At 63.0% G+C, this 57,671-nt stretch carries 50 protein-coding genes and 1 pseudogene (2 of these 51 cut by a window edge); 26 read left to right on the top strand and 25 right to left on the bottom strand.

The window, feature by feature from the left end:
- The 3 genes from F8G81_RS11265 to F8G81_RS11255 form a co-directional block, all read right to left on the bottom strand.
- A protein-coding gene (locus tag F8G81_RS11265; protein ID WP_267279053.1) for an ABC transporter substrate-binding protein crosses the window boundary here: on the bottom strand, positions 1–6 show its 5' end (the start). Its footprint begins 990 nt before the window's first position; 6 of the gene's 996 nt are visible here — the first part of the coding sequence; the start codon lies at positions 4–6; the stop codon falls past the left edge of the window.
- 164 nt (positions 7–170) lie between these two features.
- The gene (locus F8G81_RS11260; protein WP_267279052.1) at positions 171–1,712 is read right to left on the bottom strand and encodes an aldehyde dehydrogenase family protein; all 1,542 of its coding nucleotides are present in this window, start codon (positions 1,710–1,712) and stop codon (positions 171–173) included.
- A 51-nt stretch (positions 1,713–1,763) separates the two neighbouring features.
- On the bottom strand, positions 1,764–3,176 hold the full coding sequence (locus F8G81_RS11255; protein ID WP_267279051.1) for an aminomethyl transferase family protein: 1,413 nt from the start codon (positions 3,174–3,176) through the stop codon (positions 1,764–1,766).
- A gap of 325 nt (positions 3,177–3,501) precedes the next feature.
- Between F8G81_RS11255 and F8G81_RS11250 the strand changes: the two genes are divergently transcribed.
- The 5 genes from F8G81_RS11250 (at position 3,502) to F8G81_RS11230 (ending at position 10,436) form a co-directional block, all read left to right on the top strand.
- The gene (locus F8G81_RS11250) at positions 3,502–5,190 is read left to right on the top strand and encodes a thiamine pyrophosphate-binding protein (protein WP_267279050.1); all 1,689 of its coding nucleotides are present in this window, start codon (positions 3,502–3,504) and stop codon (positions 5,188–5,190) included.
- Between the two features lie 27 nt (positions 5,191–5,217).
- Positions 5,218–6,402, top strand: coding sequence for an alpha-hydroxy acid oxidase (locus F8G81_RS11245; RefSeq protein ID WP_267279049.1), 1,185 nt, complete (start codon positions 5,218–5,220; stop codon positions 6,400–6,402).
- A 48-nt stretch (positions 6,403–6,450) separates the two neighbouring features.
- On the top strand, positions 6,451–7,902 hold the full coding sequence (locus tag F8G81_RS11240) for an FAD-dependent oxidoreductase (protein ID WP_267279048.1): 1,452 nt from the start codon (positions 6,451–6,453) through the stop codon (positions 7,900–7,902).
- Between the two features lie 54 nt (positions 7,903–7,956).
- Positions 7,957–9,138, top strand: coding sequence for an FAD-dependent monooxygenase (locus tag F8G81_RS11235; protein ID WP_267279047.1), 1,182 nt, complete (start codon positions 7,957–7,959; stop codon positions 9,136–9,138).
- 128 nt (positions 9,139–9,266) lie between these two features.
- Complete coding sequence (locus F8G81_RS11230; RefSeq protein WP_267279046.1) at positions 9,267–10,436, top strand: FAD-dependent monooxygenase; 1,170 nt, start codon at positions 9,267–9,269, stop codon at positions 10,434–10,436.
- A gap of 62 nt (positions 10,437–10,498) precedes the next feature.
- Here F8G81_RS11230 and F8G81_RS11225 read toward each other — a convergent pair whose 3' ends face one another.
- The 4 genes from F8G81_RS11225 to F8G81_RS11210 form a co-directional block, all read right to left on the bottom strand.
- Positions 10,499–11,941, bottom strand: coding sequence for an aldehyde dehydrogenase family protein (locus F8G81_RS11225; protein ID WP_267279045.1), 1,443 nt, complete (start codon positions 11,939–11,941; stop codon positions 10,499–10,501).
- Positions 11,942–12,224: 283 nt separating this feature from the next.
- Complete coding sequence (locus F8G81_RS11220; protein ID WP_267279044.1) at positions 12,225–13,259, bottom strand: AAA family ATPase; 1,035 nt, start codon at positions 13,257–13,259, stop codon at positions 12,225–12,227.
- Between the two features lie 175 nt (positions 13,260–13,434).
- A complete protein-coding gene (locus F8G81_RS11215) occupies positions 13,435–14,583 on the bottom strand; it encodes an AraC family transcriptional regulator (protein WP_267279043.1) in 1,149 nt (382 codons plus the stop codon).
- 99 nt (positions 14,584–14,682) lie between these two features.
- Entirely contained in the window at positions 14,683–15,900 is a 1,218-nt protein-coding gene (locus F8G81_RS11210; RefSeq protein ID WP_267279042.1) for an ROK family protein, read from the bottom strand.
- 246 nt (positions 15,901–16,146) lie between these two features.
- Here F8G81_RS11210 and F8G81_RS11205 point away from each other — a divergent pair, with 246 nt between their 5' ends.
- The 9 genes from F8G81_RS11205 (at position 16,147) to F8G81_RS11165 (ending at position 25,722) form a co-directional block, all read left to right on the top strand.
- The gene (locus F8G81_RS11205) at positions 16,147–17,283 is read left to right on the top strand and encodes a Gfo/Idh/MocA family protein (RefSeq protein ID WP_267279041.1); all 1,137 of its coding nucleotides are present in this window, start codon (positions 16,147–16,149) and stop codon (positions 17,281–17,283) included.
- Entirely contained in the window at positions 17,280–18,323 is a 1,044-nt protein-coding gene (locus F8G81_RS11200; protein ID WP_267279040.1) for a Gfo/Idh/MocA family protein, read from the top strand. Before F8G81_RS11205 ends, F8G81_RS11200 begins: the two co-directional genes overlap by 4 nt.
- 45 nt (positions 18,324–18,368) lie before the next feature.
- Positions 18,369–19,505: an ABC transporter permease gene (locus tag F8G81_RS11195; RefSeq protein WP_267279039.1), complete on the top strand. Its 1,137-nt coding sequence runs from the start codon at positions 18,369–18,371 to the stop codon at positions 19,503–19,505.
- Positions 19,506–19,570: 65 nt separating this feature from the next.
- Positions 19,571–20,560 carry a sugar ABC transporter substrate-binding protein gene (locus tag F8G81_RS11190; RefSeq protein ID WP_267279038.1) on the top strand — a complete coding sequence of 330 codons (990 nt, stop codon included), beginning with the start codon at positions 19,571–19,573 and terminating at the stop codon, positions 20,558–20,560.
- Positions 20,561–20,640: 80 nt separating this feature from the next.
- On the top strand, positions 20,641–21,492 hold the full coding sequence (locus F8G81_RS11185; protein WP_267279037.1) for a sugar phosphate isomerase/epimerase family protein: 852 nt from the start codon (positions 20,641–20,643) through the stop codon (positions 21,490–21,492).
- Positions 21,485–22,339 carry a sugar phosphate isomerase/epimerase family protein gene (locus F8G81_RS11180; protein ID WP_267279036.1) on the top strand — a complete coding sequence of 285 codons (855 nt, stop codon included), beginning with the start codon at positions 21,485–21,487 and terminating at the stop codon, positions 22,337–22,339. Before F8G81_RS11185 ends, F8G81_RS11180 begins: the two co-directional genes overlap by 8 nt.
- Entirely contained in the window at positions 22,336–23,832 is a 1,497-nt protein-coding gene (locus F8G81_RS11175) for a sugar ABC transporter ATP-binding protein (RefSeq protein WP_267279035.1), read from the top strand. Before F8G81_RS11180 ends, F8G81_RS11175 begins: the two co-directional genes overlap by 4 nt.
- Before the next feature lie 26 nt (positions 23,833–23,858).
- Positions 23,859–24,872 (top strand): sugar phosphate isomerase/epimerase family protein, encoded by a 1,014-nt coding sequence (locus F8G81_RS11170; RefSeq protein ID WP_267279034.1) that lies wholly within the window; start codon positions 23,859–23,861, stop codon positions 24,870–24,872.
- A 469-nt stretch (positions 24,873–25,341) separates the two neighbouring features.
- Positions 25,342–25,722 carry a RidA family protein gene (locus tag F8G81_RS11165; RefSeq protein ID WP_267279033.1) on the top strand — a complete coding sequence of 127 codons (381 nt, stop codon included), beginning with the start codon at positions 25,342–25,344 and terminating at the stop codon, positions 25,720–25,722.
- Between the two features lie 149 nt (positions 25,723–25,871).
- On the opposite strand, the gene F8G81_RS11160 is transcribed toward F8G81_RS11165, so the two are convergent.
- Positions 25,872–26,471 carry a hypothetical protein gene (locus tag F8G81_RS11160; protein ID WP_267279032.1) on the bottom strand — a complete coding sequence of 200 codons (600 nt, stop codon included), beginning with the start codon at positions 26,469–26,471 and terminating at the stop codon, positions 25,872–25,874.
- Positions 26,472–26,895: 424 nt separating this feature from the next.
- A complete protein-coding gene (locus F8G81_RS11155; RefSeq protein WP_267279031.1) occupies positions 26,896–28,233 on the bottom strand; it encodes an MFS transporter in 1,338 nt (445 codons plus the stop codon).
- Positions 28,234–28,802: 569 nt separating this feature from the next.
- On the opposite strand from F8G81_RS11155, the gene F8G81_RS11150 reads away from it, so the two are divergent.
- Together F8G81_RS11150 and F8G81_RS11145 are read left to right on the top strand one after the other, a co-directional pair.
- A complete protein-coding gene (locus F8G81_RS11150; RefSeq protein WP_267279030.1) occupies positions 28,803–29,624 on the top strand; it encodes an IclR family transcriptional regulator in 822 nt (273 codons plus the stop codon).
- A gap of 173 nt (positions 29,625–29,797) precedes the next feature.
- A pseudogene (locus F8G81_RS11145) lies at positions 29,798–31,953 on the top strand (glycogen debranching N-terminal domain-containing protein).
- Positions 31,954–32,030: 77 nt separating this feature from the next.
- On the opposite strand, the gene F8G81_RS11140 reads toward F8G81_RS11145, so the two are convergent.
- The 10 genes from F8G81_RS11140 to F8G81_RS11095 form a co-directional block, all read right to left on the bottom strand.
- Entirely contained in the window at positions 32,031–32,291 is a 261-nt protein-coding gene (locus F8G81_RS11140) for a hypothetical protein (RefSeq protein WP_267279029.1), read from the bottom strand.
- A 664-nt stretch (positions 32,292–32,955) separates the two neighbouring features.
- Positions 32,956–33,246, bottom strand: a complete 291-nt coding sequence (locus tag F8G81_RS11135) for a hypothetical protein (protein ID WP_267279189.1) — start codon at positions 33,244–33,246, stop codon at positions 32,956–32,958.
- 90 nt (positions 33,247–33,336) lie between these two features.
- The gene (locus tag F8G81_RS11130; protein ID WP_267279028.1) at positions 33,337–34,191 is read right to left on the bottom strand and encodes a fumarylacetoacetate hydrolase family protein; all 855 of its coding nucleotides are present in this window, start codon (positions 34,189–34,191) and stop codon (positions 33,337–33,339) included.
- Positions 34,192–34,289: 98 nt separating this feature from the next.
- Positions 34,290–35,075 (bottom strand): 2-keto-4-pentenoate hydratase, encoded by a 786-nt coding sequence (locus F8G81_RS11125; protein WP_267279027.1) that lies wholly within the window; start codon positions 35,073–35,075, stop codon positions 34,290–34,292.
- A 102-nt stretch (positions 35,076–35,177) separates the two neighbouring features.
- Entirely contained in the window at positions 35,178–36,764 is a 1,587-nt protein-coding gene (locus F8G81_RS11120) for an aldehyde dehydrogenase (NADP(+)) (protein WP_267279026.1), read from the bottom strand.
- A 76-nt stretch (positions 36,765–36,840) separates the two neighbouring features.
- Positions 36,841–37,257 carry an ester cyclase gene (locus F8G81_RS11115; protein ID WP_267279025.1) on the bottom strand — a complete coding sequence of 139 codons (417 nt, stop codon included), beginning with the start codon at positions 37,255–37,257 and terminating at the stop codon, positions 36,841–36,843.
- A complete protein-coding gene (locus F8G81_RS11110) occupies positions 37,254–37,802 on the bottom strand; it encodes a flavin reductase family protein (protein ID WP_267279024.1) in 549 nt (182 codons plus the stop codon). The genes F8G81_RS11115 and F8G81_RS11110 overlap by 4 nt, the downstream gene beginning before the upstream one ends.
- A gap of 43 nt (positions 37,803–37,845) precedes the next feature.
- Positions 37,846–38,367 (bottom strand): flavin reductase family protein, encoded by a 522-nt coding sequence (locus tag F8G81_RS11105; RefSeq protein WP_267279023.1) that lies wholly within the window; start codon positions 38,365–38,367, stop codon positions 37,846–37,848.
- Positions 38,364–39,665, bottom strand: coding sequence for a flavin monoamine oxidase family protein (locus F8G81_RS11100; RefSeq protein WP_267279022.1), 1,302 nt, complete (start codon positions 39,663–39,665; stop codon positions 38,364–38,366). The genes F8G81_RS11105 and F8G81_RS11100 overlap by 4 nt, the downstream gene beginning before the upstream one ends.
- Before the next feature lie 43 nt (positions 39,666–39,708).
- On the bottom strand, positions 39,709–41,106 hold the full coding sequence (locus tag F8G81_RS11095; protein ID WP_267279021.1) for an LLM class flavin-dependent oxidoreductase: 1,398 nt from the start codon (positions 41,104–41,106) through the stop codon (positions 39,709–39,711).
- A 397-nt stretch (positions 41,107–41,503) separates the two neighbouring features.
- On the opposite strand from F8G81_RS11095, the gene F8G81_RS11090 reads away from it, so the two are divergent.
- Positions 41,504–42,271, top strand: a complete 768-nt coding sequence (locus F8G81_RS11090) for an IclR family transcriptional regulator (RefSeq protein ID WP_267279020.1) — start codon at positions 41,504–41,506, stop codon at positions 42,269–42,271.
- A gap of 395 nt (positions 42,272–42,666) precedes the next feature.
- Here the strand turns inward: F8G81_RS11090 and F8G81_RS11085 are convergent, their stop codons facing one another.
- On the bottom strand, positions 42,667–43,047 hold the full coding sequence (locus F8G81_RS11085; RefSeq protein WP_267279019.1) for a CBU_0592 family membrane protein: 381 nt from the start codon (positions 43,045–43,047) through the stop codon (positions 42,667–42,669).
- A gap of 204 nt (positions 43,048–43,251) precedes the next feature.
- Between F8G81_RS11085 and F8G81_RS11080 the strand changes: the two genes are divergently transcribed.
- The 9 genes from F8G81_RS11080 to F8G81_RS11040 all read left to right on the top strand — a co-directional run bounded on the left by F8G81_RS11080 (position 43,252) and on the right by F8G81_RS11040 (position 52,033).
- A complete protein-coding gene (locus F8G81_RS11080) occupies positions 43,252–44,634 on the top strand; it encodes an LLM class flavin-dependent oxidoreductase (RefSeq protein ID WP_267279018.1) in 1,383 nt (460 codons plus the stop codon).
- Between the two features lie 11 nt (positions 44,635–44,645).
- Complete coding sequence (locus F8G81_RS11075; protein WP_267279017.1) at positions 44,646–45,179, top strand: flavin reductase family protein; 534 nt, start codon at positions 44,646–44,648, stop codon at positions 45,177–45,179.
- Between the two features lie 4 nt (positions 45,180–45,183).
- On the top strand, positions 45,184–45,609 hold the full coding sequence (locus tag F8G81_RS11070; RefSeq protein WP_267279016.1) for an ester cyclase: 426 nt from the start codon (positions 45,184–45,186) through the stop codon (positions 45,607–45,609).
- 5 nt (positions 45,610–45,614) lie between these two features.
- Positions 45,615–46,703, top strand: a complete 1,089-nt coding sequence (locus tag F8G81_RS23505) for a betaine/proline/choline family ABC transporter ATP-binding protein (RefSeq protein WP_323809241.1) — start codon at positions 45,615–45,617, stop codon at positions 46,701–46,703.
- Positions 46,693–47,589, top strand: a complete 897-nt coding sequence (locus F8G81_RS11060) for an ABC transporter permease (RefSeq protein WP_267279015.1) — start codon at positions 46,693–46,695, stop codon at positions 47,587–47,589. Before F8G81_RS23505 ends, F8G81_RS11060 begins: the two co-directional genes overlap by 11 nt.
- Positions 47,590–47,633: 44 nt before the next feature.
- Complete coding sequence (locus F8G81_RS11055; RefSeq protein WP_267279014.1) at positions 47,634–48,521, top strand: glycine betaine ABC transporter substrate-binding protein; 888 nt, start codon at positions 47,634–47,636, stop codon at positions 48,519–48,521.
- An 18-nt stretch (positions 48,522–48,539) separates the two neighbouring features.
- A complete protein-coding gene (locus tag F8G81_RS11050; RefSeq protein WP_267279013.1) occupies positions 48,540–49,337 on the top strand; it encodes an IclR family transcriptional regulator in 798 nt (265 codons plus the stop codon).
- Positions 49,338–49,566: 229 nt separating this feature from the next.
- Positions 49,567–50,466 carry a 4-hydroxy-tetrahydrodipicolinate synthase gene (dapA, locus tag F8G81_RS11045; protein WP_267279012.1) on the top strand — a complete coding sequence of 300 codons (900 nt, stop codon included), beginning with the start codon at positions 49,567–49,569 and terminating at the stop codon, positions 50,464–50,466.
- A 55-nt stretch (positions 50,467–50,521) separates the two neighbouring features.
- Entirely contained in the window at positions 50,522–52,033 is a 1,512-nt protein-coding gene (locus F8G81_RS11040; RefSeq protein ID WP_267279011.1) for an aminobutyraldehyde dehydrogenase, read from the top strand.
- Between the two features lie 314 nt (positions 52,034–52,347).
- Here the strand turns inward: F8G81_RS11040 and F8G81_RS11035 are convergent, their stop codons facing one another.
- From F8G81_RS11035 to F8G81_RS11015, 5 genes are all read right to left on the bottom strand, one after another.
- Positions 52,348–52,620 carry a hypothetical protein gene (locus F8G81_RS11035; protein WP_267279010.1) on the bottom strand — a complete coding sequence of 91 codons (273 nt, stop codon included), beginning with the start codon at positions 52,618–52,620 and terminating at the stop codon, positions 52,348–52,350.
- A gap of 77 nt (positions 52,621–52,697) precedes the next feature.
- Complete coding sequence (locus F8G81_RS11030; protein WP_267279009.1) at positions 52,698–53,882, bottom strand: acetyl-CoA C-acetyltransferase; 1,185 nt, start codon at positions 53,880–53,882, stop codon at positions 52,698–52,700.
- An 86-nt stretch (positions 53,883–53,968) separates the two neighbouring features.
- Positions 53,969–56,107 carry a 3-hydroxyacyl-CoA dehydrogenase NAD-binding domain-containing protein gene (locus F8G81_RS11025; RefSeq protein ID WP_267279008.1) on the bottom strand — a complete coding sequence of 713 codons (2,139 nt, stop codon included), beginning with the start codon at positions 56,105–56,107 and terminating at the stop codon, positions 53,969–53,971.
- 77 nt (positions 56,108–56,184) lie between these two features.
- Complete coding sequence (locus F8G81_RS11020; RefSeq protein WP_416377141.1) at positions 56,185–57,345, bottom strand: acyl-CoA dehydrogenase family protein; 1,161 nt, start codon at positions 57,343–57,345, stop codon at positions 56,185–56,187.
- Positions 57,345–57,671: the final stretch of a CaiB/BaiF CoA transferase family protein gene (locus F8G81_RS11015; protein WP_267279006.1), read on the bottom strand. 969 nt of this gene lie beyond the right edge of the window; the window shows 327 of its 1,296 coding nt (coding positions 970–1,296); its start codon lies beyond the right edge, outside the window — the gene reads right to left on this strand; its stop codon occupies positions 57,345–57,347. The genes F8G81_RS11020 and F8G81_RS11015 overlap by 1 nt, the downstream gene beginning before the upstream one ends.

Here is a 57,671-nt window from a genome sequence, read left to right as displayed (position 1 = left end):
GAACATACTGGATCCTTCAGTTCAATGAGTGCAAACACTAGCGTCGATCTCTAGCGGACACTGCGTACGCGGATATTGTGGCCAGCCTGACGTGAAACGCAAGGGCTTTTTCGTGGGAAATGCTGCTAAATCAAGGTGAGATCAAGGACATGCAAAACGGTGCGTATACGTTACATGGATGCCTCCTGGATCCCTAGCCTGCGGTGCACGGACTGTAACGTCAGGTACTGGGAGAGGCCCTCGACGCCGTACTCCACGCCGATCCCGGAATCGTGTCGGCCTGCGAGCGGTGCGGCGGGATTCGACGTGAAGAAATTGAGCCCGATGTTGCCCGTATCGACACGGCGCGCGACCTGGAAGGCGTAGTCCTCGTCTTGGCCGAAGACGATGCCGCCAAGGCCGTATTCCGTCGCATTGGCGATCGCCACCGCCTCGTCGACGTCCGCGGCGCGGAGGATGGAGAGCACCGGTCCGAAGATCTCCTCACGTGCGATGCGCATTCCGGGATCGACGTCCGCGAACACCGTCGGAACCACCCACGAGCCGCGCTCGAAGACGGGCGCCACGTCGCCGCCGGTCGCAACACGCGCACCCTCTCGGATGCCTGACCGGACATAGCCCCGCACGACATCACGCTGGGCGGCGGTCGCAACCGGGCCGAACACCGTGGCCGAGTCGAAAGGATCCCCGACCACCGCGGCGGACACCGCCGCCGCGGCGAGCTCGACGACATCGTCATAGCGCTCCGGGGTGGCGACGATCCGGCTCGAGTTGTAGCAGGTCTGGCCGGTGTTCCGCAGGCAGCTGCGCAGCAGCGCACTCCCGAGAACGTCGAGGTCTACGTCCGGCAGCACGACAGCGGCCGACTTGCCGCCAAGCTCAAGCGTGACGGGGCGCAACAGCTCCCCACACGCCGCCGCGACCTGGCGCCCCACCGACGTCGAGCCGGTGAACCCCACCTTGTCGACCAGCGGGTGCCGGACGAGCCGGTCGCCCACCGTGGCGTCGCCGGTCACCAGGTTGACGACGCCGGCGGGGATACCCGCCTCTGTCGCGGCATCGATGATGTACCGGACCGACAACGGCGTAGAGGGCGCCGGCTTCACCACGACAGTGCATCCTGCAAGGAGCGCCGGCGCGAGCTTGATGAGGACCAGGTTGATCGGGAAGTTCCAGGGTGCGATCAGCGCGCACACACCGATCGGATCTCGGTGTACGGACGTCACGACGGTCCGGTCATTCGGCGAGCCACGGAAATCGGGTTGCGCGAGCCAGTCTGCGAGTGAGGCGAAGTAGCGGAGGATCCCGGCCGCATTCGCTGCAGCCAGGGCTGTCTCTGACAACGGCGAGCCGTTCTCGAGCGTACTCGTGATGCTGAGCGGTTCGGCGCGACGCTCGATCGCGTCGGCCATCGCGAGCAGAAGTTCCGCGCGTTCCGATGGCCCGCGGCGGCTCCACTCGGGAAGCGCGCGGGCCGCAGCCGCCACCGCGGCATCAACGTCCGACGCATCGGCCACCGGCACCGCTCCCCATACGTCCCCGGTCGCGGGGTCGACGAGCTCGGTCCGCTCGGCGCTTTTCGCCGGACGGTACTCGCCGGCGATGAAAAGATCGTCGACGTAGCGCGTCGGCAGCGCCCCTGCGGCCGCGGCGTGCCGCGCGGCGAGCTTGAGCTCGACCTCCCCCGCAGGCAGGCGTTCCGTCGTCGTCATCCTGTTCTCCTCTGCAGGCAATCCATCACCGTAGGGCGAGGACGTCGCCGCTCAGCCTGTGGCCTTCGGTAGCTTCACCGACGCCGGGTTCGGTGCGGGCTCGACCGTTGCGCGGACCCGTACCTGACGGTGGCGCTCGACCCGCGGCTTGCGGGAGCCGCCATTCGCCTCACCCCAGACGATCTCGACCTCGTCGCCGACCGCGACACGGTCGAGGTCGATCATGGCGACCGAGATGAGCTTCCGAACGTTGATCGTGTAGCCGACCTTCGTCGCGACGCCGATCATCTCGCCATCGAGGTTGTAGACCTCGTCGCGGTGCGTGAGGTTGCCGTAGTCGGCGACCGGCAGCTCGATGTACTTGTAGGGCAGCTCATCCTCGTCGAAGAGCGAGCCCACGACCTTAAGGATGTCGTCCCTGTTCCAGATGAGCGTCACCTTGGTCCTGGTCTTGTGCTGCGCGATCTCCTCAAGGGCCGCGCGGCCGATGAAGTCGTGATCGAAGCTCACGAGCTTCCCATAGCCCATGTCATACGGCGTGACGTAGTAGTCCTCCACGCTTTCGGGGCGGAAGCTGCCGGCGAGCTGGAACTTCCCCTCCCACGAATCGGCGGGCAGCCATTCGCGATACGCCCGGAGCTCCTCGCCGGTGTAGACCGCAGGCAGCGGGTAGGCCATCCAGCCGCCCTCGAAGCTCGCACTGAAGTACGTCTTCGCTCCGGCCTGGAGAAGCCCGTGCCGGGCGCCCGCATCGAGGATCGCCTTTAGGACGACGCTTTCACCCTGCTCGTACGGGCCGGAGACCTCATAGCCCCGGTGACCAGACATGCTGTGCCGCAGCACGAGGACGTCGACGCCGGCGATTCGCACCCTGGCGGTGCGGAACGGACCGACGTCGGGCACACCGCCTTCGATGACCTCGTCGAAGATCGCACCGGCGTTCGGGCCGTCGAGCTGGTAGCGGAAGAGCTTGCGGCTTCCGGTGGGATTGTCCGAGGTGTTGTTGTCACGCTCGTAGGTCACGTCCCAATCGCCGGTCAGGATCTGGTACTCGAGCCAGTTCAGGAGCGGCATACTGCTGACGAGCTCGTAGGTCTCATCCTCGAGGGCGTAGAGGATGCAGTCGCCGATCATCTGTCCCCGCTCATTGACCCCGAGGAACTGTTTCGCACGCCCCGGCTGGAGGTTCGCGAGGCTGTTCACACCAACATGATTGAGCAGCCGCTTGGCGTCCGCGCCCTTGACGACGAGCTCTGGCATGTGGTGCGACTGGTCGAACAGGACTGCCGTCTCGCGCCAGGAACGCTGCTCATCCCGCCAGTTCGTGAACTCCTGCCGTACCGGCGTGAGGTCGGCGCGGCCGCGGGAGTGTGCACCGGGCGAGTCGTTATACAGGTAGTCGACCAGATCCGGCTTCGAGTCGATTAGGTCCTGCAGGGAGTGAACTGTGGGCGAAGCGCTCATGCGAACACTTCCTCTCTGGGTCGCCGACCGGTGCCCGCCTGTCCTCTTCCTCGAGGACGAAGGTAGCGCCGAGAATCCCTTCCGGGGATCGATCCAATGCGTCGATTTTTCACGTCGGTTTTTCACGCTCGTACGCTATCCGGACGTATTGTACGCGTTCCGTTGTTTAAACTATTGTGAGGTATGCCACAGTTGTCAAGCGGACCGGGAGTGCCGTGCGCCGACGTCGAAGGGCCGGTCGTACTTGCCATGCGGGTCGGGCAACGGTCTGGTGCAACAGGTCTGGTGCAATGACGCACGAGAGCGACACGAAGGGATGGCCCCCATGACGTCGACGGGGATCACCGGAAATCCGAAGGACGCCGGCGGCGTGACAGCGGCCCGCAATACGGCCGGTGTTATCGCAGCGACGGCGGTTCGACTGGGCGCCACGCACCTGTTCGAGGTGATGGGCGGGTCGAATATGCGCGTCGTGCACGCCTTCGAGGACGCCGGCGCCGTCCTCCACCACTTCCGGCACGAGAATGGCGCGGTCGGCGGTGCCGACGGCTACGCACGCGCAACCGGCCAGGTCGGCTGGACGAGCGTGGTGCACGGGCCGGGATTCACGAACGCGCTGACCGCGCTGCGGACCGCCGTCAAGGCGCGCAGCTCCCTCGTGCTCATCATGGGCGACGTGATGGGCACGCCGGCCCGTAATGCTCCTTTCGAGGTCGGAAATCAGGGACTCGCCCCCGATGCGCTGCTCGGCGAGATCGGCGTCGCAGTGGTCCGCGCGAGCGCCGCGACAGCCGCCCAGGACACCGTGTCTGCGTACCAGGCCGCCCTGCACGGGTGCGCCCCGATTGCGCTCATCATCCCGCACGGCATCGAGTCGCTGCCGAGTGGGTCGGACATCGAACCGGCCATCGCCAGGCTGTCAGGTCCTTCTGGTAAGGTGCAACCCACCCCGGAGGACATTGCCGCGGCGGAGCGCGCCATCCGCGGGGCTAAGCAGATCGTGCTTCTCGCGGGTCGGGGCGGGAGCGCCCCGGAGACGGCGAAGCTCCTCAAGCGCCTCGCGAAGCTGACGGGGGCCTACCTCGCCACCTCGGTCAAGGGCATCGGCATCTTCGAGGAGTCCCCGGCGAACCTCGGCATCTTCGGCGGCTTCACCTCCCCCGAAGGCGCGCGGATCATCCGCGAGGCGGACTGCATCCTCGCCGTCGGTGCCAGCCTGAACTACATCCAGACCCGCCGCTCCACTCTCCTCTTCGGTTCCCAGGTGATCCAGGTCGATGAGGACCCCCTCGCCTTCGGCAAGTACGACCGTGCGGACGTCCCGGTCCTCGGTGACGCCGCGATCGTCTCCCGGGAACTCATCGCCCGCTTCGAGGCGGAGCCGATGGTGCCGAGGCGTCCTTTGCCCACCGCACCGGCACAGATGGGGTCCAGCTTCACCGATGTCTCCGCCCCGGAACAGATAGACCCCCGTGCGCTCGCGACCGAGCTCGACCGCCTCCTGCCTGCCGAGCGGGCGGCTGTCATTGACGGCGGCCACTTCACGGTGTGGCCGATCGCCTTCATGCATCATCCGAGCCCTGACTCGCTGATGTGGACCTGCGACTTCGGCGCGATGGGCTGCGGCCTCGGGCCAGCCATCGGCGCGTGCATCGGACGCCCTGATCGGCTGACCGCACTCTACATCGGCGACTGCGGTCTGTTCATGTCGCTGGGCGACCTTGAGGTCGCGGCCAGGGAACGGATCCCGATCCTCGTCGTCTGCTTCAACGACGGTGCCGCCGGGTCCGAGATCGTGCTCTCTGAGATCGCTGGCCTTCCCGCCGACGAGGCGATCTTCGGCGTCTCGGACCTCGCGAAAATCGCGGCGAGCCTCGGCACCGAAGCCGCAGTCATCTCAACGGTGGCTGACCTCGAACCGGCGCTCGCTGGCTGGGACCGCAGCGGCCCGCTCTTCCTCGACTGCCGGATCACGCGTGATGTCCGCTCGCCGCTCTACGCGCAGTACATCTGAGGCCAACGCCAGAGCGAGGGAGTGACCATGAGAAACGGCACCGTACCGCCCCGAGGGCTGGAGCTGAGTCACGCCGTCAACGTCGAGGACGTCCGCGCGATCGCGAATCGGCGGCTGCCGGCGGCGGTCAGCGACTTCATCGATGGCGGTGGTGAAGGCGAAATCACCCTGCACCGTAACCGGCACTCCCTCGATGCGATCATGTTCCGCCCACGCGCGCTTTCCGACGCGTCCACCCGGACGCTCGCGACGACCATGCTCGGCACACCTGTATCGGCGCCGCTCGCCCTCGCGCCGGTCGGGCTCGCGGCGCTCGCGCACCCGCTCGGCGAGCGAGCGGCCGCACTGGCGGCGGCTGGCGCCGGGATCGTCTCGACCCTCAGCTCGAGCTCCTGCTGGAGCCTCGAAGAGGTGGCGGAGGCGACACCGGATGCGCCGAAGTGGTTCCAAATCTACGTCTGGCGCGACCGTGGCATCACCAGCGACGTTGTCCAGCGGGCGAGGGCCAGCGGATACAAGGCGCTCGTTGTCACCGTCGACGTGCCCGTCGGAGCGCGGCGCGAGCGGGATCTGCACAACGGCTTCACGATCCCCCCACGCCCGACCTGGCGGCACACCGGCGATATGCTCGGGCACCTGCCGTGGGTCGCCCGCTTCGGCTGGGACGAGATGTTCGGGCATGGGCTCACGATGGGGAACTTCGGCGGCAAGGCCGCGGTGACCCAGCGTATGGCATTCATGGAACGCGTCAATCAGCGGTTCGATCCGGGCATGACCTGGGACGACCTCGAATGGCTGCGATCGCTCTGGGACGGCCCGATGGTTGTTAAGGGGATCACGAATGAGCGTGACGCCGCCGAGGCGGTCGCTCGAGGCATTGATGCGGTGTGGGTCTCCAACCATGGCGGGCGCCAGCTCGATGGGCTTCCCGCAACAATCGACGTCTTGCCCGCTGTCGTCGACGCTGTGGACGGCAAGGCCGAGGTGTACATGGACGGCGGCATCCGCCGAGGCAGCGACATCGCCAAGGCACTCGCACGCGGCGCCCGCATCTGCATGATCGGACGACCGTACATCTACGGCCTCGCTGCGAAGGGACAGGCCGGCGTCACGAAGGTGATCGAACTGTTGAAGGAGCAGCTCGACAACACCCTCGCACTGCTCGGTTGCGCATCCGTCGAGGCGCTCGACCAGGACTGGCTGCGCAGCTGACGGCGCGGAGGCCACAAGACGTTTCCGATCGACAACGGAAGGTCGACTATGACCGCTCTCTCCACCCCCGACGGACCTGCCGTCGACCAGCAGGTGGACGTCGTCCTGATCGGTGCCGGCGCCTCCGGTCTGTCCTGTGTGATCGAGGCCGCAGGGCGCGGTGCACGCGTGACAGTCATCGACGCGGCGCCGAGCTTCGGCGGGACCGCGTCCGGTGCGGCCGGCGGCACCTGCATCGCAGGTTCCCCGCTCCAGGATCGGCTCGGCGTCGAAGACTCCGTCGGCCTTGCGCTCGAAGACTGGATCACCTGGGGCGGCGACTCGGTCGACGTCGAATGGGCGCATCGTTACCTCCTGGCCAGTCGGGATGTGTTCTTCGACCACCTGTCAGCGCTGGGGGTCAGGTGGATCTCCATCCACCCGCACGAGGGCAATCGCGTGCCGCGATGGCACCGTCCGGAGGGAGGAGGCAAACGCGTCATGTCGCTGCTCGCCCACCATGCCCGCGCGCTGCCGAACATCACGTGGCGCTTCGGCTACCGTGCGCAGGAGCTCGTCCGCAGCGGCGGGCGCATCACGGCCGTCATCGCCATGAACGGCGATCGAATTGTCGAGATCTCCGCGCCGGCGATCGTCATGGCGACCGGCGGTTTCAATAACAGCGCCGAGCTCGTAGCGATGCACGCCAAACAGGCGGCCGGAGCAGAGCGCGTGCTCCTCGGCGGCGGACCGGAAGCGAAGGGTGAGGGCATTCGCATGCTGGAGGCAGTCGGCGCGCAGTTCACGGAGCTTGATTCGGTGTGGATGTACCCGTATGGGACACCCGACTACCTGAAGCCGGGAACCGATCGCGGCCTCGCAGTCCGCGGGGTCGACGGCGAACTTTGGATCAACGATGAGGGCAACCGATTCCACGACGAGAGCCTGCGGGGCGGGGCGAGCGGGACCGGTGCGCTCCTCGCCCAGACGGAGGGCCGGGCATGGTCCGTGTTCGACGCGGGCGTCGCATCGGGGTTGATCCTCGCCGATCCGTACTACCTCGACGGCAACAAGATCAACCGCGATCGCGTGGCGGAGTTCCTCCGCTCATCGCCCTATGTCGAGTCCGCCCCGAGTGCCGCCGCGCTCGCTGCCCGTATCGGCGTCGACCGGAGGAATCTGGAGGCCGCCATCAACGACATGAACAAGGCCATCGCCGCCGGCCTTCATCGGGACCCCGCCTTCGGCAAGCCGCTCGATGGCATCGCCCCGCTTGACGAGGCTCCGTTCTATGCGGTGCGCCTGCACCCGTTGGCCCGGAAGAACCTCGGCGGCGTGCGCACCGACCTCGACTGCCGGGTCCTCGACAGCGAGGGCCGGCCAATTGACGGACTGTTCGCATCCGGCGAGGTCGCGGGGATGGCCGGCGGCCACATCAACGGTCATGCCGCGCTCGAAGGCACAGCCTTCGGGCCCAGCGTGTTCAGCGGCATCGTCGCCGGGCGGGCTGTCGTGGAATGACGAATGTGCGTGTCGCATCCGGCGCGCATCGAATGAAGAAGGGAAGCGGAAAGGATGACTTCAGGCAACCGGGTTTTGATCGTCGGGGGTGGCGTCGGAGGGCTGTTCCTCGCCAACGCGTTGATCGCACAGGGCATCGAGGTGGTGCTGTACGAGCAGGCGTCTGCCTTCGGCGAGGTCGGGGCCGGCGTGTATCTCACGCCGAACTCCGTCCGCCACCTCATCCGGGTCGGTCTCGGTCCCGCGGTCGAGGAGGTCGGCGCCCTCGTCGGTGAGGACTCGCGGTACTACCGCTTTGATGGCAGAGAGATCGCCCCAGTGCAGGTGGCGGATCCGAGCGGATGGAACGCCACCTATGGGATGCATCGGGCGGACCTCGTCGAGCTGCTCTGTCGCGGGCTGCCGTCCGGGGTCCTCCACACGGGGCACCGCGCGACGGGTTTCGAGCAGGACGGTGACGTCGCGCGGGTCAGCTTCCAGAACGGCGAGGCGGCAGACGCCGGCATCGTGGTCGGTGCGGACGGGATCCACTCCATCCTGCGGCCCATCGTCCATCCCGAGAGCAAGCCCGTGTTCTCCGGTACCGCCGTCTACCGAGGCCTGGTCCCTCGGGAGCACCTCGACGGATGGCGACCGGACGTCTGGCAGATGTGGCTCGGTGCAGGCAAGCACTTCCTGTCGTTCCCGGTGCGCCGTGGCGAGCTGATCAACTTCGTCGGCTTCGTGCCGGCGCGCGGCATCATGCGAGAGTCCTGGACGGCGCCTGGCGACCCGGACGAGCTGCGGCAGGAGTTCGAGGGCTGGGATCCAAGGATCGCGGACCTCCTCGCACACGTCGAGTCCACGTTCCGGTGGTCGCTGTACGACCGCGACCCGATCCCGGTGTGGACCAAGGGGCGGCTCACGCTGCTCGGGGATGCCGCCCACCCGATGCTGCCCCATCTCGGCCAGGGCGCAAATCAGTCGATCGAGGATGGAATGGCGCTCTCGCTCCTTCTGGGGGCGAGCGACCCGGTGGACGCCCCCGCCGCCCTCCAGACCTACGAGTCGCTGCGCCGAACGCGGGTCGCGGAGGTCCAGATCGGCGCGAGACGGAACGGCATGCGGTACGACTCGATGGAGGGCGATCTCGAGCGGAGGGATGCGGAAATCAGGGCTCACGCGGAATTCCGACGCGAACTTTATGGCTTCGACGTCGTGCAGCAGGTGACGGAAGTGCTGCAGGCGCCGCGATGAGGATGACCGGTGTCAGAGCCGGAACCCGTCGTCGTGGAGGGGCTTTTCCACCGGTTTCGCGCTCCGTTGCAACCGTCGCACGACTAACCATAAGCTGATGAAAAAGTAGCAATAATCAAGGAGACACCATGCGCGTCGCGATTATTGGAGGCGGCATCGGCGGCCTGACCGCCGCGATAGCGCTTCGGAACGCCGGCATCGAGGCGGTCGTCTACGAGCAGGCGCAGCAGCTCGGCGAGGTAGGCGCCGGGATCGGGGTCGCGCCGAACGGGCTGCGGGTCTACGAACGGCTCGGGCTCAGGGACGCGATCGAGTCCGTCGCCGCGCGCTACGGGGACGGATCGGTCTACTACCGCGCCGATGGGACGCTCATCGGCGAGATGACCACCTCCGACAGCTCCGGCCGGTACTTCACCCTGGGACTTCATCGTGCCGATTTCGTCGGCGTCCTCACGTCCGCCCTGCCGGAGGGGGTGGTGCGTACGGGGCACCGCCTCATAGGCCTTGAGGAAGGCGAGGAAGGGGTCGTCCTCGAGTTCGCGAGCGGCGTCACCGAGACAGCCGATCTCGTCGTCGGCGCAGACGGGATCCACTCGGTCGTGCGCGCGGCCGTGACCGAGCCGACCCAGCCCGTCGCCTCGGGCTCGATCGCCTACCGGGGGCTGGTGCGCGCGGACCGGCTCAGGTCCTGGACACCCGGCATTGCCCAGCTCTGGATGGGCGAAGGCAAGCACTTCCTGACGTATCCAGTGCGTTCAGGGGAGCTGATCAACTACGTTGGATTCGTGCCCAGCGGCGAGCGTCTGCGCGAATCCTGGTCGGCACCCGGCAACGTCGAAGCACTCCGCGCCGACTTCGCGGGATGGGATGACCGCGTTGAGGGGCTTCTTGAGGAGGTCGAGCAGACCTTCTGGTGGGGCCTGTACGATCGCGAACCGCTCCAACGCTGGTCGACGGACCGAGTCACCCTCCTCGGGGATGCCGCGCATGCGATGCTCCCCCACCTGGGCCAGGGGGCGAATCAGGCGATCGAGGACGCGATGACGCTGGCGGTCCTCCTCGGGGCTGCGGCCGCCAGTTCGGCCCCCGAGGCGCTCGGTGAGTACGAGCGGCTCCGCCTTGATCGCACCACGCGTGTCCAGAGCGGCGCCCGCGACAACGGACTGCGCTACGACTCCGGCTATGAGGACCTGAGGCAACGCGACGACGAGATCAAGAACTCGAAGACGTTCCGCCGCTGGCTCTACGACTACGACGCGGAGGCAGTGGCGCGCGAGCGCGTCTTGACCGTCGATTAGTGTCGATCCAGTCCCCGGGGTGGAGGGAGCCGGCATGAGCGGTGGTGAATGGCGTTGGATCATCAGTCCAGCGATGTCTTGATGAAGACGGCCTGCGGCTCGGTGAAGAACTCCCGGCTGAAGTTTCCGCCCTCGCGCCCGATGCCAGAGTACCCGGGCCCTCCCATGGGTGCGCGCAGATCGCGGACCTGGTAGCAGTTCGCCCACACGGTTCCCGCCCTCAGCCGGGATGCGGCGGTGTGGATACGTGCCGCGGACTCGGAGAACAGCGTGCAGGTCAGCCCGTAGTCGGTGTCGTTGGCAAGTGCGATGCCTTGGTCGAAATCGTCGAACGTGGAGACGGTCGCCATCGGGCCGAAGACCTCTTCGCGCCAGACGCGGCCCTTGCGCGAGACGTCGGCGACGATCGTCGGCTTGAACGTCCAGCCCTCTCCCGGCCCGCCGCCGAGCACTGTCCCGCCTTCGGACTGCGCGAGCGCGAAATAGCGGGAAACTCGGTCGAACTGCTTCTCGGAGGCGAGCGGGCCGAGGTCCGTCGACGGGTCAAGCGGGTCGCCTACGCGCAGTTGTGCAGCCTGTTCCGCGAAGCGGCGCAGGAACTCGTCGTGCACAGAGCGTTGGACGAGCACGCGTGTGCCGGCAAGGCATACCTGTCCGGTGTTGTTGAAGACTGCCCTGGCAGCGGTAGCTGCAGCGAGGTCAAGATCGGCGTCGTCGAGCACGACCGTCGCACCCTTGCCTCCGAGTTCGAGTGTGACAGGCACGAGATTCTGCCCGGCGGCCGCGCCGACGAGGCGGCCGACGGCGGTCGATCCAGTGAAGGTGATGCGGTCGATCTCCGAGGAGTGGATGAGTGCATCCCCGATCACCGCCCCCTTGCCCTGGACGACGTTGAGCACCCCCGCGGGCCACCCCGCCTCGAGCGCAATTCTCGCCACGAGGTAGGCGGACGTCGGGCTGTCCTCCGCGGGCTTCCAGACGACAGAGTTTCCCCAGGCCAGCGCGGCCGCGATCTTCCATACGCCGAGCATGAGCGGATGGTTCCAGGGTGAAATCGCGACGACGACGCCCGCGGGCCGGTAGGCCGTGAAGGCATGAAAGTCGGCGCTCATCGGATAGACATCGCTCGTAGAGAGCGAGTGGTGATCGGCGAAGAAGCGGATCATGCCGACCGCTCTCGGGACGTCGAAGCTTCGCGAGGCGGCCAGGGGACGCCCTATGTCGGCCGTCTCGGCCTGCGCGAGCTCCTCGGCGTGGAGCTCCATCCGGTCGGCGAGTGCGTACATGAGCGCGGCGCGCTGACGCTCTCCAAGCCGGGACCAGGCGCCGCTCTCGAACGACGACCTTGCCGCGGCGATGGCGTCCCCGGCCTCCCGGGCTCCGCCGGAGGCGAGCGTTCCCTGCGTCGACCGTGTCCAAGGGTTGACATTGTCGAGGGTCGAGTCGTCGTACGACGCGCGCTCCTGCCCTGCGATGAGGTGGGGGATGAACGACAGACCGGACATGAGCGCCTCCTTGCGATCCTGGCCTTGGTTCAGCTGGTCGATGCATATTCCAGTGATCGCTATCCTAACCGGCCCGCGCGTCGCGGAGTATGGCGAGCGCCTTCGCCACTCACTGGACGCCGCGGGCTAAAGACCCGGAATGGCTACAGGGATTCGCGTTTTCTTTACGGCTACTTTGGCAGGACATAGCCACCACATGCGGCTCCCGTTGCACGACAGTGGAATAGTTGAGCTTTTCCCGCTCGGGGGATGGGCATTCGCTTGACAGCCGCTGCAGATTCGGTCAGACCAGCCAGCGCCACCAGCGTGACCGCTCCGGTTCCGGCGTCGGTTCCGGCTCCGGCTCCTCGCCCAAAGCCAGCGCGGCCTCGACGATGTCGTCCGCGGTGAGCGTCATGACGGCCTCACGATCGAGCGCATCAAGACTTTGTTCCTCGTCGAGCGACAGCCGCAGCGCCTGGCGGTTGAGCGCCTGCTCGAACAGCGTGCGGGCGAACCGTGCGTTGCCGGAGTCCTCGCCCGCGTGGAGCCCCGTGAAGATGCGGCGCAACATCTGATCCGCACCCGGCTCCAGTGTGTACTCGTGCTGGGCCAGCATCTGGTGGAAAATCGTCTGGAGTGCGTCGACGGAGTAGTCGGGGAACGTGATCTCACGGGCGAACCGGGAGCGCAGTCCGGGGTTCGAGAGCAGGAAGGACTCCATCAGCCGCGGGTACCCGGCCACGATCACCACCAGGCGGTGGCGGTGGTCCTCCATCCGCTTGAGCAGGACCTCGATCGCCTCGGGGCCGAAGTCCATCCGGCCGTCCTCCGGGGCCAGCGCGTAGGCCTCGTCGATGAACAGGACGCCGTCCAGCGCACGCCGGATCACCCGATCTGTCTTGATGGCGGTCGCGCCCACGTACTGCCCCACCAGGCCCGAACGGTCGACCTCGACCAGGTGGCCTTTCTGCAGCAGACCGACCGCGCGGTACATCTCGGCCAGGAGCCGCGCGACGGTGGTCTTGCCCGTGCCTGGGTTTCCGAGGAACACCAGATGCTGTGATGTGGCCACCTCCGGCAGGCCGTGCGCCTTACGGCGGGCCTGAACCTGGAGTAGTGCAACGAGAGCCCGCACCTGTTCCTTCACGGTCTCCAGTCCGACCAGCGCGTCGAGCTCAGCCTGCACCTCGGACAGCGGCCGGGCCGGGCCGGGCTTCGCACCGATGAGATCGCCGACCAGGTCGTCGACGCGCTCCGAACCGGGCAGCTTGAGCTGATCGGCCAGATGGCCGATGGTTTCACGCAGGTCGTCGAGCGGATTGCGGCCGGGAGCCATGCATCCATTTTAGGGTCCATCCATGGGTGCCGCACGATTGAACGATGCTTTCCATCCCCTGAAGCCGTTAACGGGCTGAGCGGCTGACCCGGACACTACGAACCCGGGTCCGAGTGGAGAATGACTCGTTTGAGGCGATGGCCAGGGAGTTCTTTAGCTCCCTCCGCCAACTCGGTCAAGCGCCAGGGTTCAGCGACGCCCGCAATTGATGTAGCGCGACATGAACGACGGTCTCTGATCGATGGATCTCCCTTACATTCATCCCGGTGAACTCTTTCACCGCACGGCGCATGCTTTGCACATTGGTGAATCCGCACGTTGCCGCAATTTCTGAGTAGGTGGTCCTTTTGGCCTCGGCCTGAAGGAGGAGTTCGAGCGCTTTCCGCGTTCTCAAGGCACGTATGCGCTCCCCCAAGCGGAGTTCTTCATTCTCGAAAAAGTAGAACAAAGAGCGACGGGAGAGGTTGAACCTTTCGGCGACCATCATCACGTCCAGATCGGGGTTGTCATAGCTGGCATCAAGGTATTTCTTTATAGCCCGGCTGAGTGCCGGTCTCTGCGCCTCATCGTCGACCGGCGTTTCGAGCAGGGAGCCCACAAGGGTTGCCATTACGGATCGGAGGATGTCCGCGGTTCCCGGTGCTTCGCGATCGATGCCCGGCCGCTTCCAGCTCATCAGCGCAGGGATCAGGAAAGTGCCCACAATTGGGTGCTTTGCCAGGTCAGGCAGGCGAAGCAGGGAGCCTAGTTCGGCCTCGCTCACATTCAGGCTGCTGCGATCAATGTTGAGCTGCAAAGCGTGAAAGCCTTCGGGCGCTTCAAAATGTCCGCCCCGTGAAGTATCGATGAACCTAACGGAGCCCGGGGATATTGGCTCAGGCACGCCGTTGAGAGCGAGTGTCAGTCCCGGCGCTTTACGGAAGTAGGCCAGGCGCACATCAGTGGCGTCGGGATTCGGCGCCCACGAGCCCAATGCGGGGGCGTTGTGCATTTCTATGAGGCTGAAGCCCGGCCCGGCAAGATTAACAGCTGTGGGATTGAAGGACACCGGAGTCTTAGATGTCGACTTTTCCAACCGCATTGGGGTTTCGACGGCACTGCCGTACCACACTCGCCAATGCTCGAACCTTTGTTCAGGATTGAGCCCCTCCGGCACTTTATAGAGTCGCAGACGGCCGCTGTTCTCGTTATCTGACTGAGGCATGCCATCCTCCTGGACCACCTGATCTTTACGGTGGCCTTGAGAATTGCCACGACGTTGCGGTGGCTCATAAGACCGGCCGGAAAAGACTTCAGCTGTCAGGACCATTTTACCTGCGTCCACCTTTGATTGGTTGGTGCGTTGCGCGTTTGGTCTCGGCACCCGACACGACGCGTTCTGGCGCCGGCGCAGGCCCGGGTGAGATGCACTTCAATGGGCTGTCTACGCGACGTGCTCCACTTTCTGCAGATCGTCGGTATCGTCGCGGCCGGCGGAATGCAGCGTCTTCGCGAGGTCATTGACCCGATGAGGGGCGAGGGCATATTCGACGGCCAAGATGCTCGCCCCAATCACTCCAGCTTCCCGCCCGGTTTCGGATTGGGTGATATTCAGGTGCTGGGTCGCCAAAGGTGTTGAGCGTGCATAGACCGTTTCACGTATTCCGGCGATCAGATGTTCTCCGGAATGTGAAAGCGATCCGCCCACCACAATCAGCGCGGGGTTGATAAAGCTTACGCACATGTTGAGCATTTCCCCGATGTCGCGTCCGGCCTGTCGGACGGCTTGAATAGCAGCCAAATCGCCGGAACGAACGAGCGGGACGACGTCATTTCCGGTGATTGCCTCAGGTCCGTTGCCGCGGAGTTGCTTGGCGATGGCCGGAGTGCCTGCGATGGCCTCCAGGCAGCCACTCTTGCCGCAGCGACATAGAATTCCTGCTCCCCTGGAAACGGCGATATGGCCGACGTCCCCAGCGACCCCTGCTGCGCCACGCTGCAACATTCCCCCACTTACAACCCCCGAGCCGATACCGGTGGCGACTTTAAGGAAGATCATGTTGTCCTCGTCAGGCCAACGTTTCGCCCGCTCGCCGAGGGCCATGAGATTGACATCGTTATCGACGAGTACGGGAACGTCAAAGGTCTGCTGAACGTAAGCGGGAACATCGAACCCATCCCATCCCGGCATGATCGGCGGGCTGGTTGGCTTTCCGGTGGAGTGTTCAACGGGACCGGGTAGCCCGATACCGACGGCGATGACATCCGCTGTCGGACGCTCCATCGCTTTCAATTGGCCTTTTAGCGTCGTCAACAGCCAGTCCAGAACAGCTTTGGGTCCACTCGAGATCTCAAGCCGCTCCGTGGTTTCCATGAGTACCCTCCCTGACAGGTCCGTCAGAGCCACGATGGCGTGGGTGGCGCCGACGTCAGCGGCAGCGGCCAACCTTGCACCCGGGTTGAAGGCTAGTCGCGCCGAGGGGCGGCCTCCAGTGGAAGGCGCATCCGATACGGGGATAACCAGTCCGAGTTTTAGGAGCGGCTCCAGGCGGGAACTGATGGCAGCCCGACCCAGGCCCGTTATCCCGGCCAGTTCTGCCCTGGTTCGCGGGCGTCCGTCGCGCAGGATTGGTAAAAGTTCGCCGGGACCGCCGTTGTCCATGACTCTCCGTTTCGGGGCTCAAAAGATGTGAATGGTGACACTGAGGTCGTGCATCAGGCTCACAGAACCCCGAGGGGGGATCATGTCACCCAGTGTCGAGTGCCCGCTTGCTCCCGTCCACTCATCGACGCCCGTAGCATCAAAAAGTGCAACTTTGCCGCGCAGTCCAGCGCCTCTAGCGTCAAATGGTGCAGACTTTTGCTGACTGACTGACGAAAGCCATGTGCTGCGTGTCACGGTTTCTGCATGGAAAACGAGAGAACCACGACAGCCCCCTCCCGGTTACGGGCCGGGTTCGTCGGTGCCGGGTTCATGGCTGAGGTGCACAGCAGAGCCGCCCGTGCTTCAGGGGCGGCGATCGCCGGCATCGCATCCTCGAGCCTTGCCAGTGCCGCCCGCGCGAAAGACCGGCTGGGTGTCGAACAGGCTTACGCCTCCGTCCAGGACCTCGTCCAGGACGACAAGATCGATGTCATCCACATCTGCACCCCGAACGCCACCCACTACGCTCTGGCCGAGGCCGCGCTGAAAGCAGGCAAGCACGTTGTCTGCGAGAAGCCTCTGGCTACGAACGTGCAGGACGCCACCCAGCTCGTGGAGCTGGCTGCAACGGCCGGAACGGTTGCCACCGTTCCCTTCGTCTACCGGTTCCACCCGATGGTTCGGGAAGCCCGGGAACGCATTGCATCCGGCCAAACGGGACGGATCTCCACCATTCAGGGTTCCTACCTTCAGGATTGGCTTCTTTCCCAGGACGACGACAACTGGCGGGTGGACGCCGGCCTCGGTGGCCCGTCGCGGGCGTTCGCCGACATCGGGTCCCATCTGTGCGACCTCATCGAATTCGTGAGCGGGGACCGGATAACACAGGTCGGGGCCCTGAGCCGCACTCTCTTCTCCGGCCGGGCAGACCACAAGGACGTCCACACCGAGGACCTCGTTGCGGCTGTCTTCACGACTGAGGCCGGCACCGTGGGAAACCTCCTGGTCAGCCAGGTTGCACCTGGACGGAAGAACCGCCTGATGGTTGAGATTTCGGGTGCGGAGAGCACCCTCCAGTTCGACCAGGAAGCCCCGGAGACGTTGTGGCTTGGTAAACGGGCGGGTTCACAGTTGCTTGTCCGCGACCCGGACGCGCTTAGCCCCGAAGCGGCACGGCTCAGTGTCCTGCCGGCCGGACATCCGCAGGGTTATCAGGATGCTTTCAATGCATTCGTCTCCGATACCTATGCCGCAATCAACGGAGACATCAAAGATGGCCTGCCCACCTTTAGGGACGGCCTCAGGTCAGCGGTCCTTACCGAAAGCATCATCGCATCGAGCAAGGGCGGCGAGTGGGTCGCCGTCCCAGAGGTCAAAGAACTAGAAGGAGTAAGTAAATGAAAATCATCCAGGTAGGCCTCGGCGCGTGGGGCGCTTCATGGCTGAACGTGATTCACCAAAGCAAAACCTGGGAGCTGGCCGGCGTCGTCGACGTCAACCCCGACGCCGCACGGGCCGCAGGTGAACAGTACGCAATCCCCGCCTACGCCACTATCCAGGAAGCGCTGAAGCACAAGGAAACGTTCGACGCTGTCCTGGTCATCGTCCCGCCCGAGTTCCATGCAGCCGTCGCCATCCCGGCCCTTGAGGCCGGCGTGCACACCCTGATAGAGAAGCCCCTCGCCCACAACCTTGAGGACGGCATCCGCATCATCGAGGCGGCCGAAAAATCCGGCAAACAGGCCATGGTGTCGCAGAACTACCGTTTCAAGCGCGCCGCGCGCACTGTTCAGCGCCTCATCCGCGAAGGGGTCATCGGGGACCTCGAGCACGTCTTCATCGACTACAAGAAGAACCCGCCGTTCGAAGGGTTCCGGCTCGAAATGGATGAACCCCTCATCGTGGACGCCATGATCCATCACCTTGACCAGCTCCGCGGCATCGTCGGCATTGAACCCACCGCCGTCCGCGCACGGTCCTGGAACACTGGCACTTCCAGGTTCAAGGGCAACGCCTCCGCGGTCGTGCAGTTCGACGGCCGCAACGGTGCCCGCGTCGTATACACCGGTTCATGGAGCTCCTACGGCCCGCAAACCAGCTGGGACGGCGACTGGGAAATCCAAGGCAGCAAGGGCGCCATCACGTGGAAGAACAACGAAGTCACCATCAATTTCGCCTCACTGTTCGACACCGTTTTCCTCGCCGGAGCGGTGGAACGCTCCGGCGTCATGCACGTCGACCTGGACCCGTTGCCAGTCGAGGAACGCCTGGGGACGCTCGCAGCATTCCGCGACGCCATCGAAACAGGGCATAAGGCTGAGACAGACGTCACCGACAACATCCAGAGCCTGCAGCTCGTCATGGCCACCGCCGACTCCGCCCGCCAGGACGGTGCGCCCATTTCCTTGAAGACCAACGCCGAACTTTTCGGCAACCACTAGCACTTTCCGACCCGAGGAAGTGTCGAATTGACTGGAGATACAACCATGCAGCCACATACAGCCACCGGCCCCGCCGGTCCGGTTTCCGGGAAGGTTGGCCCCGGAAAGTTCCAAGACAAGTCACGTTCACGGCTATCCGGCGTCGGCGACTTCATCGGTGCGCAGGGCCTGCTCGTCGTCGTCCTGCTCTTCGGTGTACTGCTGACGTTCCTCAGCCCGGTATTCCTGACCACGGTCAACCTGGTAAACCTGCTCTACCAGTGCACGATCCTCGGAGTGTTCGCGATCGGCATGACGTTCGTGATCCTTACCGGCGGCATCGACGTCTCGGTGGGCTCGACAGCTGCCCTGTCGTCCGTGCTGTCCATGGGCGTGATCGTCAACATGAACATGCCGCCGGCAGTCGGACTCCTGACCGGCCTCGTGGTTGGTGCCGGAGTCGGAGCCATCAACGGGCTGATGGTCACGAAGCTGGGCATATCCCCACTTATCGCGACACTGGCAACACTCTCCGCCGGCTCGGGCATCGCCTTCGCCTACTCCGACGGCGGCAACATCACACCCGTGCCGAAGGTCCTCACCGACATGGTCAGCGCGAAAATCGCAGGGATCCCCCTGCTCATACCGGCCGTTCTGGTACTGGCCTTCCTGGCTCACCTTGCCCTGACCCGTACCACCTACGGACGCTCCATCTACGCCGTTGGCGGCAATAAGGAAGCAGCCCTGCTGGCAGGGATCCGCGTCGATCGCGTCACCATGAACGCCTACATCATCGCCGGTCTCTCCGCGGGCATGGCCGGGCTCCTGCTCACCGGGCGGCTAGCCTCCGGAAGCCCCCGTGCCGGCGACGGTATTGAACTAACCGTCATCGCTGCCGTGGTCATCGGCGGAACCAGCCTCTTCGGCGGCCAGGGAAACATCAAGGGCACCCTGCTCGGTGTGCTGTTGATCGCCATGGTCTCCAACGCCGTAAACCTACTCGGCATCCCCTCTTCGTACGACCGGATTGTCCAAGGCGTCGTCATCTTCGCCGCCGCCGCCCTGGATGTGTACCGCTACAAGTACGTCCAAAAGAACCTGTCACGGAAACGCAAGATCGGGCCGCCGCCGTCGACAGACCCGAAGACGGCCGGCACCACAACCACCGGGACCGCCGTAGCGCACAGCGGTACGCCGGCCTGACACGTCACCCGCTCACAACCCGGCTCAGCCTGCACAGCTAAACACCCAACAGAAAGAGTAAGTCAATGAAGACCTCACCCAAACTTGCGGTCCTGGCGGCAATCTCCGCCGCTGCCATCGCCCTGACTGGCTGCAATGCACCAAGCGCCGCCCAGGAAGGAAACGACGGAAACAAGACAAAGAAAATCGCCGTCCTGCTCTACAGCCAGAGTTTTGAATTCATGGTTGCCCTCGGTCAGGGCGTTAAGGATAAAGCAAAGGAACTCGGCGTGGAGGTCACAGTCCTTGACGCCAAAGGTGACTCCAACACCCAGATCAGCCAGATCCAGGACCAACTCGCCCAAGGCGTAGACGGCATCGTCCTCAGCCCGAACAACTCTGCAGAACTGGTTCCCGGAGTCCAGATGATCCACGACGCCGGAAAGACCGTCACCACCGTCGACTCGGTGATCCCGGGCGACATCGCCGACGCCGCCGTCGCATTCGACAACGAAAAGGCCGGCAAACTCGGCGCTGAAGCATTGGCCAAACTCATGGGAAACAAGGGAACCGTCCTTGAATACCAAGGAGCCAAGGGCGCCTACCACGCCATTCTGCGCGGCAAGGGCTTCACAGAGGGCATCAAGCAGTCCCCCGATATCAAGGTCATCGGCCGTGACGCCCAGTGGACTGCAGATAACGCCCTCTCCCTGACCGTCGACAACTTCACCGCCGACTCCAGCATCAATGGCCTGTTCAGCCACAATGACGAAATGGTCCGTGGCATCGTCTCCGGCCTCTCACAAATCAACAAGGACGCTCCGGTCGGAGCCGCAAACCACATCCCGCTCGTCGGAGTCGACGGCACACCGCTCGCCCTGGACCGCATCCGCAAGGGCATTCAGGACGCCACGATGGACCAGAACCCCTTCGAGATGGGAGCCCTGGCCCTTCAGGCCCAAGTTGATCTGCTGGACGGCAAGCAGGTTCCCAAGATGCAGCTGACCGACACCAAGCTCATCACCAAAGAGAACGTCGATGATCCCACGCTCTGGGGCAACATCTTCAAGGACTAGAGCCCCAGCGCAGCGACGGCCGGGCCGAGCCCAGGCCCTTGGCCCGGCAGCAACAAACCAATTCCAATTCAAGGAGAAACATGTCCCGCTTCAAGTATTCCTACAACGCCATCGTCTACTACCAGGAAGACATCGCCAAAGGCATCGACCGCGTTGCCCGCTACGGCTACGACGCCATCGAACTCGTGGGAGAACCGGCAACGCACAACGTCGAAGAAATCAACCAGCTCACCAAGGACGCAGGCATCGACGTCAGCTCCATCTGCAGCATCTGGTTCGGCGAGGAACGCGACCTGATCAACCCCAGCGCCGCCAACCGGCAGAAGGCCCTGGACTACGGCAAGTCGGTAGCCGACTTCGCCGCCGCCGTCGGAGCTCCGACCATCATCGTCGGTCCGTCCCCGGTGGGTAAGACCGAAGCCCTGGCCAGCGACGAACAGGAATGGGCATGGGCTGTCGAGAACGTCCGCACGCTCGGCGAATACGCAGCCAGTATCGGCGTCAACATCACTCTCGAAGCGTGGAACCGCTACGAGACACATTTCCTGAACCGGCTCGACCGCGCCGTTGAACTTCTAGACGCCACCGGCCTGAAAAACGGCGGCGTCCATGGTGACCTCTTCCACATGAACATCGAGGAAGACAGCATTCATGGCGCCTTCGCCCGTGCCGGCAGCAGGGTCAACCACGTCCATCTGGCCGATTCAACCCGTGCAGCCCCCGGTGTAGGACACACCGACTTCCGTCCGACACTGCAGACGTTGAAGGACATCAACTTCGACGGCTACCTGACCTTCGAACTCCTGCCCGCCGCGTCGAACCCCTTCGCCATGATGGCCCGTGGCGGCCACCTGGAGTTCCTGGACGTCTACACCGAAAAGGCCATTAACGAAATGAAGAAGCTGGAACAGGAGCTGTGGCCCAATGAGTAAGTACGAGTTCGGTGTCAGCACCTTCATCCTCGTCTCCCCGTTCACCGACCAGGATCTCGATCAGTTCGATGTCGCCAAGGAGATGGGCTACGACCTGATCGAGGTTTGCATTGAAGACCCCGCCGTGGTCAGCGCGGAAGCACTGAAGAACGCCTCAGAACGAACCGGACTGCCCGTATCCATCTGTGGCGCGTTTGGACCGGACCGCGACGTCTCGCACGAGGATCCGCAGAAGCGGCGGCAGGGCATTGATTACCTGAAACTGTGCGTCGACATCGCCCAGGCCGTCAGATCGCCCCACGTGGCCGGACCGATGTACTCCGCCACCGGCAAAGCCCGGTTGCTTCCCCCGGAGGAACGCCGGCAGCAGCGCCAGTGGGCGGCCGACAGCCTGCGTGAAGTGGCCGATTACGCCTTTGAACGCGGCGTCAGCCTGGCCATAGAACCGCTCAACCGGTTCGAAACCGACCTGGTCAACACCGTCGAACAGGGTCTGGAACTGTGCGGGCTGATCGGCCGGGACAACGTCGGCCTGATGCTCGACACGTTCCACATGAACATCGAAGAGAAGAACATCGGTGCGGCCATCACTGCCGCCGGCGACAAGGTCTTCCACTTCCAAGTGTCAGAAAACGACCGCGGAACGCCCGGCAGCGGACACGTCCCGTGGTCCGAGACCTTCGACGCACTCAAAACGATCAACTACCAAGGTTCCATTGTGGTCGAATCATTCCTTCCCACGGTCGAGGAAATCGCCAAGGCCGTTTCGCTCTGGCGCCCGGTGGCGCCATCCATGGACGAACTGGCACGAGATGGACTCACTTTCCTCAGGAGGGAACTGGCATGACCGAGAAGCCCGGACGCGCTCCAGCAATTGTTGAAGCACGCAATCTCGTAAAACTGTTTCCGGGCGTCGTCGCCCTCTCCGGCATGAACTTTGAGCTTCATGCCGGAGAGGTGCACTGCGTCTGCGGGGAAAACGGAGCAGGAAAATCAACCCTTATCAAGACTCTCAGCGGGTTTTACACTCCCGACGAGGGCGGCGTGTACGTGGACGGCGAGCTCATGCCGTCCAGCACGGTGGCCTCCAAGGCCGCCGGAATCGCCACGATCTACCAGGAGCACAACCTGGTCCCGGACCTGTCCGTGGCCGAGAACGTTCTTCTGGGAAACTGGGGCGGACACAAGGGCATCCTCTCCCGCCGCGAGATCCGCAGGCGCGCACGCAAGGCCCTGGACCAGGTCGCACCCCACCTCAACCTCGACACCCCTGCCATGGCGCTCTCAACAGTGGATGGTCAGATGGTGGAGATCGCGCGCGCCATAGCCCAGGACGCAAGGGTCATCATCATGGATGAGCCCACCACGGCCCTGACCGAGCAAGACGTTGAAAAACTGTACAAACTCGTCGACGGATTGCGGAGCAAGGGCCTGGCGATCATGTACGTGTCGCACAAACTGGAGGAAGTCTTCACACTTGCCGACCGGATCACCGTCATCCGCGAAGGCAAAACGGTGGCCTCATCTGTTCCGGCGGATGAACTCGATGCCCGATCCGTGGTGCAGCTGATGGTGGGCAAGGACGTTGACCTCTACGAGCATATTCCCCGCGATCGCGGTGAACTCGTCCTTGAGGCGCGGGGGCTAAGCCGTGCCGGCGCATTTGAGGATGTGAACCTCCAGCTGCACGCAGGAGAGATCGTTGGACTCGCAGGACTCGTGGGTGCAGGCCGGACCGAGGTCGCCCGATGCATTTACGGGGCAGACAAAGCCGACGCGGGAACGGTCGAGGTAAGCGGCCGGAAACTCAGTCTCCATGGCGCATCGGCCGGCATCGCCGCCGGCATTGCCCTCGTCCCCGAGGAGCGAAAGCTGCAGGGCATCATTCCAATGCTTTCCATCCGCGAAAACACCACGCTGACGCTCCTGAAGCAGGTCAGCAAATGGGGCGTATTGCAGCGCGGCTATGAAAGGAAGATGGTCAGCGGCTACATCAAGGAACTCGATGTCAGGACCCCGTCGGCAGAAACCCCAATACAGTCCCTGTCTGGCGGCAACCAGCAAAAGGTCATCATCGCCCGCTGCCTGGCAAGCAATCCCAAGGTCCTTATCCTGGACGAGCCGACAAAGGGCATCGACATCGGTGCGAAGGCCGAGATCCACCGCTTGATCGAACAGCTGGCCCGCAGAGGCGTGGCCGTGCTCGTGATCTCCAGCGAGCTCCCTGAGCTGCTCGAGCTCTCTGACCGAGTGATGGTCATGCGGGCCGGACGAGTGGTGGCCGAACTGGACAAAGCCCAAGCAACCAAAGAAAACGTCATCGCTTACGCCGCTGCGTAAGCGATCCCACCAGAACGGAACCAATCATGACCTATCAAGAGCCCCGGTCGTTTACCCTGTTCACCGGCCAGTGGGCCGACCTGCCCTTCGAGGAAGTCGCCAAACTCGCCTCCGGCTGGGGCTACGACGGACTGGAAATCGCCGTCTCCGGCGACCACCTGGACGCCTGGCGGTGGGACGAGCCGGGTTACGTCGAATCCAAACTCGCCGTCCTGGACAAGTACAACCTCAAGGTCTGGGCCATCTCCAACCACCTCAAGGGCCAGGCCGTCTGCGATGACCCCATCGACTTCCGCCACGAAGCGATCGTCGGAGCCAAGGTGTGGGGCGACGGCGACCCCGAAGGTGTCCGCACCCGCGCCGCCGAGGAAATGAAACACAGCGCCCGGCTCGCCCAGGCACTGGGCGTGGACACCGTCGTCGGGTTCACCGGCTCTTCCATCTGGCAGTATGTGGCCATGTTCCCGCCCGTTCCGGAAAAGGTGATCGACGCCGGCTACCAGGACTTCGCGGACCGCTGGAACCCCATCCTGGACGTCTTCGACGAATGCGGCGTCCGCTTCGCCCACGAAGTCCACCCCTCCGAAATCGCCTACGACTACTGGACCACCGTCCGGACCCTCGAAGCGATCGGTCACCGGCCCGCGTTCGGGCTGAACTGGGACCCCTCGCACATGATGTGGCAGGGCATCGACCCCGTCTCGTTCATCTGGGACTTCAAGGACCGGATCTACCACGTGGACTGCAAGGACACCAAGCTCCGCCCCACCGGCCGGAACACCGTTATGGGCTCCCACCTGCCCTGGGGTGATCCGCGCAGAGGCTGGGACTTCGTCTCCGCAGGCCGAGGCGATGTCCCCTGGGAATCGTCCTTCCGCGCGCTCGCAGCCATCGGCTATGACGGACCCATCTCGGTTGAATGGGAAGACGCCGGCATGGACCGCCTCCACGGCGCCCCCGAAGCCCTCGCCGCCCTCAAAAAGTTCGACTTCCCGCCGTCGAGCACGTCCTTCGACGCCGCCTTCAGCACCAAGGACTAACGGCGCATGGCTGTCCCAGCCATGCATCTGAGCGCTCTTTGGCGGTGTTTCTTAGTTGATTTCTGGCTTAGGGCCGATGGGCGCTGCACGCTGGATGGCGGTAGGCCGTGGAATGGGCGACGGGTGCCGCTACAGTGACTGCTTGGGCTGCGCCGGAGGTCATCCCAGCAGCCGGCCAAGTGATTCCTCACGGTCGCGTCGCGGGACCACACACCCTGCTTACTGGACCGGTATCGGCTCTCTTCATGCACGTACTGTGCAGCAGAGGCTGGTCGGGAGATCATTTTTCATGATGAGCGTTGGCATCGCGGGCACGGTTCCCGGGCTTGCGGTCGAATCTACCTCGCGACAGCGTCCGGTGAGTGATCAGATGCGCCAGCCCGCGAGTATAGAGGGTCCATGGGTTGCGCTATTCGGCTACGACTGCCATTCTTCTGCCAGCATCCACTGCGCCTGGAAAGGATCGGTCATGACGAGGGAGATCGTTAGGTCGGCCAAGGCACCGAGTTCGCCGTTCTTTAGCCAGGGCGTGAAAGCGGGACCATTCATTTTTGTCTCGGGGATCGTTGGCACCGATCCGATCCACGGCCAGCTCGCGGGCGACAGGATTCAAGATCAGACACGCCAGGCTCTTGCGAATTGCGAGGCCATCCTTGAAGCAGCGGGGGGAGGGTTGGGAGACGTGGTCGAGGTCGGAGTGCTCCTCAGTGATCCTTCGGACTTCGCGGGATTGAATGAAGAGTATGCACGGTGGTTCCCGCAGGACCCTCCGACACGCTACGTTGCCAAGCTCGGCGTCGACCTGCCGGGAATACTCGTTTCGATCCGCATGACAGCCTTCGTCAGCTGAGGAATCCGGGCGGAGTCCATTTCGCCCCTTCACCATCCGAATAGGCATCCTCCACGGGCTTTTGTCGACCAGCCGCGTGGCCGGTGACAGCTTCCGCCACCCCTGAGGGGCCGGCATGTCGCCTTCCAACCGTTTTGGCGGATCTGGATCTATCGGGACTGGAGAGCATCCAGCGCCACCGCCATCGCCGCCGCAACCCGGCCGTCGAGTCGGGCGCCCGGGAGGGTGATGAGGTAGCGGTCGCGCAGGGACCTTCCCCGTTCCGATGTCATGAGCACTTCTCCGATCGACTCGACAAAGTCGAAGTGGAAGCGGAAGGGCGAAGGGATCACATCTCCCAGGGGTGTCGCTTCCCATATGCGGCGGCCGATGGCGACGCCGAGGCTGCGTTCGCTTCCGGTGACTTTGAGCCCGGACGCTTCCAGGTGCCAGGTCGACCGCAGCAGCGACTTGCCAAAGTCTTTCCGGAAACTGCCGAGCGGTTGGCCATTGGCGTCCAGCACGTCATACGTCGCGCCGAGGTCAAGGCGTTGCCGAGCCTTGAAGGAGAAAAGCGGGATGGTCCTGGCCTCGTCCTGATAAAAGGTCACCTGCTCCTTGAAAGCGGCCCGCTTCTGCTGAGCGACGGCAAGCAGGTCCCCAGGTTGCCCGTCTCCGGTCACGGAACGTATCTCGTACCGGTTCACCATCAGCGTGAGCTTCTGTATCACGGTGAAACGGTCGATCCCTTGGGCAAGTTCTGCACTCATGTGCGTCCTCCCTGGTTAAGGCGGTCCCGAACAGTGTGAGGTTCGCCTGTTGCTATGTTCTCTGGCTTGCTTGACTGGCTCCTGGTCGTGAGAGCTAAGTATAGGTTCACGGCACTTTGGGGGCTGCCGAGATGGAAAGGCGTCAGCTTGTTTCACTTCAGACTCAGCGCAACGATGACGTATTTCGGGCGGCCGCACCCAATATCTGTCGTCTGTTCATTCGCCGTCAGCGGGCTACATGCCGCTCATATCCGAGATCCCCATCCGCGCTCTAACGTCACAAAGTGATTCCCAAAAATCAGACTTTGTGTGGACAGTGTCCACACCCCTTTTGGCCAGACAAATCGCGGCCCTGTTGGATGATTGCTTACAGTCAGTCGTCCAACAGGGCCACGCGCCTTGATCGAGCTACGTCAGGTCAGCCTCAGTGTGAGTAACCTGCTGCGGCCTCGGTGAGGGTCTTCCCCTTTGTCTCCGGAGCCAGCCACTGAGACAGCCCCGCCCCGGCGAGGGCAACTGCGGCGGCGACCAGCATGGTCGGGCCGGACCCGAGGATCTCCATCGACATCGGGAAGAGGAAGATGCCGATGCCCGCTCCGACCCGGCTGACGGCAGCCGCGAAACCTGTTCCGATCCCTCGGATCTCGGTCGGGAGGATCTCGCCAGGGTAGACGCCCGTCAACGTCGTGTACATCGCGTTGAAGAACGAGAAGACCAGGAAGAGGATGAGCACGATTGGAGCTGGGGCTCCGGCCCAGAGCCCGATGATCGCGAGCACGACGGCGCACAGCCACTGCGGTGGGACGCACAGTACGCGTCGGCCGGCCTTGTCGATCAGCAAGACGGTGACCACGACCCCCGCCAAGGCGACGGCGGAGAGCCCGACACCACCAGCGAGCCCGCCGGAAAGCCCGTACTGGTTCAACACGCTGTCGGCGAAGGTGGCGATCGCGAAGTACGGCGTCACGGCGCAGAACCAGAATGCCGAGATGAACACGGTGGACCGCCAGTGCGCCTTCGAGAACAGCATCCCGAAGCTGCCCTTGCGGACGTCCTCGTGCTGGACGTCGTCGAGCGCATCGTCGGGCATGTACTTTGCGGCGAGGGCGCGGGCCTCATCCTTGCGTCCCACGCTCCACAGCCAGCGTGGGGATTCCGGCAGGCCGAGACGAGCGATGAACAGGGCCACAGCGATGAACGTGCTCGTACCCAGGATGAAGTGCCAGCTCAGGTCGGTGTACTCACCGAGCAGATGGCCGGCCAGGAACGCGAGCATGAAACCGCCATACCAGGCGATCTCCATTGCGCCCATGAGCCGCCCCCGCAGATGGGTGGCTGAGAACTCAGCCATCAGGGGCCATCCGACCGCATACTCGGCGCCGATGGCAATGCCCATCAGCAGCCGCACCACCAACAGCCACACAGGTGAATCGATGAAGAACTGCATGCCCGATGCGACCGCGAACAGGCCGATGTCGAACATGAAAATTGGCTTGCGGCCCCACTTGTCTGCTGCCCAACCACCGATCGGTGACCCGATCAGGATTCCGATCAGGGCGCCAGCGGCGATCAGGCCCTGCCAGAACGCATCAAGCTGCAAGTCCTCGGCCATCCTGCCGGACACCGGTCCGATGATGCCCAGGATGTAGCCGTCCAGGAACATACCGCCGATCAGGACGGTGACCATCCTGATCATGAAGCGTCGCTTGCTTGCCGCCGAGGCAACGTCCCGTGGGGAAGTTGTATTGTCTATGGCTGACATTTTGTCACACCCCCACAGCTGGCGTGGATGATATGGGATTCGCCCTGTTCGCGGCACTGAGAAGTTGTCGCTGGAGCATGTTGACCTCCCGGTCAGTGAAGGCACTGGACTTGCGATGAGCGATGGCAACTGTTGCGCAGATCCCAGTCCGCCTTTTATCATCGGCGCGCCATTGCCCGCCCAGTACGACTAATAATTGTTCTTTGCGTTAGGTGGGCGGCCTCATTCCTACGACCGCACCGGAATTCTCGGGACCGTGCGTCCTGCAACCATTCTCTTGCCACATTGTTCGAGAATTTCCAGCTCGCATTAACCGATGGTTCCGGGGCTCATTAAGCCCTTGTCACGTTCAATGAGCGAACGTCACGATCAAAATATGGCATTCATCACAGCGGAGGTCAAGCTTGCCCAGCAAAATGACATGTTGCCAAGCCGGACCATTGACAGTGAACGAAAAAGCCTCATAAACTGAATGCGACGTTCATCATGTGGACGCGGCTTCGAAGCGATGAGGAGTAGTTGGATACAGCGGAGACATTCCCAAGACCCAGCAGGAAGCGGAAGCGAAAATGGTAGCCATTCGAAGCGCAGCAGCGGAGGAAGCACTGGTAGAAGACGACGCGGCAACGTCTCAGGAGCCCGATGACCTGGCTAACAAGTCCGTCATCAAGGCCACTGTACTGCTTAAGGAACTCGGGCATCACCGCCAAGGAATTACGGTCACTGACCTGGCCCAAGCGGGTGACATGACGCGGCCAACAGCCTTCCGCCTGCTCCTGGGCTTGGAACAGACTGGCTTTGTCCAACGCATCGATAATCGTTACGTGCTTGGATGGCAGGTGGCCCGGCTGGGAAGGCTTGCCAATCCCCACGCTGGTGTGGTGGCTAGGATCCAACCCATCCTCGACGAGTACGCACGAAGGATCAACGAGACATTTAGCTTCGTCATGGTGCACGACGAAGGGGACCACAAGGTGATCGCCGAGGCCTTGGGCTCACGGTACCTGAGCGTATCCCACCAGTATCTGGGCGGAATCTATCCACTCCATGCCAGCGCAACGGGAAAGCTGATTCTCGCCGAACAGAGCGACGATAGAATCGCCGCGGAGCTCCCTGAGACGCTGGACTCCCACACTCCGTTCACGATCACGAGCAGGGATGCCCTTCTTCGTGAGCTCGGCAAAGTTCGTGATCAGGGCTACGCAATCCTCGATAACGAGCTCGAAGAAGGACTCTTCGCCGTCGGCTGCCCGATCCGGGACTCGGCCGGGGAACTCATCGGTGTCATAACGGTCAACGGTCCCACGCAGCGCCTTAAGTCGGAACGCCTGCCCGAAACGATCCACGAAGTGCGCCAGGCTGCAGACAAGGTCGCGGCCGCCTTGGCCTAACCGTGGCATACTCGCCGATGTCGCAGGCTGACTCAAATCGACGGGCTTCGCGGCGCCTAGTCTCGGAGGGAGTATGGGCGTAGCGTCGATGCAGAAGTAGTAGCGGCAATCGACTGTTGGCGACGGATTCCGCGGTGCGCCGCCCTGGTCTTGAGCCGTTGAAGGAGGCGGGGATGGCTGGATGGAATGCTGAGACGGCCGCCGGCCCCTTGGGGTCAGGCGCAGTCACCCTGGTGGAGGGTTCTTCCTTCTGTATCTCCTTGGCGAATGGCGACATCCATCCGGAACATCCCCACGGTGTTTTCCATGAGGATACGCGCATCCTGTCCCGCTGGAATCTGACCATCAACGGACAGTCCATCGAGCCGTTGACCGCGACGACAAAAGAACCTTACAGGGCCCTGTTCATTGGCCGCGTGCCCCGCTCGGACGGCTATGCGGACAGCCCCCTGATCGTGGAGCGGATGCGGGAAGTCGGCGCCGGGATCCTCGAGGAGCTCACGATCAGGAACTACTCTTCGCACGAAGCCGAATGCCTGGTCAACCTCAGCGTTGAATGCGACTTCGCTGACCTCTTCGAGGTAAAAGAGGCTCGGGTCCAGCGGCACTGGGAAGAGTCCCGCCAGCCGGACGGTGACTCGCTGACAATCAGGGCGGTCTGGCAGGGCGTGCGGAAGGCCGTCGTGGTAAAGGCGAGCGGGGCCGTCGTCGACCCCGAGGTCCTCACCTACCGGGCGGTTATACCGCCACACGGACACTGGAGCACGCTGGTGAGCGTACTGCCGGGCGTCGACGGCACTACACGGGCAGCGTCATTCATTCGTCCGGGCCGAGGCGGACTATCAGCGAGTGACAGAAAGCGCCAGCAATGGGTGGAGAAGATCCCCAAACTGCACATAAGCAACCGCTCGATCGAACGAACCTTGCGTCGCAGCTACGACGACCTGGGCGCGCTCCGCATTGAGGATCCTGCCCATCCGGAGCGGATCGTGGTGGCCGCGGGTGCCCCCTGGTTCATGACGCTTTTCGGTCGGGACTCGCTTTGGGCTTCGGAAATGGCGCTGCCGGTTGACCCGTCACTGGCTCGGGGTACCTTGCAGACGCTGGCCGACCGCCAAGGCAGTGTCGTGGATCCTATGAGCGAGGAGGAGCCCGGGAGGATTCTCCACGAGGTCAGGCTGGGTGTCTCCAGCGGGCTCTCCTTGGGCGGAAAATCCGTCTACTACGGAAGCGCAGATGCAACTCCCCAGTTCGTGATGACACTCGCATCGGTCAGTCGCTGGGGTTTTGCCAAGGAAACCATTGCCGCGCTCTGCCTCATGCGGACCGTGCCCTGGACTGGATCCGGAATTACGGGGACAAGGACGGCGACGGCTTCGTCGAGTATGAGCGGCTTAATCCCCAAGGGCTGATCAACCAGGGCTGGAAAGACTCCTGGGATGGGGTCAACTTCGCCGACGGCCGCCTTGCCGAACCTCCTATTGCGCTGTGCGAAGTGCAGGCTTTGGCCTACACCGCCTATCTGTCCCGGGCCTTGATGGCGTACGACGCCGGCGACGGACCGTTAGCAGCCCAGCTCACCGCAGAAGCAGCCCAGTTGAAGAAGAGGTTCAATGAGGAATTCTGGATGCCCGACCGCGGCTACTACGCCATCGCCCTCGACGGCAAGAAACGGCAAGTCGACGCCTGCGCCTCCAACATGGGGCAATGCCTCTGGCATGGCATTGTGGATGAAGACAAGGTACCCCGGATAGCCGAACGTCTCATTTCTTCGGAGATGTTCAGCGGCTGGGGTGTCCGAACCCTCGCGAGCGACATGGGTGCCTACAACCCGGCGAGCTATCACAACGGCTCGGTACGGCCGCACGACAACGCGATCATCGCAGCGGGACTGATGCGCTATGGGTTCGTGAAAGAGGCACAGCGCATCGCCAACGCCCTCTTCGAGGCCGCCGATTACAGCGACGGCAGACTCCCGGAGCTCTTCTGCGGCTTCAGCCGCGACCAAGTCCCCGAACCCGTGCCCTATCCAACAGCGTGTTCACCACAGGCGTGGGCAGCGACAGCGCCCATCATGTTGATTACCAGCATGATGAGGAACGACGCCCATATTTCCCGTGGAGGCTTCTGGATGGATCCGGAACTCCCCGAGTCCTACGGTGACCTGCACATTACCAATGCGCCCATGGCCGGAGGGCGTATCACCATCGATATCAAAGGATCTGAACCATCCGTGGAGGGACTGCCGGAAGGAATACTCTTTCACCGTGAACACCGGCCGTGGCTGACCGAACTCATGGAGCAAGCCGGTCTGGGAGGCGGGGACTAGCCGGATCGGATACCTGAACCTCCCCAGTTCCGGCAAACGGAGGTTTCGGTGGCGTGTTATTCCGACTCAGTCAGGTCCTATTCGCCGTACATCATGCTGCTGAGGAAGCGGTCCAGTGCTGTGCTGATCTCCACGCTGTTATCAATGGCTGGTTCGGCCGTCCCGTCCTCTTCCAGGTAGAGACCTTCCCAAGGCGAGCAGGTGATGCTTCCCGTTGGCCCGACGTGCAGGGAGTCAGTGGGATCAGCGTCCCGATACCGGGCACGGCCGACCTGCGGAAGGGGCCGGCCATGCCTGGCATCGAAAGCGGTGGAAAAAACGCGGTGGGCGATGGTCATGATGGCTTCCTCTCTGAAACGATCGACCAATAGGAAGTATTGAACGTCACGTTCATCTATTGAACGTCCATCGATTATGGCATAAGCCACAGGTTGCAAACAAGGACTTTGGTCGAATATTTCCTCGTTATGAACGTCACGTTCATATTTGGACGAAGCCGAGGCTTGTTCTCAGGGAAGGTCTACTCGGTAGTGCACGATGCTTGCGATTTTCGTGAGGGGCAACCTCTGCCCTTCCACTCATGAGGGCCGCGGATGAGGACGATATGGGCGGCGGGATGAGCACGAGCTTCCTGATGTGCCTTTTGGACAGGAAGTCCTGTTGAGCTTGTGCGATGTCGGCCAAGGGTATGTTTTGGAAACCACTGGATGAATCTCGTTACGCTCCATGCAGCTGTGCGGCGGCCAGGCCGACCCCTCCGGACGCCCCGGTAATGAGGACCCGTTCGGCGCGCGCTGGATACGGGGGAAGGCCAAGGCCTCGCCGGACCACGTGGTGTCGGTGTCATTGATGCCCGCGAAGCCGGAGGCGCCCCCGGCGTCAGTGCCAGACGACACGGCCTTGGAATGCCAGCCAATGCGCGTGTGGATGTCCGTGTTGTTAATCCCTGCGGCGGCAACCTCGATGAGCACCTCCCCTTGCTTTGGCCGGGGAACGGTCACGTCAGTGCGGTGGTCGATCGTGTCGAAACCACCGTGGCCGGTGAGCACCGCTGCCGTCATGGTCTTGGATAGCGAAATCAGCTTGGGACTCGACGTAGGTTTCGCTCAAGTGCGATGAAATCCATCCCGGAGCAATTGCGTTGCATCGTATGTTGACAGCTCCGGGGATCGCTGACGAGTCGCTCACGTCCGCTTGAATGCCGAGAACCCTTGGGTGCCTCTCCAGGTCAGAGTCCAGCGGCCGGCGCTGGACAGTCGCCACCTGCGCGCCTTCCTCAAGGAGGCGATCCACAATACCTCGGCCTATGCGTTGACCCCCGCCGGTGACCAGGGCGAACTTGCCTTCCAATGCATTGATCTTCCTATCTCAAGAAACGCAGGCTCATCTTTGGGCCTTCATCCTGTGGCGCATTTCGCCTACGCCGCGCACATATGTGACAAGTTCGTCTCCAGGCGCGAGGAAACGCTGGGGAGTGCGGCCGACGCCCACTCCAGGAGGGGTGCCTGTAAAAATGACGTCTCCTGGCAGCAGCGGAGTGACCCTGGACAAGCGGGAGATGATCTCGGGAACCGGAAAGACCATGTCGGCAGTACGTCCCTTCTGTACCTCTTTACCGTTTAGTACACAGCCAAGTTCGATATTGTCGGGGTCATCGAACTCGTCCGGGGTCACCACCAGCGGGCCGATCGGACCGAATCCGGGGAAGGACTTCGCGAGGCTGTACTGGGGTGCGGGACCGGCAGCCTGCATGGTGCGTTCTGACAGGTCCTGCCCAACGGAAACTCCTGCAACGTGCCCCCACGCCCGCTCCCTGGGAATGTGGCGGCCGCCCCGGCCGATAATGACGACGAGCTCAACCTCCCAGTCCACGGTCCCGGGCGGGAGTGTGATGGTTCCGTACGGTCCCGCCAGCGAGGTGACAAACTTCGTGAACACCGTAAGATCCTGCGGCACCGCCAGGGATGCTTCCGCCGCGTGAGCGGCATAGTTGAGCCCTATCGCAAAGACCTGCCTCGGCTGCGGCGCAGGATTCCCGAACTCCTCGGGCATAATCTCAGCCAGAGGCCTTCCGGTTATGCCTCCGAGCGTTGCAGCGACTTCCAGGAGTTCATCCCATCGCTCGTAGCATTCCTCGATGCGGGGACTGAAGAGCCCACCGGTTTCTTCCGAGACGTCGATGATCTCGCTGTTCCGGTTTATCAAGGTCAGCCGGTTGGAGATGTTGGCCAGGCGCATGTGTGCTTTCAGTTGAAGGGCTGGATCGGAGGAATCAGTACCGTGCCTGAAGGGGCTAAGCCCGTCCTGGGGCTGCCCCTCCGTGTCGGGTTTTTAGTTCAAGCCGTAACGTCAAATTCGACCGTGCCCCAGCCTTCGAAGGTGCCCGACCAGCGGCCGGCTTCCCTCATGGGCACGGCTTTCAGGCAGCTGCCGGGAAGGATGACATGTCCCGGTTCGAACCCGACGCCGTACTCGGACAGGCGGTTCACGAGCCACGCGACGGCGGCGAACGGGTTGCCGAGGATGTTCCGGGTAGTTCCGGCAATTACTTCCCGGTCATTGAACCGCAGAACTCCGCGGGTATCCCGCAGGTTCAAATCCGTGATGCGGCGAGGGGTGCCGCCCAGAATGACCGCGCCTGTGGAACCGTTGTCCGCCAGCGTGTCCGGAAGGCCGATAGCCCAATCCTTGACGCGCGAGTCGATAATTTCAATGGCCGGCAGGGCGAATTCGATTGCATCGATGACGTCGGCGATGGTGGTGTTCGGGCCGCGGAGGTGTTTACGCAGCACGAACGCAGGCTCAAGTTCCACGAATGGTTCGATGAACTTGTCCCGCTCCAGCGTCGTTCCTTCATAGGCGAAGACGCTGGACAGGAGGTGCCCGTAATCCGGCTGGTCGAGACCAAAGGCGTCCTGCATGACCTTGGCGATGTTCCCCAGCTTGTAACCCACGAGTCGGTCACCGTTGGCGACCGCGTGTTTGACGTTGATCTCCTGAACCTCGAACGCGGCATCGGCGTCGAGGTCCGGCCACGTCTTGGTTGGTGCTGCGATGGGTTCGCCCTGCAGCCGGGCGGTGCGGAGCGTGCCCGCGATGTCCTCGAGTGTGGTGGTAGACATGGGATGAAGTTCCTTCAATGTGTGTGAAAATCCGGCCCCGGACGCCTTCTGGGTCAACCAGACGCGTCCGGAGCCGGATATCAAGAGTTCAGGCAGGGTCAGTCAGCGCGTCTGGCTCTCCGCCTCGCCGTTGACGAGCCGGTTTACCTTCCACGGGTTGGAATCCTGCAGGGCCGCTGGAAGCAACTGCTCAGGAAAGTTCTGGTACGAGACAGGCCGCAGGAAGCGGGAAATGGCCAGTGTTCCCACTGAAGTGGTCCGCGAGTCCGAGGTTGCCGGGTACGGTCCGCCGTGGACCATGGCGTGGCCAACTTCTACCCCAGTGGGCCAACCGTTGATGATAATCCTGCCCACCTTGTGTTCCAGTACAGGAATAAGGGTTGCGACAGAGGCGTAGTCCCCTTCCGTGGCGTGGACGGAGGCAGTCAGCTGACCCTCGAGTTTGATGGTGGCCTCAAGGAGATCCTCCACGCCCTTGTAGCGCACTATAAGACTGGCGGCCCCAAAAATTTCCTCATGCAGGACCTTGTTGGCCATGAAGACGTCAAGGTCCGCACCGAAGACGGCAGGGGCGGGGGCGTTGGCCGTGCTGCCGACTAGTCCCCTGCCGATCAGTTCGACGTCGGCAACAGCATCCAGGGAGTCATGGCCCTGCTGCCAGGACATGGCGATTCCGGGGCTGAGCATCGTCTGGCCTGCCTGTTCGGCGATCACTGTCTCGATGGAGGCCGCAAGCCGATCGCCAGCTTCGCCGGAGGGGACGAACAGGAGGCCCGGCGAGGTGCACAGCTGGCCGGAGCTGCCCGTGACCGAGGCGACGTAACCACGGGCCAGGGCATCGACGTCGCCGCCGAGGGCGCCAGGCAGTACGTAAACCGGGTTGATCGAGGACATCTCCGCGTAGACGGGGATGGGTTCCGGACGGGCCGCAGCTGTACGCATCAGCGCGGTGCCGCCGGCGCGGGAACCCGTGAAGCCGATCGCCTTGATGGCGGGATCGGCGGCCAGCGCCTGGCCGATGCTTGCTCCGGATCCGTAGACCAGTGAGAAGACGCCGGGGTGCAGGTCCAGGTCGCGGATGGCCCGGCTGATTGCGTGACCCACCAGTTCCGAGGTACCTGGGTGGGCGTTATGTGCTTTCACGATGACGGGGCAGCCAGCTGCCAAGGCCGAGGCGGTGTCCCCGCCTGCGACCGAGAAGGCCAAGGGAAAGTTGCTGGCACCGAACACAGCGACGGGTCCAAGGGGGATCTCGCGGAGCCTGATGTCCGCGCGGGGCAGCGGCGTCCGGCCGGGCAGGGCGGGGTCGATGCGGACGCCGCGGAAGTCACCCTGACGCACGACGTTCGCGAACAAACGCAGCTGGCCCACGGTGCGGGCACGCTCGCCGCGTAACCGCTCAGTTCCCAGCCCCGTCTCCGCCGAGGCCCGGTCGATTAGCTCGTCACCGATGGCTTGGATGTTGTCGGCGATGCTTTCCAGAAACAGGGCGTGGCGCTCCGGGGGGAGGTTACGGAAGGACTCGAAAGCGTCCGTGGCGGCATCGCTTGCTGTCTTAAGCTGATCCTCGCTGACCAGTGTGTAGGGCGGTTCCAGCGCTTCATTCGTGGCTGGGTTGATACCGAAGGACGTGCCGTCCGTGCCGGCGACAGAATGCCCAGCGATCAGGGAATGTCCGTTAAGTGTCATTGTCGAGTCTCCTGTGAGGATGAGGTATGTGCGTGCGTGGACCCGTGCCCCGGCTGCGGGCCGGCAGCGGTCCGGTTCAGTTGCCGGCGCCCAGGTGCCAGATGCCGAGAGCGGAAAGAAGTTCCCGCGGGTCCCAGACGACCCATTCCTCGGCGAGTTTCTCGTCTTCGAACCGCAGGAAGGATGCCCCGGTAACAGTGACGGTCCGGCCGGTGGCGGGTACGTCCATGTAGGTTCCCTGGTGGGTGCCGCGGGTCTGCCAATGGATTGCCGCCCTGTCGCCGTCCTCGATTATTTGCAGGATCTCGATCGCTGAATCCGGGAATGCTGTGTTCATTGCCTGGATGGTCTTCCGCAAACTGGCGTAGTCCTCGGTCCCGGACTTGGACCGGCGGATGTATCCGGGGGCGAGGATTCGTTCGAAGGCGTCAACGTCGCCGTCTCCCCATGCACCGTTCCAAGCTTTGAGAATTGTTTCCCGTCTGGTGCTCATGATGCGCTCCTTGCTGCTTCGGTGGGGATTTCAAGGGGTTGGTACTGGCCGAACTTTCCAGCCCTGAACAGTAGCGCGTCGCCGTTGCCCTCGGTCATGTGGCTAACTGCGCCCACCACCATGTAGTGGTCACCGACGACCACCTCGGCAGTGACGAGGCAGTCGATATAGGCGGTGGCCCCGTCCAGGTGTGGGGTGCCGAGTGGCCCTTCGGTGCAGGGCAGATTCTCGAACTTTTCCGGTCCCTTGCGCGACAGCGACCGGCAGATGGCGATCTGGTCATCGGCAAGGATGTTCGCGGTAAATTTCTGCAGCTTGCGGAGCTTCGGCCAGCTGGAGGACGACTTGTCCACACAGAACATGACCAGTGGCGGCTCCAGGGACAGTGACTGGAAGGTTCCGACCACCAGTCCGAGCTTTTCGTTGTCGTCGTTGATGCCGGTGATGGCCACGACCCCTGTCGGCAGCTTCCCCAGGACCTGGCGGTAATAGGCAGGAGTGATATTCGTGGACGGAGTCTGTTCCGTGTCTGGAGTGATATCCATGTAAGTGTTCCTTAAAACTTTTGGGGCGGGCCTCTATGCCTGCCTAGGAGGAAGTGGGACGACTGTCGCTGAAGCTTCCGAAGCGGCCGCCGTGGAAGATGAGGGGGTCGCCCTCACCGGCTGTCATTTCCAGAACGCTGGCGATGACCACCACGTGGTCTCCGGCAGCAAACTGTTGCTCGATCCGGCAGTCGAACCAGGCAAGGGAGCCATGGATGTGTGGCGTTCCCCAGGGGGATTCGGAATAGCTGACGGTGCTGAGCTTGTCCTCACCTTTTGCTGAAAGTGCCCGACAGACCTGCTGCTGGTCTTCGGCGAGCAGGCTGACGCTGAAGGTTTCGGCTGCGGAGATCTTCGGCCAGCTCGTGGAGGAGTGCATAACGCTGAATGTCACCAGCGCCGGTTCGATGGACAGCGAGGCGAACGTTCCCACGATCATGCCGTTCCGGTCACCGGTCATCGGATCGGTGGAGCAGACGGCGGCGACGGCGGTGGGCAGGTTCCGCATGACGCTGCGGTAGGTATCCGAATCGATCCGTCGGCTTTCAAGTGCTGGGGCGCTCATCGCTCGACCTTCAGTTCTGCATGGATATTGCGGGAAGCACGCAGGCCGGATTCAATGGCACCGTCGAAGAAGCCCGCCCAGATATTGGCGATGTCACTGCTGGCGAAATGCAGCGCACCTTCGCTGGCCTGCTGTGCTGCGTGGTATTTGGTCAGCTGGCCGGGGCGCTGGATCTGCCAGGTCTCCTCGGCGTAGGGGTCTTCGCCCCACTTGTGACCGGTGACTTCCAAGACTTCCAGGTCATCGCGCCATACCTTGATGGCTTCCTGGATCTGCGCGGGATCGGTGACGTCGATGCGGTTCGCGTCGGCACCAAAGCCGACCAGAACGGCGTCGTCCTCCCCGACGAACTCTGTGCGGATCACCGAGAGCGGCTTGTCCTGCGCGGAATAGGCGAAGAACGGCTTGATGGGTCCTTTGACGCGGATCCAGGCCTTGACGCCCTGCGACGCTGTCCTTTCCCTGCTGGCGGCGAGCTTGCCCTCAGACAGGGCAGGCTGGACATCGAGCTTGTGCAGAATGTTCTGCGGCAGGGTGATGACCACCTTCCTGGCCCGGATCTCCTGGCCGTCGCCGTAGGTGACGGTGGCGCCCTCGCTCGTGTGGCGAACGGAGGCGACCGGGGCGTTGACGCGGATGTCCGCTTCCGTGTCCTCTGCAATCGCCGTCACAAGCGTGTCGTTGCCGTTCTTCAGCCGGAAGATGGCGGAGGCCTCGTGCATCAGGTGCCAGTGGCCGGAGGAACCGGCCGTCCAGCGCAGGGCGTTGACGTAGGCGCACTGGTTCAGGGGTGCGTTGAAGTGGCCAACCCACGCTGCCTCGTTGGCGTTCCGCTCGTCCACGGACAGGTCCAGCTTGTCCAGCATTTCCTGCAGGTTGTACTGGTCCGCCTCGGCAAGGTCCGGATTGGTCAGTGGCGCGTCCGGGCGCGGGAGCCACTTCATGGTGTCTTCGAGCAGCCGTGTCATGCCGGGGTCGATCAGTTGCATGAAGTCGTCCAGGTTTCCGCGGCGCACCTCGTTGCCGGCGAGCCAGAATGTCTCTTCCGAGCGCGGGCCGCGGGAGACCTCGAGTCCGTACCGGGTGACCTCTGCCCAGACATGCGGCTGGGTCCAGTGCAGCCAGTTGCCGCCGAGCTCCAGGTTCTGGCCGAGACGACGGTCGGTCCACAGGCGGCCGCCAAGGCGGTCGCGGGCTTCCAGGACAACCACGCTGTGGCCGCGGTTGCCCAGTTCACGGGCTGTGATGAGTCCGGCAAGTCCGGCGCCGATGACGACTACGTCCGTCTGTTCAGTCATGGGGGTATCTCCGTTGGTTTTGGCCGTCGTGACGGGAACGGGTCTAGCTGGCCGCTTCGGTGAGGTGCTGGGCGCGCTGTGCCGTGGCCGGGTGGCCGTTTAGCGTGTACTTCTGGCCGAAGAGCTTTTCGCGTAACGTGACGGGTTCCTCGCCCTCGGCACGGACCGGGGCAATGATGCCTTGGGCGCGGAGCTCGGGAAGGGCGAGTTCGATGAACTCTTCCCAGCCGCCGGGCTTGGTGATGTAGCTGAGGTTGACGCCGTCGATATCAGCCTCGTCGCGCCAACGGCGCAGCTCTGCAGCAACTGTCTCCGGGGAACCGATAATGGTGGAACCGGTGCCACCCACCGCGAGGAATTCTGCGATCTGGCGGGGGGTCCAGTCCCGGTCCGGGTCCGCCTTGGAGAACATGTCCACCATGGACTGGCCGGCCTTGGTACCAACGGACCGGAGCGGAATGTCTAGTTCGTACTCGGACATGTCGATGCCGGTCCAGCCGCTGAAACGGGCGAGGATGCCGTCAATCGGAGCTGTTTCCACGGCCTTCCGGTACTTCGCCTGGGCTTCCGCATCCGTAGGGGCAACTACGACAGTGAGCAGAATGACCACCTTGATGTCCCGGGGATCTCGGCCGGCGTCGGCCACCGCCTGACGAAGCTTAGCCACGCTGCGCTTTGCACCTTCAACGGAGGTGGCCTGAATGAAGACGGCCTCAGCATGCTTGCCGCCGAATTCCATGCCCCTGGAAGAGGAGCCGGCCTGGAACAGGACCGGGGTGCGCTGGGGCGACGGTTCGCACAGGTGGAAACCGGGGACCGTGAAGTACTGGCCGGAATGGTTGATCTGGTGCACCTTGTCAGGATTAATGTACGTTGCTGACTCGGCGTCACGAACCACAGCACCCTCTTCGAACGAGCTCTCCCACAGCTTGTAGACCACCTCCATGTACTCGTCCGCCTGGTCGTAGCGCTCAGCCGGTGTGAGCTGCTGCTCTTTGCCGAGGTTGCGGGCCGCTGCTTCGGAGTATGAGGTCACGATGTTCCAGCCGACTCGGCCGGAGGTGAGGTGGTCCAACGTGCTGAACTTGCGGGCCAGCAGGTAGGGCGGTTCGTAGGTGGCCGAGCAGGTGACACCGAAGGTGAGGTGCTTGGTTACTGCGGCCATACCGCTGATCAGCACGGTCGGGTCGTTAATCGGGAACTGGGCGGCGTCGCGGAGGGCGGCATCGCCGTTGCCGCGGAAGACATCGTGGTACCCGAGGTTGTCGGCGAAGAAGATCCCGTCGAAACCGGCCTTCTCAAGCATCTGGGCAATACCGGTCCAGTACGCGAGATCCGTGTAGCGGTGGCCCTGGTCCGCTTCGCCGCGCCACGACCCGGAGGTCAGGTGGGAGGGTGCGAAGACGTCGAAGGCGAAAAGGCTGAGTGGTTCGTTTTTCATGGCAGCGGTGCTTCCTTGGACTGCGCCTGACATGGCGACAACTTAAGACAACGTTCAATTACTGAATATCGCGTTCCAAAAAATATGAACGCTGCGTTCAATGTAGATGTTGCCTGCCTCACTGTCAAGGCACGCAGAGGCCAGGCGCCGAAGGAAGCAAGCCGTCCGCTTTGAGCATCCACGAGGTCGTTCTCAGCACCAGTCGCAACCTCCCTGAGGTAAAGCGGATTCTCCTGGCTAAGCGAGTTTTGAACGCGCGGTTCGGAACTTGAAGGCCCTAAGATGGGAGGAGAAATCGAGGGGCAGCACGAAGCCTCAAAGAAGACGGCAAACGGGAGCGGACATGGCATCGGCAGGCAGTGTAGCGCCAGAGGAAACACCAGCAGACGATGAATCTGTGACCGCGCAGGAGCCCTTTGACCTGACCAACAAGTCCGTCATTAAGGCCACGGTGCTGCTAAAGGAACTTGGGCACCACCGACAAGGGATCACCGTCACAGAATTGGCTCATGCGGTTAAGATGACACGTCCAACAGCCTTCCGCCTGCTCCTGAGCTTGGAACAAACAGGCTTTGTTGAACGCTCGGACAATCGCTACATGCTTGGATGGCAGGTTGCCCGCTTGGGAAGGCTGGCCGATCCCTACGCTGGTGCAGTCGCCAAGATCCAGCCCATCCTTGACGAGTATGCGACAAAGCTCAATGAAACATTCAGCTTTGTCATGGTGCGCGGCGAATGGGACCACGAGGTGATCGCCGAGGCCTCGGGCTCACGCTACCTGAGCGCTTCCCATCAGTATCTTGGTGGGAGCTATCCCCTACATGCCAGCGCAACGGGAAAGCTGATACTCGCTGAGCAGAACGACGAAAAGATCAAAGCAGAGTTGCCGAAGAAGCTCGAGTCCTTCACGCGCGAGACCATCACAAACAGGGATGCGCTCCTTCGCGAGCTCACTAAGGTCCGGGAGCAGGGCTACGCAGTTCTTGACAATGAGCTCGAAGAAGGCCTCTTCGCCATAGGCTGCCCGGCTCGAGACCCCGCCGGCGAACTTATTGGCATTGTGACGATCAACGGCCCCACGCAGCGGCTCAAGTCGGAGCACCTACAGGCAACGATCGAGGAAGTTCGGCAAGCCGCCGAAGAGGTTTCCAAGGCCCTGGCTTAGCCACGACCCACGATCTCAATACGGCGTCGTCTTAGCTGGGGATTAGCGAGCAGGCCTGAAGGGGCCGTTTCGCAGGTGATCAAGACAGCGCCGGGCCAGGTTCTTGCTAAGTCCGCTCCGCCGAGCAAGGTCAACGGCTGAATTAATTTGCGCGCCCTCCCGATTCTGGGATTCAAGAATCGTAGCCACACGTTGGATTGCCCAGGCGGGCAACTGCGTCTGCGGAGTCATAATGGTTATCCAATCGGGACATTGCGGATAGTGGGTCCATAGTTGGGCGTTCTTCGATTGAGGATGTCAGCTGTGGAAGCAGGCATCTCCCGTCGAACTCAAACGCCCTGATCGACGACGCCTTCCAAGATGGACCACGCTTGACCCTGTTTGCGCCGCCGTGATCAGTCTTCGAGAATCGACGAATCAGCCTTATTCCTAGGCACCGGCAGGCCTGTCAAAGGAACAGTTGGCCTCCTGACCTTCAGGACGCGATACAACGCAATGCTCGAGATTGCGGCCCAGGCAACATTGAGGACCACTGAAGGCCAAGCCCCGTGGTGATACGCATTCAGGAGCAAGGCTGCCGATCCGAAAAGATTGGACGCCTGAAAGATCGGCCCGTTGGCGATCCAGCCGAGCGAGAATGCCGCATATCCCGCCAGGATGGCCAATGCTCCGATCCAGCCAATAAGTTCGGCCAAAATGGCCACCATTGCCCCCTTGAGATCTTCTAAATTGCTAGCCAGGCAATGGCGCTGGATGCCTTGTCGTAGGTGATCCACGTCGCCCCACCTGGAGCTTGGCGCCGCCAGAAACCCCCCATCCTTCCCGGCCACACTCCCGGCGACACTGCTCTGATTAACATCATCGTTTCACATATTGAACGCGGCTTTCAATTCCCTATTGACGATGTGACACACACCACCCTATGCTTTGTTCACCAAGCAATCAAGGTGTTCACCTAGTGAACAGAAGGAATTCTAACCATGACGCAAATGAGGCTCTTTGCCTTCGACTTCACCGGGCCCGCACACCTGTCGGCCGGGGTGTGGAAGCACCCTGCAGACAGGGGTAGCGAGTACAAGTCGCTGAAGTACTGGGTCGACTACGCACGCATGCTGGAGGAGGCGTGCTTCGATGGGATTTTCTTCGCCGACAACGTCGGATACCACGACGTCTATCGCGGCAACGTCGACGCTGCGCTGAAGGATGCAGCGCAGATCCCTGCCAACGATCCTTCTTACGTCATTCCCGCCATGGCAGCTGTAACCGCCCACCTTGGCTTCGGCGTGACCTCCACAACTGCGTACGACCACCCGTACTCCCTTGCCCGGAAGTTCGCCACGCTCGACCATCTGACGGACGGACGGATCGGCTGGAACGTCGTGACTTCCTACGCAGACAGCGCGGCCCGGAATCTCGGAACCGGAGTCCAACGCGCCCACGACGACAGGTACGAGGTAGCCGGGGAATTCATCGATGTCGCCCTCAAACTATGGGAATCCTCATGGGAAGAGCAGTCAGTTGTAGCGGATCCCGCTTCCTCAACCTACGTCGATCCACAGCGTGTGCATCCCATCGAACACTCAGGTCAGCACTTCACGGTTCCAGGCATTTTCCTCTGCGAGCCCTCCCCGCAGCGCACCCCGGTGATCTTCCAGGCAGGAGGCTCCAGCAAAGGCATCGCCCTGGCAGCGGCCACCGCGGAAGCGGTATTCATGAATGCCACGTCCAAGTCAGGGCTAAAGCAGCAGGTCGACCGACTCCGCAAGCAAGCGGAGGAAGCAGGAAGGAATCCTGCCCACATCGCCGCCCTTCAGATGATCACCGTGATCAGCGGAGCGACGGATTCTGAGGCGCAGAAAAAGTATGAGGCGTACCGGAAGCTGGTGTCCTACGAGGGTGCTATGGCCAGGTACAGCGGGTGGAGCGGATTGGACATGTCCACGTTCGACCCCGACGTTCCCCTGCGGCACGTTAAGACCAACGCCGGCCAGACGATGGTTGACATCTTTTCAAAGATGGACCCCGATAAGGAATGGACACCTCGGGACATAGCGGAGTACATCGGCATCGGCGGAACTTCGCCGGTCATCGTCGGAGGGCCGGAGACAGTCGCCGATGAACTGAACTCATGGATCGAGGAAACCGGCGTGGACGGTTTCAACGTCAGCCATGCCGTGAAGTATCAGGACATCAAGGATTTCACCGATTTTGTGGTTCCCGAGCTTCAGCGCCGCGGCCTGATGCGCACGGGGTACGACGGCGGAACGTTGCGTGAGAATCTCTTCGGCGCCGGCCAAACGCGACTGGCCGACGACCACCCCGGAGCCGTGTACCGCGACAACTTATCGACCAAAGCCCTATAGGGAGAACAGCAATGAACGCGCAAACAACTGTTCCGGTAGGAACAATCACGCCAAGCGACTACCGCCAGATATTCGGCCTGCTCCCCACCGGCGTTGTTGCGATCACGGGCCTGACCGATGATGGCAAACCCATGGGGTTCGTGGTGGGAACGTTCCAGTCCCTATCCCTCGAACCTGCCCTGGTCACTTTCTGCGTGGATAAGTCCTCAAGTACGTGGCCCGCCCTGCGCAACCTGGGCCGGTTCACGGCCAACATGCTCTCGATAGAGCAACTGAGCGTCTGCAAGGCGCTGGCACGGAAGGGCGACGACAAGTTCCACGGCATCGACTATGAGGAAAGTGCCATAGGCACCCCGAGAATCATCAACTCCACAGCATGGATTGACTGCAAAGTGCTCTCCGAAATTGTTGCCGGGGACCACTACATGATCGTCGGTTCGGTATCGGCCATGGAAGCCGGAATGGGCGACGCACTGATGTTCTGTGGCGGGAAGTTCGGAGAATTCACCCTTTGGCCCTCCCCCACACCGACCGAGAAAGCCTAAACACATGAACATGTTGCCGCGCATCATCGAGGCCTGGAGCCGCGCCTGGGGGGAAGGTGACACCCGTGCCTTCGAAGAGATTGTCGCCGAGAACTATGTACGCCGGTCCAAGAGCGGACAAGAAGGCCTGCCTGAGGTCATTCGCCAAATCGAGGAGTCCCATGCTGCATTCTCCGACTTCACTATGGACGTCCTGCACGCCGTAGAAGACTCTGACCTCATCGCAATCAACTGGCAGAGCCACGGAAGGCACACGGGCACCTTCATGGGTGTTCCGCCCACTCAGCGCATTGTGACAGTGAACGGAGCCTCCTTCCTTCGGCACAAAGACGGTCTCATAACCGAGGAATCAGTGGTCTGGGACCCCCGGGAACTCCTCTCCTCCATGAACATCTGGCACCTAGGCCACCAAGTTAGGACAAACCCGTGAGCGCCATGCACCTCAACGCACCGACCTATGGCGAGCAAGCCATGAAACCGGAAGAGCCTTTCATCAAGGTGGAGCACCTCACCAAGATCTTCCATCCCGCCAAAAAGCGGTCGCTGGGACTGCCCGGCAGGAAGAATGGCCCCCCTGGCTTCGTCGCCGTCGATGATGTTTCCTTCCAGGTAGAGCAGGGCCAGATTTTCGTCATCATGGGCCTGTCCGGCTCGGGCAAATCAACCATCATCCGCATGCTGAACCGCCTCATCGACGCCAGCGACGGGTCCATCTCCGTTGACGGAAAGGACGTCCGCTCCCTGCCTCCTGCAGAGCTGCGCGACTACAGGAACCGGACCATCAACATGGTCTTCCAGCACTTCGGACTCTTTCCGCACAAGTCTCTGGTCCACAACGTTGACTTCGGCTTGAAGGTACGCGGAATGGACAGGGAAACCCGCGAGCAAAGAGCTGCGGAAGCACTCGAACTTGTGGGACTCGGCGATCGCATTCATGCAATGCCGGACCAACTGAGCGGCGGCATGAAGCAGCGCGTCGGCCTGGCGCGTGCCTTGGCAACGGACGCGGAAATCCTACTGATGGATGAACCGTTCAGTGCACTGGACCCGCTCATACGCAAGGACATGCAAGAGCTGCTCATTAAGCTGCAGCGCAATTTCAAGAAAACCATTGTCTTCGTCACGCACGATTTGAACGAGGCCATGTACCTCGGAGACCGCATCATGGTGATGAAACAGGGCAAGATCGTCCAATCCGGCACCGCGCTGGATCTTCTCGAGGCACCCGCCGATCCGTACATAGAGAAGTTTGTTGCGGAAGTCGACCGGAGCAAAGTCCTCACCGCCGGGATGCTCGCCGAGCACCACGATCCGTCCCCGGCCTCCCGGACTTCGTCCGGATCTTTCCCGGACGGAGCCATGCCCGTCTCCGACACAACCTTCCTGAATGACCTGCTGCCGATCTTCGCTACAGGAGCCGGATCAGTGAATGTAGTCAACCAGCAGGGATCGTCACTAGGCCACGTCACGGCCGAAAAAGTCTTTGAAGCACTCTCACCCAAGGGGTTTAGCAATGCGTCCTGATATTGGAGGCTGGTTCGCGTCGATAATCGACTGGATGCTGGCCAACTTCGGCTGGTTCTTCGACGGCGTCGCCTGGCTGGTTAGCCAGATCGTCGGCGGCGTGGAGTTTGTGCTGGTCGGTCTGCATCCGTTCCTGATCATAGGTTTGCTCGCCGCTGCCGCAGCCGCTTTGACCCGGAGCCTGGGCATCACCCTCTTCGCGGCGATAGCGTTTCCGCTGATCGTCTCCATGGGGCTCTGGGTGGAAAGCATGTCCACACTGGCCGTAGTACTCGTCTCCGTGATGTTCTCCCTCGCGATCGGCATCCCACTTGGAATCTGGGCCGCCCTCAACTCCTCAGTCAGCGCGGTAATCCGCCCCGTACTCGACCTCATGCAGGCCATGCCGGTATTCGTTTACCTCATTCCCGCAGTCTTCTTCTTCGGCGTCGGAATGGTACCCGGAATCGCCGCGACCATCGTGTTCTCCATCCCTCCGGCCGTAAGGCTGACGGAACTGGGGATCCGAAAGCTTGACGTGGAACTGCTTGAAGCCGCAATGGCATTCGGCGCCAAGAGGGGGACGATCCTCAAGGAAGTCCAACTCCCGCTCGCGTTCTCGTCGATCATGGCAGGCGTCAATCAGGTCATCATGCTGGCATTGTCCATGGTTGTGGTCGCCGGACTCGTTGGTGCAGGCGGACTTGGCGGCGTCGTCGTCGAGGGCGTTGCCCAACTGGACACCGCCCGCGGCTTCGAAGGCGGCCTCGCCGTCGTCATCCTTGCCGTCTACCTTGACCGCGTCACCAGCGGTGCACGCTCCATAGGCGACGTCCTGCGCAACCGGCGCATTCGCAAAGAACAGCGTGCAGCAGGCCCCAAGCCCGCAGTCGCTGCCGCCCACTAGAACCCACCCATCCCCAACCCACCCCCACATATTGGAGATTGACCTTGATCAAGAAGACTATCGGCGCCATCCTTGCTTGCGCGGTCCTGACAACAACGATGAGTGCATGCTCGGGTGCCGGCACCCCGGCGCAAACCAGCCAGAAGACCATCACCGTGGCCGAGGTTCCCGGATTCGACGACACCGTCGCCGTCACCGCACTTTGGACAGAACTGCTCTCCGAGCACGGATACAACTTGGAGACCAAAACGGTTGATCTGGCAGCTGGCTTCTCCGGCATAGCCCGCGGAGACCTGGACGGCTACCTCAACGCCTGGCTTCCCTCAACCCACGCCTCCTACGTCGAGAAGTACCGCGACGACCTCGTCGTCCTGGATAAGAACGGCCCCTTCTTTGACAACGACCGCTTGGTCCTGGCCGTGCCGAAGTCGGTTGAAGAAAACACCATCAGCGAGGTCCTCAAGAATGCCGAAAAGTACGACTCCAGGATCGTCGGAATCGAGGCAGGAGCGGGAATGATGAAGCTCCTCCCCGACGTCCTGAAAACCTACGGCGCAGAGGGGAAATTGGATATCGTCGCGGGAAGCACACCCGCAGCACTGGCTGCCCTGAAGGACGGCGCAGCTAAAAACAAGCCCGTCGTGGCGACGTTGTGGACACCGCACTGGGCCTTTGCCTCGATGCCGATCAAGGCGCTCGAGGACGATATGTCCGGCTGGCCCAAGCCCGACGGGTCTTACGTGGTGCTCTCGAAGAAATTCAACGAAGAAGAACCCCAGGTCGCTGAATGGATGTCCAAGAGCAAACTCACTGAAGAGCAGTTCGCATCCCTGATGCTCGCCGTCAGCGAAACCAAGACCGCTGCAGAAGGTGCGAAGAAGTGGCTCGAAAACGCCGAGAACCGCGCAGCCGCGGACGCATGGTTCAAGTAATGGCACTGCCGGCTTGTCGTGAACGATAAGAATTTCAAGACCACGATCAGCGCCAACAGGTCCGTAGCACGCGCCATCAGCGTGCTACGGGCCCTGGCCGGCAATCCGGAAGCAGCCACGGCCACGGACGTAGCGAAGAAGGTCGGCTTGCCCCGGGCAACAACCTTCCGGCTACTGCTGACGCTGGAAGAGGAAGGCTTTGTGGATCGGCGGGACAACCACTACTCACTGGGCTGGGATCTTGCGCGAATCGCGCAATCGGCAGATCCCGCGGCAGGAGTGGAGGCGCGGACAAGGAGGGCGGTCAAGGGTCTTGCCGAACAGCTTGGAGAAACGATCACCCTAAGTCTGCGCCGGGGCCTGGCTGAGTTCGACCTCGTGCTCCAAGAGTCCCCCAGATCCGTTCTTGTGACGATGTCCGACATGCGCGGAATGAGATGGCCGCTCCACGCATCCGCTACCGGAAAGCTGCTTCTGGCCGAACTCGCCCCCGAACAGGTGTACCGGGCCGCAGGCGGGGAACTACCCAAAATCGCTGCAAGGACCATATCCAACCGGGAGGACCTCCGGGTCGAGTTGGACCGCGTCCGCAGCCAGGGATGGGCGCAAATTGATGACGAACTCGAAAACGGACTCTTCGCCATGGCCGTGCCGCTCCGGGACAACATAGGGCAGTTGTTCGCTGCCTTGGCCATGGTTGCACCCAAGACTCGAATTGAATCAGAGGCCACAAGACAACACCATCTAAAGCTCCTGCTCGATGGCGCCAAACAGCTCACACAACAGCTAACCAGTACCATGCCGGCGAAGGAGTGACTCTCACTGAACTCCCGAAACATCTCTTGTGGAAGAACGGGACATAGTCAATAATTGATCCTAACGTTCATATGATGAACGCCAACAGGCCGTGCGGAAGCCGCCGGCCCACTCCCTCGGACCCCGCTAAACGCGACACAGCAGGATACACGGACTGATTTCGCGGGGAAGACTACTTCCTCCCATCGCACAACATGTCCAGTTCCACCATCAGCAGACAGGAAGCCTCATGTCCTCACAGCTCAGCGGTGTACTCACCGCCCTCGCCACCCCTTTTACCGCCGACGGCCAGATCGACGAGCCAAAACTGCGACTTCTGGTGGACCGCTCCATCGACGGTGGAGTCAACGGGGTTGTCGCCTGCGGCTCTACCGGTGAGTTCGCGGCGCTCAGCGCCGACGAACGGCGACTCGTCGTAGAGACCGTGGTGCAGCATACAGCAGGGCGGGTACCTGTCGTGGCACAGACGGGGGCAACCAGCACGAACGAGGCGATCGGGTTGTCCCTGCATGCCCAGGAGTGCGGTGCCGACGTGCTCATGCTGGGCCTCCCCTACTACGATCCGCTCTCACTGCCTGAGGCCACCGGGTACATCCGCACCGTGGCCGAGGCGGTGAAGCTGCCAGTGATGCTGTACAACTACCCGGCCGCAACCGGGGTCAACCTCGACGCCGATACCGTGGGAAAGCTGGCCCGCGAGGTGGAGAACATCCGCTACATCAAGGACTCCAGCGGCGACATGGGACAGGCCACCCAGCTGATCCACCAGCACAGCGAGCACATCTCCACGATCATTGGGGCGGACAACCTGATCCTTGCCGCCCTAACGGAAGGCGCAACCGCCGTCATGGCGGGTACGGCCAACATCCTGCCGCGCGAAATCGTTGCCGTCTACCAGGCCGTCGCCACCGGCGACTTCACCACCGCCCAGGCCGAGTGGAACCGGATCTACCCGCTGATCGACGCCATTCTCTCCGCGCCCTTCGTGCCGGCTGTCAAGGCCGCCCTCGGAGTACTCGGCCACCCCATCGGTACCCCGCGCCGCCCAACCGCAGACCTCAACGCGGCCGACACCGCCCGCATCGAAAAGATCCTGACCGAACTGCAACTGCAGGCGGCCTACGCCTAGGCCGCGACCCCCTGACCGTCCATTCACCCCAACCAATCAACTTTTAGGACTGATCATGACATCTCCAGCAATGACCATCTCGAGCACTGTACGCCGGGCCGCAGACCCATCTCCGATCCTCGCCGCCGAGGAACTGCCTCCTACGCAGCACTTCATAGGTGGGCAGTTCACTGGCGGAACTGGCAGCGAGACCCAGTCCCTAGTGGATCCCGGTAGCGAGGAAACCATCTGCGAAGTGCCACAGGGCACGGCCGAGGATGTCGACGCCGCTGTCCTCGCCGCCGTTGAGGCCAAGGAGGCCTGGGGACGCACGCTGCCGAAACAGCGTGCCGAAATCCTTCTCGCCATCGCCGACCGGCTCGCCGAGAACGCTGACCTTCTCGCCCGTCTGGAAGCACGCAATACCGGCAAACCACTCATGGTGGCCGAGGACGACATCACCAACTCCATCGACACATTCCGCTTCATGGCCGGCGCGGCCCGGGCCACCACGTCAATTGCCGCAGGCGAGTACGCCCAGGACCACCTCTCCGTCATAATTCGCGAGCCTCTCGGAGTCGTCGGCGTGGTGACACCGTGGAACTATCCCCTGCTGATGGCGGCCTGGAAAATCGCCCCCATCCTTGCGGCCGGCAACACCATCGTGCTCAAGCCCTCCGAGCAGACCCCGCTGACCACGCTCAAGTTCGCCGAACTCACCAGGGACCTGCTGCCAGCGGGAGTGTTCAACGTCGTCACCGGCCTCGGCCCCATAGTCGGCGCACGTCTCGCCGAGCACCCCAAGGTTGACATGATCGCCCTGACCGGCTCCGTGAACAGCGGCCGGGCCGTCGCCCGGGCGGCTTCGGAAACGGTCAAACGCGTGCACCTCGAACTGGGCGGCAAGGCACCGGTGGTAATCTTCGACGACGCCGACCTCGCCGCCGCTGCGGAATCCCTGCGCGCAGCCGGTTACTGGAACTCCGGACAGGAATGCGGCGCCGGTTGTCGGGTCCTGGTCCACGAATCGGTGGCCGAGAAGTTCACCGGCCTGCTCGTCGAGCAGGTCGGATCCCTGGTGGTCGGCGAATCTACCGCCGGAGCCGACGTCGAACTCGGCCCGATGATCTCCAAAGCGCACTACGAGCGAGTCCTTGGCCACCTTGAGCGCGCCCAGGCCGACGGAGCGAAGGCGGCCGTCGGCGGCGGAGCCATGGAAGGACCGGGCTACTTCATCGCCCCCACCGTCCTCGTGGACGTCCCCGAAGGTGCCGCCTGCAGTCTTGAGGAAATCTTCGGCCCGGTTGTCACCGTCGAAACTTTTACCACTGAAGAAGAAGCATTGACCCGGGCCAACGAGGTTCCGTATGGCCTTGCCGCTTCGGTGTGGACGCTCAATGCACAGCGCAGCCACGACGTTGCCTCCCGCCTGGACGCGGGCACTGTGTGGGTAAACTCCCACCTGGTGCTGGCCAACGAAATGCCCTGGGCCGGATTCAAGAGCTCCGGCTATGGACGCGATCTGTCCGCCTACTCCCTGGACGACTACTCCCGCACCAAACACGTAATGCACAACAAGGCACGCTAAACCCACTTACGCGCCGCCACCGGACACCCTCAAACGGTCCGTATTCGGGAACGGGGTGCCGGTGGCGGCCATCAAACGTTGGCGCCCCTTCCAGGTCCCGATTCCACGGGATCTAGGACCAGCCTTCAGTCGTCCTGATTTCGGAATCGGTTGCTGGCTCTTCTGCAGGATCCCCCCACCACCACCCTTCCCAGGGTAAGGATGTGATTTGCCTGGACCACAACGGATCTTCCGATGTAGGCCCTGCGGGGTTGCCGTTTCCGTCTGCTGGCTGAAGCGGAGTACTCGCGTCGTTTCGCGTGATCCGGTTCATGTCACCTCCTCGTTGTGGTGTTTGCAGACCGAAGGTGCGGCGGCGCGATTGACAGTTCGTAGCCACCGGCCTTTTCAATCATGGATCTGCCGTTGTTTGCGTCCGCCGCTATCCACGCAATGTCGCCCGACGCGGTGGCGTTGTCTACAACGCCGATGCCCAGGAGCCGCCCGTGCCGGCGGATTTCCACCTGCACGCCGATCAGCAGCTGCCATTCCTGACAGGGAGATGTCGGGGCAGCCACGAGACCGTGTGGCCATACGACGACCGGCATGCCATCCACTAAGTGAGCGTGGCTGGGAATCCGCGGATTCTGCGTCACGGGTCATGGTCCCTTCGTAGCTTCCGGAGTCATCGTGACAGGAGCAGCGCTTCGCCCTGGCCACCGCCGCCGCAGAGCGCTACAGCGGCCTTGCCGGTGCCGCGGCGCTGGAGCTCATAGACGGCAGCCACCACCACACGTGCTCCGGAAGCGCCGATGGGATGGCCGAGCGCGATGGCTCCCCCGTTGACGTTGACCCGGTCCATGCCGATCCCCAGTTGCGCGGCTGAGTGGACAGAGACTGAGGCAAACGCCTCATTGATCTCCACGAAGTCCAGATCGCCAACGCTCCAGCCGGCCGTCTCCAGTGCCTTGCTGATGGCATGGGCCGGTTTGTCGGGCAGCGTGGTGTCAGGGCCGGCCGTCTGCCCATGGGCATTTAGCGCCGCCATGATCTCCACGCCGTGCGCCTCCGCGTAGCCGCGGGTTGTGAGGACGACGGCGGCTCCACCGTCGTTCAATGGCGAAGCATTGCCTGCGGTAACAGTGCCGGTTGGGGAGAACGCCGGCCTGAGTTTGGCAAGGGTCTCCTCGTTGCTCTCGGCCCGCACCCCCTCGTCACTGCTTGCCAGCTGGGCTTCCCCGCGGCGCCGCGGCACCTTGACGGGGACAATCTCAGCATCGAAGACCCCTTGTGCCTGCGCCGCCGCTGCCCTCCGGTGGGAGCCGGCCGCAGCTTTGTCCTGGTCGGCGCGGGTAATTCCCAATGCATCATTGGCGTGGTCTGTGGCGAGGCCCATGACCTGGTGATCAAATGCATCGGTGAGGCCGTCGTGGGCTGCCGAGTCGATGAGGGCAGAATCGCCGTAGAGATGTCCGGCCCGCGAGCCCGGAAGCAGGTGCGGGGCGTTGCTCATTGATTCCTGCCCTCCTGCCACCACCACGTCAGCCTCCCCCAGCCGCAAGAGCCGGCTGGCGTCAATGATCGCGCTCAATCCGGACAGGCACACCTTATTCACTGTGACGGCGTGGGCACCCAGCGGGATGCCCGCTGCCACTGCTGCCTGCCGCGCCGGGTTCTGCCCTGCCCCGGCCTGGAGAACGTGTCCCATGATGACGGCGCCGACGGCTTCGGGGTTGATGCCGGAACGGTCAACTGCCGCCGCGATGGCAGCGCTCCCGAGCTCCACGGCCGTCAACGGGGCAAGCTGTCCCATCAGCTTGCCTTGGGGCGTGCGCGCTGCGCCGACGATCACAATGTCAGTGTCGTGCATTTCTTCTCCTTTGAGTGGGGCGAATGGATGGCTGGTTTCGTCTGCCCAGGACCAGCTCGGGGGGGCAGAGCTAGCCGGGGGCAGTGTTAGCCGACGGCAGGGACACGTACGCGCAGTTCAGGATAGAAGGCGGAGCCCGCCTCCCGGTCGAGCAGCGGCGTAAGGCCGCCGGTATGAAACGGGAAATTGGCGCCGAGGATCATGCACAGGTCAACCTCCTCCGGTCCTGCCACCACCGATTCGTCCAGCATCGCCGTAACTTCCTCGGCCAGGGCCCCCAGGAGCGTGGCCCGGACTCTGCCCGCGTCGGTGGGGGCCGACGGCGGCAGCAGGGCAGCGGCGGAAGGTGAGAGTCCGCCGTCGTGATCCAAATAGCCGGGGAGGCCGGCCGCCACCAGCGCGGTCAGGCTGCGGCTCACACCGAAGCGCTGCGGGTAGGCCTGGTGCATCGTTTCGCAGATGTGCAATTGCACCGCCGGCCCGATGAACTGCAGCAGTGCCAGTGGCGTCATGGGCAGTCCGAGCGGATCCAGGGCGTGGTTGACCACGGTCGGATCGCTGCCTCCATCAATCAGGGCGAGGACCTCGTCGAACAACCGCGTCAGGACACGGTTCACTACAAAGCCGGCCGTGTCCGTGGCCAGTACAGCCGTCTTACGTAAGCGTCTGGCCAGCTCAAACCCGGTTGCCAGTGTGGTTTCGTCTGTCTTCGGCGCGGCAATGATCTCAACCAGCGGGAGCACGGCCACCGGGTTGAAAAAGTGGAAGCCGATCAGCCGTCCGGGCCGGGCCAGGCCGGCGCCCATGGCTTCGATGGACAGCGAGGACGTATTGGTCAGCAGCAGTGTCTCCGGCCGTAGCAGCGGTTCGAGCTCCGCAAAGACTGCGCGCTTGACCTCCAGTTCCTCAAAGACCGCTTCGATGACCACGTCGCAGTCCGCGAAGGCCGCCTTGTCAGTGCCTCCGGTGACCAGCACGCGGATGGCCTCGGCCTCGGCCGCAGTCAGGAGTCCGCGTTTCAGGAGTTTGTCCAGCTGCCCGGCGATCCACGCCAGCGAGGTGTCGATGCGGTCTGGGGACAGGTCCGTGATCCGCACCGGAACGCGGAGCTGCTGCGCGAAGACCAGGGCGAGTTGGCTGGCCATCAGTCCGGCCCCCACCACGCCTACAGACCTCAGCGGCAAAGGTTGGGCAGCCGGCCTGCCCGCGGGCTTCCTTCCCAGGGACTGGGTGAGGTGGAAGGCGTAAATGCTCGCGCGGGCCTCGTCGGAGAGCAGCAGTTCGCCGAAGGCCTTCGTCTCAGCCTGCTCTCCTGCAATGCCTGCCGGGTTGACGGCGGCTGCCCCCGCCTGTTCGTTCGCGGCCGCGGCCGCTGCAATCAGATCAAGGGCGCGGTAAGGCGCAGGCGCGGCGCCGTGCAGCCGGACATCCAGCTGCCTCCGGACGGCGTCCAGCGCTGCTGATGCATTCGTCACAGTGCCGGAAGGCCCGTGCTTTTTGCTGGACTGTGCCGCTGCTGTCGGCTCTGTTGCCGCTGTCGACTCTGTCGCCGTCGCCGCACCTGTTACCGCTCTTCGGGAAAGGGTGCCGGCAGCAAAATCGAGCGATGCGGGCAGGAACCCGTCCTCCGGCAGGATGGCATCAACCAGGCCGAGGTCTCCAGCCCTCCGGGCGGAAAGGTTCTTCCCGGCGAGCGAATCGGTAATCACCAGACGGGCTGTCTCGGCCGCTCCGAGCAGCGCAACGGTGCGTGGGATGCCACCCCAGCCCGGAATCAAACCCAGACGGACCTCTGGAAAGCCCATGGCCCGGACAGAGTCGGCGGCAGTGCGGTAGTTGGCGTGCAGAGCCAGTTCCAACCCGCCTCCCAGCGCGGTCCCGTTGATAAACGCGAAGGTTGGCACCGGAAGCGCTGCCAGAAGCCCAAGCGCCTGCAGGCCCCGGCGGGCCACATCCCTGGCCTGCTCGGGTGTAGCCGCTTCGGTCATCATCTTCAGGTCTGCACCCGCACAGAAGACCGGGCCTTCTCCGGTCACGGCCACGGCGTCCACTCCGGGCAGGTCCAGGGCGCGCACTGCTGCCTCAAACCCGGCAAGCGACGCCGGTCCCAGTGTCACAGGGCGGTGACTGGAGTTTGCCAGGGTCAGGACAGCAAAGCGGTAACCGCCGTGGTTGACGTAGCTCGCCCGGGTTTCGGTAACGGTTTCTGACACAGTTTCTGACACAAAAGTTCCCTTCACATAGGCATACAGGACTGCGGTGCCCGGCCTCCGCGGAGGCCAGGCCTGCGGATTCACGGCGGCTACGAAAAACTCTGAATGCCAGTGATCGCGCGGCCCATGATCAGGGTGTGGATCTCGTCGGTGCCCTCATAGGTCCGGACGCTTTCAAGGTTGTTGGCGTGCCGCAGCGGCGAGTATTCCAGCGTGATCCCGTTTCCGCCGAGGATGGTGCGCGCCGAGCGGCAGATTTCGATTGCCTGCCGGACATTGTTGAGCTTGCCAAAAGAAATCTGCTCGGGGCGCAGCCGTCCGGAGTCCTTCAGGCGCCCGGTCTGGAGGGCCACAAGCGTCCCCTTTTGGATCTCCAGGACCATATCCACCAGCTTCTGCTGGGTGAGCTGGAACGACGCGAGCGGCTTGCCAAACTGGGTCCGCTGGTTCGCATAGGCCAAGACTGTCTGATACGCGTCCCGGGCGGCACCCATGGCGCCCCACAGGATGCCGTACCTTGCCTCATTCAGGCAGGAGAAGGGGCCCCGGAGACCGGTGACCTCGGGGAGTACGGCAGTGGCAGGCAGCTGGACGTTCTCCATGGTGATGTCGCACTGGATGGAGGCGCGCATGGACAGCTTCTCCGGGATCGGGGTGGCCACGAAGCCCTCGGTGTCCGTCGGGACGACGAAGCCGCGAATGCCGTCGTCGGTTGCCGCCCAGATAATGGCAACATCTGCGATGGAGGCCAGACCGATCCAGCGCTTGGCGCCGTTCAGCACCCAGCCGGACCCAACCCGTTCCGCCCGTGTGAGCATGTTGGCGGGATCGCTGCCGGCGGTGGGTTCGGTGAGGCCGAAGCAGCCGATGAGCTCACCTGCGGCCATGCCAGGGAGCCACTGCCGCTTGTGCTCCTCCGACCCAAACTTCGCGATCGCGCTCATGGCCAAGGAACCCTGCACGGAGACGAAGGTGCGGATGCCGGAATCGCCGGCCTCAAGTTCCATGGCAGCGATCCCGTATTCGACGGCGCTGCGGCCGCCGCAGCCATAGCCGGTCAGATGCATGCCCAACAGGCCCAGGCTTCCCATCTCCTTGACAAGGTCCTGGGGAAAGACAGCGTCCTCATACCAGGCGTTGATGTTGGGCCGAATACGGTCGTCGACGAACTGGCGGACCTGGCTGCGCAGGTCGAGCTCCTGCTGGCTGAGCAGGGAGTCGATATCAAGATAGTCGGTGGCGAGGTCGATCACGGGTGTGCTCCCAATGGCTGGTGGTTGTTGCTGTCGTTGTTGCTGCTGTGCTGTTGCGGGGGTTCTGTGACGGGCAGGCTGTTGAGCCAGGCACGCACTTCGTCGGCGTGCTGCCCAAGCCTGGGTGGCCGCCGGCGGTAAGAGACCGGGGTGTCGGACAGGGTGATCGGGTTGGCGGCCAGGTCTACGCTGTCCTGATTAGGGCTGTCGTGATTCAAACTGTCGTGATTCAAGCTGGCCTGGCCAGCTCCGACGGTTACGCGCGGGCTGAGGCCGAGTTCACTGGCCATCGCAAAGGCTTCGGCGATGTTATTGACCGGTCC

The sequence above is a fragment of the Arthrobacter sp. CDRTa11 genome (assembly GCF_026427775.1).
Taxonomy (GTDB): Bacteria; Actinomycetota; Actinomycetes; order Actinomycetales; family Micrococcaceae; genus Arthrobacter.
Note: the sequence above shows the minus strand (reverse complement) of the source record. Positions and strands in the feature narration are given on the sequence as shown.

What these genes read in the sequence shown, in the direction of transcription:
- F8G81_RS11260 (WP_267279052.1), bottom strand. Translation starts at nt 1,712, where the DNA reads ATGACGACGACGGAACGCCTGCCTGCGGGGGAGGTCGAGCTCAAGCTC.
- F8G81_RS11255 (WP_267279051.1), bottom strand. Translation starts at nt 3,176, where the DNA reads ATGAGCGCTTCGCCCACAGTTCACTCCCTGCAGGACCTAATCGACTCG.
- F8G81_RS11250 (WP_267279050.1), top strand. Translation starts at nt 3,502, where the DNA reads ATGACGTCGACGGGGATCACCGGAAATCCGAAGGACGCCGGCGGCGTG.
- F8G81_RS11245 (WP_267279049.1), top strand. Translation starts at nt 5,218, where the DNA reads ATGAGAAACGGCACCGTACCGCCCCGAGGGCTGGAGCTGAGTCACGCC.
- F8G81_RS11240 (WP_267279048.1), top strand. Translation starts at nt 6,451, where the DNA reads ATGACCGCTCTCTCCACCCCCGACGGACCTGCCGTCGACCAGCAGGTG.
- F8G81_RS11235 (WP_267279047.1), top strand. Translation starts at nt 7,957, where the DNA reads ATGACTTCAGGCAACCGGGTTTTGATCGTCGGGGGTGGCGTCGGAGGG.
- F8G81_RS11230 (WP_267279046.1), top strand. Translation starts at nt 9,267, where the DNA reads ATGCGCGTCGCGATTATTGGAGGCGGCATCGGCGGCCTGACCGCCGCG.
- F8G81_RS11225 (WP_267279045.1), bottom strand. Translation starts at nt 11,941, where the DNA reads ATGTCCGGTCTGTCGTTCATCCCCCACCTCATCGCAGGGCAGGAGCGC.
- F8G81_RS11220 (WP_267279044.1), bottom strand. Translation starts at nt 13,259, where the DNA reads ATGGCTCCCGGCCGCAATCCGCTCGACGACCTGCGTGAAACCATCGGC.
- F8G81_RS11210 (WP_267279042.1), bottom strand. Translation starts at nt 15,900, where the DNA reads ATGGACAACGGCGGTCCCGGCGAACTTTTACCAATCCTGCGCGACGGA.
- F8G81_RS11205 (WP_267279041.1), top strand. Translation starts at nt 16,147, where the DNA reads ATGGAAAACGAGAGAACCACGACAGCCCCCTCCCGGTTACGGGCCGGG.
- F8G81_RS11200 (WP_267279040.1), top strand. Translation starts at nt 17,280, where the DNA reads ATGAAAATCATCCAGGTAGGCCTCGGCGCGTGGGGCGCTTCATGGCTG.
- F8G81_RS11195 (WP_267279039.1), top strand. Translation starts at nt 18,369, where the DNA reads ATGCAGCCACATACAGCCACCGGCCCCGCCGGTCCGGTTTCCGGGAAG.
- F8G81_RS11190 (WP_267279038.1), top strand. Translation starts at nt 19,571, where the DNA reads ATGAAGACCTCACCCAAACTTGCGGTCCTGGCGGCAATCTCCGCCGCT.
- F8G81_RS11185 (WP_267279037.1), top strand. Translation starts at nt 20,641, where the DNA reads ATGTCCCGCTTCAAGTATTCCTACAACGCCATCGTCTACTACCAGGAA.
- F8G81_RS11180 (WP_267279036.1), top strand. Translation starts at nt 21,485, where the DNA reads ATGAGTAAGTACGAGTTCGGTGTCAGCACCTTCATCCTCGTCTCCCCG.
- F8G81_RS11175 (WP_267279035.1), top strand. Translation starts at nt 22,336, where the DNA reads ATGACCGAGAAGCCCGGACGCGCTCCAGCAATTGTTGAAGCACGCAAT.
- F8G81_RS11170 (WP_267279034.1), top strand. Translation starts at nt 23,859, where the DNA reads ATGACCTATCAAGAGCCCCGGTCGTTTACCCTGTTCACCGGCCAGTGG.
- F8G81_RS11165 (WP_267279033.1), top strand. Translation starts at nt 25,342, where the DNA reads ATGACGAGGGAGATCGTTAGGTCGGCCAAGGCACCGAGTTCGCCGTTC.
- F8G81_RS11160 (WP_267279032.1), bottom strand. Translation starts at nt 26,471, where the DNA reads ATGAGTGCAGAACTTGCCCAAGGGATCGACCGTTTCACCGTGATACAG.
- F8G81_RS11155 (WP_267279031.1), bottom strand. Translation starts at nt 28,233, where the DNA reads ATGTCAGCCATAGACAATACAACTTCCCCACGGGACGTTGCCTCGGCG.
- F8G81_RS11150 (WP_267279030.1), top strand. Translation starts at nt 28,803, where the DNA reads ATGGTAGCCATTCGAAGCGCAGCAGCGGAGGAAGCACTGGTAGAAGAC.
- F8G81_RS11140 (WP_267279029.1), bottom strand. Translation starts at nt 32,291, where the DNA reads ATGACCATCGCCCACCGCGTTTTTTCCACCGCTTTCGATGCCAGGCAT.
- F8G81_RS11130 (WP_267279028.1), bottom strand. Translation starts at nt 34,191, where the DNA reads ATGCGCCTGGCCAACATCTCCAACCGGCTGACCTTGATAAACCGGAAC.
- F8G81_RS11125 (WP_267279027.1), bottom strand. Translation starts at nt 35,075, where the DNA reads ATGTCTACCACCACACTCGAGGACATCGCGGGCACGCTCCGCACCGCC.
- F8G81_RS11120 (WP_267279026.1), bottom strand. Translation starts at nt 36,764, where the DNA reads ATGACACTTAACGGACATTCCCTGATCGCTGGGCATTCTGTCGCCGGC.
- F8G81_RS11115 (WP_267279025.1), bottom strand. Translation starts at nt 37,257, where the DNA reads ATGAGCACCAGACGGGAAACAATTCTCAAAGCTTGGAACGGTGCATGG.
- F8G81_RS11110 (WP_267279024.1), bottom strand. Translation starts at nt 37,802, where the DNA reads ATGGATATCACTCCAGACACGGAACAGACTCCGTCCACGAATATCACT.
- F8G81_RS11105 (WP_267279023.1), bottom strand. Translation starts at nt 38,367, where the DNA reads ATGAGCGCCCCAGCACTTGAAAGCCGACGGATCGATTCGGATACCTAC.
- F8G81_RS11100 (WP_267279022.1), bottom strand. Translation starts at nt 39,665, where the DNA reads ATGACTGAACAGACGGACGTAGTCGTCATCGGCGCCGGACTTGCCGGA.
- F8G81_RS11095 (WP_267279021.1), bottom strand. Translation starts at nt 41,106, where the DNA reads ATGAAAAACGAACCACTCAGCCTTTTCGCCTTCGACGTCTTCGCACCC.
- F8G81_RS11080 (WP_267279018.1), top strand. Translation starts at nt 43,252, where the DNA reads ATGACGCAAATGAGGCTCTTTGCCTTCGACTTCACCGGGCCCGCACAC.
- F8G81_RS11075 (WP_267279017.1), top strand. Translation starts at nt 44,646, where the DNA reads ATGAACGCGCAAACAACTGTTCCGGTAGGAACAATCACGCCAAGCGAC.
- F8G81_RS11070 (WP_267279016.1), top strand. Translation starts at nt 45,184, where the DNA reads ATGAACATGTTGCCGCGCATCATCGAGGCCTGGAGCCGCGCCTGGGGG.
- F8G81_RS23505 (WP_323809241.1), top strand. Translation starts at nt 45,615, where the DNA reads ATGCACCTCAACGCACCGACCTATGGCGAGCAAGCCATGAAACCGGAA.
- F8G81_RS11060 (WP_267279015.1), top strand. Translation starts at nt 46,693, where the DNA reads ATGCGTCCTGATATTGGAGGCTGGTTCGCGTCGATAATCGACTGGATG.
- dapA (WP_267279012.1), top strand. Translation starts at nt 49,567, where the DNA reads ATGTCCTCACAGCTCAGCGGTGTACTCACCGCCCTCGCCACCCCTTTT.
- F8G81_RS11040 (WP_267279011.1), top strand. Translation starts at nt 50,522, where the DNA reads ATGACATCTCCAGCAATGACCATCTCGAGCACTGTACGCCGGGCCGCA.
- F8G81_RS11035 (WP_267279010.1), bottom strand. Translation starts at nt 52,620, where the DNA reads ATGCCGGTCGTCGTATGGCCACACGGTCTCGTGGCTGCCCCGACATCT.
- F8G81_RS11030 (WP_267279009.1), bottom strand. Translation starts at nt 53,882, where the DNA reads ATGCACGACACTGACATTGTGATCGTCGGCGCAGCGCGCACGCCCCAA.